At 43.1% G+C, this 48,727-nt stretch carries 43 protein-coding genes, 1 tRNA gene and 1 CRISPR repeat array (1 of these 45 running past the window's edge); of the genes, 3 read left to right on the forward strand and 41 right to left on the reverse strand.

Annotation, left to right across the window (positions count from 1 at the left end):
• From ABCM67_RS08050 to ABCM67_RS08065, 4 genes are all read right to left on the reverse strand, one after another.
• A protein-coding gene (locus ABCM67_RS08050) for a GntR family transcriptional regulator (protein WP_173739413.1) crosses the window boundary here: on the reverse strand, positions 1–685 show its 5' portion. The gene continues 17 nt to the left of window position 1, outside the view; only the first 685 of its 702 coding nucleotides appear in the window; the start codon lies at positions 683–685; its stop codon lies off the left edge, out of view.
• Positions 675–1,556 carry a 4-(cytidine 5'-diphospho)-2-C-methyl-D-erythritol kinase gene (gene ispE / locus ABCM67_RS08055; protein WP_015525345.1) on the reverse strand — a complete coding sequence of 294 codons (882 nt, stop codon included), beginning with the start codon at positions 1,554–1,556 and terminating at the stop codon, positions 675–677. The genes ABCM67_RS08050 and ispE overlap by 11 nt, the downstream gene beginning before the upstream one ends.
• Before the next feature lie 90 nt (positions 1,557–1,646).
• Positions 1,647–3,215 (reverse strand): SPOCS domain-containing protein, encoded by a 1,569-nt coding sequence (locus ABCM67_RS08060; RefSeq protein ID WP_173761228.1) that lies wholly within the window; start codon positions 3,213–3,215, stop codon positions 1,647–1,649.
• Between the two features lie 3 nt (positions 3,216–3,218).
• Entirely contained in the window at positions 3,219–3,674 is a 456-nt protein-coding gene (locus ABCM67_RS08065; RefSeq protein WP_114001930.1) for a protease complex subunit PrcB family protein, read from the reverse strand.
• 215 nt (positions 3,675–3,889) lie between these two features.
• Here ABCM67_RS08065 and ABCM67_RS08070 point away from each other — a divergent pair, with 215 nt between their 5' ends.
• Positions 3,890–4,630 carry a lysophospholipid acyltransferase family protein gene (locus tag ABCM67_RS08070; protein ID WP_118607954.1) on the forward strand — a complete coding sequence of 247 codons (741 nt, stop codon included), beginning with the start codon at positions 3,890–3,892 and terminating at the stop codon, positions 4,628–4,630.
• A 55-nt stretch (positions 4,631–4,685) separates the two neighbouring features.
• On the opposite strand, the gene pflA is transcribed toward ABCM67_RS08070, so the two are convergent.
• The 6 genes from pflA to ABCM67_RS08100 form a co-directional block, all read right to left on the reverse strand.
• On the reverse strand, positions 4,686–5,435 hold the full coding sequence (gene pflA / locus ABCM67_RS08075; protein ID WP_015525340.1) for a pyruvate formate-lyase-activating protein: 750 nt from the start codon (positions 5,433–5,435) through the stop codon (positions 4,686–4,688).
• 8 nt (positions 5,436–5,443) lie between these two features.
• Positions 5,444–7,705 carry a formate C-acetyltransferase gene (gene pflB, locus ABCM67_RS08080; protein ID WP_242872649.1) on the reverse strand — a complete coding sequence of 754 codons (2,262 nt, stop codon included), beginning with the start codon at positions 7,703–7,705 and terminating at the stop codon, positions 5,444–5,446.
• Positions 7,706–8,735: 1,030 nt separating this feature from the next.
• Positions 8,736–9,458: an amino acid ABC transporter ATP-binding protein gene (locus tag ABCM67_RS08085; protein WP_114001932.1), complete on the reverse strand. Its 723-nt coding sequence runs from the start codon at positions 9,456–9,458 to the stop codon at positions 8,736–8,738.
• Positions 9,451–10,953, reverse strand: coding sequence for an ABC transporter permease subunit (locus tag ABCM67_RS08090; protein ID WP_118609220.1), 1,503 nt, complete (start codon positions 10,951–10,953; stop codon positions 9,451–9,453). Before ABCM67_RS08090 ends, ABCM67_RS08085 begins: the two co-directional genes overlap by 8 nt.
• A gap of 15 nt (positions 10,954–10,968) precedes the next feature.
• The gene (locus tag ABCM67_RS08095) at positions 10,969–11,826 is read right to left on the reverse strand and encodes a PfkB family carbohydrate kinase (protein WP_147603119.1); all 858 of its coding nucleotides are present in this window, start codon (positions 11,824–11,826) and stop codon (positions 10,969–10,971) included.
• 37 nt (positions 11,827–11,863) lie between these two features.
• On the reverse strand, positions 11,864–12,832 hold the full coding sequence (locus tag ABCM67_RS08100; protein ID WP_114001934.1) for an SIS domain-containing protein: 969 nt from the start codon (positions 12,830–12,832) through the stop codon (positions 11,864–11,866).
• Positions 12,833–13,123: 291 nt separating this feature from the next.
• On the opposite strand from ABCM67_RS08100, the gene ABCM67_RS08105 reads away from it, so the two are divergent.
• The gene (locus ABCM67_RS08105; protein WP_161206338.1) at positions 13,124–13,846 is read left to right on the forward strand and encodes a GntR family transcriptional regulator; all 723 of its coding nucleotides are present in this window, start codon (positions 13,124–13,126) and stop codon (positions 13,844–13,846) included.
• A gap of 145 nt (positions 13,847–13,991) precedes the next feature.
• Here ABCM67_RS08105 and ABCM67_RS08110 read toward each other — a convergent pair whose 3' ends face one another.
• From ABCM67_RS08110 to ugpC, 18 genes are all read right to left on the reverse strand, one after another.
• On the reverse strand, positions 13,992–14,987 hold the full coding sequence (locus ABCM67_RS08110) for a serine hydrolase (RefSeq protein ID WP_330389498.1): 996 nt from the start codon (positions 14,985–14,987) through the stop codon (positions 13,992–13,994).
• A gap of 252 nt (positions 14,988–15,239) precedes the next feature.
• Positions 15,240–15,935, reverse strand: coding sequence for a 50S ribosomal protein L1 (gene rplA / locus ABCM67_RS08115; protein WP_015525334.1), 696 nt, complete (start codon positions 15,933–15,935; stop codon positions 15,240–15,242).
• 95 nt (positions 15,936–16,030) lie between these two features.
• Positions 16,031–16,456: a 50S ribosomal protein L11 gene (rplK, locus tag ABCM67_RS08120; RefSeq protein WP_015525333.1), complete on the reverse strand. Its 426-nt coding sequence runs from the start codon at positions 16,454–16,456 to the stop codon at positions 16,031–16,033.
• Positions 16,457–16,524: 68 nt separating this feature from the next.
• Positions 16,525–17,046 (reverse strand): transcription termination/antitermination protein NusG, encoded by a 522-nt coding sequence (gene nusG / locus ABCM67_RS08125; protein ID WP_015525332.1) that lies wholly within the window; start codon positions 17,044–17,046, stop codon positions 16,525–16,527.
• Between the two features lie 15 nt (positions 17,047–17,061).
• Entirely contained in the window at positions 17,062–17,268 is a 207-nt protein-coding gene (gene secE / locus ABCM67_RS08130) for a preprotein translocase subunit SecE (RefSeq protein WP_015525331.1), read from the reverse strand.
• Between the two features lie 25 nt (positions 17,269–17,293).
• Positions 17,294–17,443: a 50S ribosomal protein L33 gene (rpmG, locus tag ABCM67_RS08135; protein ID WP_044961412.1), complete on the reverse strand. Its 150-nt coding sequence runs from the start codon at positions 17,441–17,443 to the stop codon at positions 17,294–17,296.
• Positions 17,444–17,769: 326 nt separating this feature from the next.
• Positions 17,770–18,507, reverse strand: coding sequence for an SDR family oxidoreductase (locus ABCM67_RS08140; protein WP_015525329.1), 738 nt, complete (start codon positions 18,505–18,507; stop codon positions 17,770–17,772).
• A 1-nt stretch (position 18,508) separates the two neighbouring features.
• Positions 18,509–20,326 carry a thiamine pyrophosphate-binding protein gene (locus ABCM67_RS08145; protein WP_161209937.1) on the reverse strand — a complete coding sequence of 606 codons (1,818 nt, stop codon included), beginning with the start codon at positions 20,324–20,326 and terminating at the stop codon, positions 18,509–18,511.
• Entirely contained in the window at positions 20,319–21,473 is a 1,155-nt protein-coding gene (locus ABCM67_RS08150) for a LicD family protein (RefSeq protein WP_342992726.1), read from the reverse strand. Before ABCM67_RS08150 ends, ABCM67_RS08145 begins: the two co-directional genes overlap by 8 nt.
• 31 nt (positions 21,474–21,504) lie before the next feature.
• Complete coding sequence (locus ABCM67_RS08155) at positions 21,505–23,784, reverse strand: LicD family protein (RefSeq protein WP_342992728.1); 2,280 nt, start codon at positions 23,782–23,784, stop codon at positions 21,505–21,507.
• Between the two features lie 3 nt (positions 23,785–23,787).
• A complete protein-coding gene (locus tag ABCM67_RS08160; RefSeq protein WP_015525326.1) occupies positions 23,788–25,089 on the reverse strand; it encodes an adenylyltransferase/cytidyltransferase family protein in 1,302 nt (433 codons plus the stop codon).
• Between the two features lie 7 nt (positions 25,090–25,096).
• Positions 25,097–26,461 (reverse strand): acyltransferase family protein, encoded by a 1,365-nt coding sequence (locus ABCM67_RS08165; RefSeq protein WP_022427093.1) that lies wholly within the window; start codon positions 26,459–26,461, stop codon positions 25,097–25,099.
• 114 nt (positions 26,462–26,575) lie between these two features.
• Positions 26,576–27,319 carry a glycosyltransferase family 2 protein gene (locus ABCM67_RS08170; RefSeq protein WP_044961410.1) on the reverse strand — a complete coding sequence of 248 codons (744 nt, stop codon included), beginning with the start codon at positions 27,317–27,319 and terminating at the stop codon, positions 26,576–26,578.
• 82 nt (positions 27,320–27,401) lie between these two features.
• The gene (locus ABCM67_RS08175; RefSeq protein ID WP_021651254.1) at positions 27,402–28,778 is read right to left on the reverse strand and encodes a sugar transferase; all 1,377 of its coding nucleotides are present in this window, start codon (positions 28,776–28,778) and stop codon (positions 27,402–27,404) included.
• A gap of 212 nt (positions 28,779–28,990) precedes the next feature.
• On the reverse strand, positions 28,991–30,352 hold the full coding sequence (locus ABCM67_RS08180; protein ID WP_044961408.1) for an ABC transporter substrate-binding protein: 1,362 nt from the start codon (positions 30,350–30,352) through the stop codon (positions 28,991–28,993).
• A gap of 143 nt (positions 30,353–30,495) precedes the next feature.
• Positions 30,496–31,413, reverse strand: a complete 918-nt coding sequence (locus ABCM67_RS08185) for a carbohydrate ABC transporter permease (protein ID WP_022427089.1) — start codon at positions 31,411–31,413, stop codon at positions 30,496–30,498.
• On the reverse strand, positions 31,413–32,276 hold the full coding sequence (locus ABCM67_RS08190) for a sugar ABC transporter permease (RefSeq protein WP_015525321.1): 864 nt from the start codon (positions 32,274–32,276) through the stop codon (positions 31,413–31,415). The genes ABCM67_RS08185 and ABCM67_RS08190 overlap by 1 nt, the downstream gene beginning before the upstream one ends.
• A gap of 79 nt (positions 32,277–32,355) precedes the next feature.
• The gene (gene ugpC, locus ABCM67_RS08195; protein WP_306557347.1) at positions 32,356–33,492 is read right to left on the reverse strand and encodes a sn-glycerol-3-phosphate ABC transporter ATP-binding protein UgpC; all 1,137 of its coding nucleotides are present in this window, start codon (positions 33,490–33,492) and stop codon (positions 32,356–32,358) included.
• 648 nt (positions 33,493–34,140) lie between these two features.
• On the opposite strand from ugpC, the gene ABCM67_RS08200 reads away from it, so the two are divergent.
• Positions 34,141–34,728 carry a 50S ribosomal protein L25 gene (locus tag ABCM67_RS08200; RefSeq protein WP_342992729.1) on the forward strand — a complete coding sequence of 196 codons (588 nt, stop codon included), beginning with the start codon at positions 34,141–34,143 and terminating at the stop codon, positions 34,726–34,728.
• Between the two features lie 141 nt (positions 34,729–34,869).
• On the opposite strand, the gene ABCM67_RS08205 is transcribed toward ABCM67_RS08200, so the two are convergent.
• The 13 genes from ABCM67_RS08205 to ABCM67_RS08265 all read right to left on the reverse strand — a co-directional run bounded on the left by ABCM67_RS08205 (position 34,870) and on the right by ABCM67_RS08265 (position 48,727).
• Positions 34,870–36,183, reverse strand: coding sequence for a CRISPR-associated protein Csm6 (locus ABCM67_RS08205; RefSeq protein ID WP_342992730.1), 1,314 nt, complete (start codon positions 36,181–36,183; stop codon positions 34,870–34,872).
• A 36-nt stretch (positions 36,184–36,219) separates the two neighbouring features.
• Positions 36,220–36,555 carry a CRISPR-associated endonuclease Cas2 gene (gene cas2 / locus ABCM67_RS08210; protein ID WP_342992732.1) on the reverse strand — a complete coding sequence of 112 codons (336 nt, stop codon included), beginning with the start codon at positions 36,553–36,555 and terminating at the stop codon, positions 36,220–36,222.
• Positions 36,533–37,534: a CRISPR-associated endonuclease Cas1 gene (cas1, locus tag ABCM67_RS08215; protein ID WP_118609208.1), complete on the reverse strand. Its 1,002-nt coding sequence runs from the start codon at positions 37,532–37,534 to the stop codon at positions 36,533–36,535. Before cas1 ends, cas2 begins: the two co-directional genes overlap by 23 nt.
• Positions 37,535–37,602: 68 nt before the next feature.
• A CRISPR array of direct repeats spans positions 37,603–39,294; the repeat unit is 35 nt; unit sequence TTTCCGTCCCCTGTCGGGGAACTACATTTCTCAAT.
• A gap of 156 nt (positions 39,295–39,450) precedes the next feature.
• A complete protein-coding gene (gene csm5 / locus ABCM67_RS08220) occupies positions 39,451–40,545 on the reverse strand; it encodes a type III-A CRISPR-associated RAMP protein Csm5 (RefSeq protein ID WP_118609207.1) in 1,095 nt (364 codons plus the stop codon).
• Between the two features lie 2 nt (positions 40,546–40,547).
• Positions 40,548–41,468 (reverse strand): type III-A CRISPR-associated RAMP protein Csm4, encoded by a 921-nt coding sequence (gene csm4 / locus ABCM67_RS08225; protein WP_118609206.1) that lies wholly within the window; start codon positions 41,466–41,468, stop codon positions 40,548–40,550.
• Positions 41,469–41,483: 15 nt separating this feature from the next.
• Entirely contained in the window at positions 41,484–42,149 is a 666-nt protein-coding gene (csm3, locus tag ABCM67_RS08230) for a type III-A CRISPR-associated RAMP protein Csm3 (RefSeq protein WP_021651198.1), read from the reverse strand.
• 12 nt (positions 42,150–42,161) lie between these two features.
• On the reverse strand, positions 42,162–42,557 hold the full coding sequence (gene csm2 / locus ABCM67_RS08235) for a type III-A CRISPR-associated protein Csm2 (RefSeq protein WP_118609205.1): 396 nt from the start codon (positions 42,555–42,557) through the stop codon (positions 42,162–42,164).
• A complete protein-coding gene (gene cas10 / locus ABCM67_RS08240) occupies positions 42,547–44,922 on the reverse strand; it encodes a type III-A CRISPR-associated protein Cas10/Csm1 (RefSeq protein ID WP_286188039.1) in 2,376 nt (791 codons plus the stop codon). The genes csm2 and cas10 overlap by 11 nt, the downstream gene beginning before the upstream one ends.
• Positions 44,915–45,655 (reverse strand): CRISPR-associated endoribonuclease Cas6, encoded by a 741-nt coding sequence (gene cas6, locus ABCM67_RS08245; RefSeq protein WP_021651201.1) that lies wholly within the window; start codon positions 45,653–45,655, stop codon positions 44,915–44,917. Before cas6 ends, cas10 begins: the two co-directional genes overlap by 8 nt.
• Before the next feature lie 478 nt (positions 45,656–46,133).
• The gene (locus tag ABCM67_RS08250) at positions 46,134–47,645 is read right to left on the reverse strand and encodes a caspase family protein (protein ID WP_118609203.1); all 1,512 of its coding nucleotides are present in this window, start codon (positions 47,643–47,645) and stop codon (positions 46,134–46,136) included.
• Positions 47,646–47,648: 3 nt separating this feature from the next.
• Positions 47,649–47,852, reverse strand: a complete 204-nt coding sequence (locus ABCM67_RS08255; protein WP_118609202.1) for a hypothetical protein — start codon at positions 47,850–47,852, stop codon at positions 47,649–47,651.
• A gap of 30 nt (positions 47,853–47,882) precedes the next feature.
• Positions 47,883–48,410, reverse strand: coding sequence for a hypothetical protein (locus tag ABCM67_RS08260; RefSeq protein ID WP_342992733.1), 528 nt, complete (start codon positions 48,408–48,410; stop codon positions 47,883–47,885).
• Positions 48,411–48,657: 247 nt separating this feature from the next.
• Positions 48,658–48,727: transfer RNA gene (locus ABCM67_RS08265), tRNA-Trp, on the reverse strand.

Below are 48,727 nucleotides of genomic sequence, written 5' to 3' on the forward strand. Positions count from 1 at the left end.
CCTCTTTGGCCTCATTCTCCGCGCGGATAGTACGGATGATCGCTTTTCGTTGATTCTCCAGATGATGGAAAGAAATATCCTGCGCCTTTTGCACATCTCCTTCACGGATGGCTTTTACCAGCTCTTCATGCTCACTGACCAGAAGATTTCTTGTCTGCTCATCCTTCAGATACTCTACACGATAACGATACATCTGCTCACGGAGATTATTTAGGACCTGATTCAGACGCTTATTATCAGAAGCCTGATATATGATCTCGTGGAAAGCCACATCGGTTTCCGCCAGACGGACCAGATTTCCCTCTGCTTTTGTTTTTTCAAATTCCTTGGCTGCCACCCAGAGCCTTCCCAGCTCATCCTCTGTGATCAGCTTGCACGCTTTTTCTATGGCAACATTTTCGAGGGCGATACGCACCTCCAGAACATCGTTCAGATCCTTTTCTGTGATGCTGGCTACCTGTGCACCTCTGCGTGGGATCATCACTACAAGACCTTCCTGCTCCAGCTTGCGCATAGCCTCACGCACCGGTGTTCTGCTCACGCCAAGACGCTCTGCAAGGGCGATCTCCAGAAGTCTTTCGCCCGGCTTCAGCTCTCCCTTCAGGATTGCCTGCCGCAAGGTGTTAAAAACAACATCCCGAAGCGGCAGATATTCATTCATATCCACAGAAAAATCACTTGTCATTTGTAACTCCTCCATCTCTATTGTAAATATCCGTGGCAAATACAGTCTTTGCAAGCCCGCTCTTTCTGAGGCTTCTGGCTGCCGCGGCCATCTTATCCCTATTATCAAAGATTCCAAACACAGTAGGACCGCTTCCGCTCATCACGGCTTTCAGCGCACCTTTTTCTTCCATAAGGTTCTTGATATTGCCGATCACAGGATACTGTCGGATGATCCCCGGTTCAAATACATTCTCCATTCTGGATGCCATGGCATACAGATCATTATTTCTGATAGCTCCGATGAGTCCATCGATGTCCGGATGTTTTCCGATCCCTTCCAGATTCAGATTCTCATAGGCTGTTTTTGTGGAAACATTGATTCCCGGTTTTCCTATCAGAACATAACATTTCGGAACTTCCGGAAGTCTGGTCAGCTTCTCTCCGATTCCCTCCGCAAGAGCTGTTCCCCGCATGATACAATACGGAACATCTGCTCCGACCTTTACTGCACGTTCCATCAGCTGTTCTTCGGTAAGCCCTAAATGGAACATCCGGTTCACACCCACAAATGCGGCCGCTGCATCGGAGCTGCCTCCTGCCATGCCTGCTGCCACCGGGATAAATTTACGAAGCTTGATGGAAAGTCCCTCTTCAACATCGAACTCCTCCATCAGCATCTGTGCTGCCTTATATACAAGATTTCTCTGATCTGTAGGAATAAACGGAAGATTGGTCGTCAGTACGATCCCCGGCCGTCTGGTCTTTCTGATATCCAGGATATCATACATACGGATGGTCTGCATGATCATGCGTACCTCATGATAACCGTCCTCTCTCTTTCCCAGAACATCAAGTCCGAGATTGATCTTTGCCATTGCTTTTAAACGCATAAGCCCCTCCATTTGTACTTTGTATACAGTATTTATACATGTATTTTATATGATTTTTACATTCTTTTCAACAGCAAAATATTCCACTTTTTATTTGATCTGACCTTCCACTTTTTTTACAACAAGAAGCGGAGTTCCCGGAGAGGGTTCCTGATTTTCCTTGAGAGCATTGATCGTCCGGATCTCCTGGATAGATGTGTGATATTTCCTTGCGATATCCCACAATTCATCTCCCGGTTTTACCATATAAACCAGGATTCCCGGCATAGCCTGGAGTTTTTTCATATCCAGTGGTTTTTCCTCTACTTTCTCAATGATAAATACCGGTTCTCTGGCAACTGCCAGAAGCTCCAGTCCTACAGTTGCCCGGATCTCGATCTCATTTCCATCTGCCATGGCTGCGGAAAGCTGCTCCAGCTTTGCTTTTAACTGATAACAGCTGTCCTGTCGGATCCCTCTTGCTTCCACCATATGGGAAAACGGTATCATTGCCTCCATGGAATAAAACGGCATATCATCATTTCCAATAATGTACAGGATCTTCAGCATGACCACGCCATCTGCCTGCACACCGTTCTCTACGATCCTGGTCTTATCAATCTTCACTTTTCCCTGACTGTGACACAGCTGGAGGACTTTTCCCTGAGTCTCCTTTACCTGGATCCTGTCACTGATCCTGCATCTGGAAAAATTACGTACCAGAAGCCGTTCCAGTACCTCATTCTTTCCTTCCGGAACACATTCACGGATCGGTGTATACACATCGGTAATGAGATCATATTCCTCTTCCCTGAAAAATTTCATATCCAGCTCCAGCACAACATCCGAAACAAGGATCCGTTCTTCCCCATCGACATCCGGTTTGGCCTCCAGACTCTGATGCATCACCGAAGCTTCGATCAGCGGGATCAGTTCCTCCGTGCAGTCCGGACATTCCACTTCTCCGGAAAAAGGCAGCGAATATTCCAGCCACTGCACCGGGGCTTCTGTATCTTCAGCTCCGTACAGCACAAAAACGGACAGCTCTCCTCTTGCCTTTACCACATTTTCCTCCGGCTTCAGATCCAGCCCCCGTACATCCATAGTATACCAGATCAGGCTGGCGATATCCGGACGATTGGAGGCAATGGTATACTCATCCTTGATCCGGAGTGTATCTTTTTTATGTACGGTAAGTCCCAGAAAACGGACTGTTTTTTTTCTGACGGATACCTCTTCTGCATCCAGCACCACCGGCAGGCGGATCTGTTCTGTTTCATCCACAGTCGCACAAAAAGTTACCAAAGCTTTGATATTAAGCTTTCTGGAATGGATCAGGCGGATCGTAAGATCTTCAATTTCCCACTTCAGACACATTTTATCCCCGTTTATGATATCCTTCAGGTTCAAGGTTTCCTCAAATGGAAGTTTTGCAGTAAGACTGCTGACGATCCCTCTTTCTTCCCCCACATAAAGGATATCTACCTGCAGATTTCCCGTAAGAATACCTTTCCCGTCAGTAAGACGGACATCATCCATAATGATCCTGCCCTTATTCTGGATCAGTCTTCCTGCATCCGGTTTTGCATCCGGTACATTAAAATCCTCATCAAAAGTGATCTGACTTTTTGCCCTGCTTTTTTCCTTTAATATCTGCATGCTTTCTTTTTTTAATTCCACAGTCTATTCCCCTTTCTCCGACTCTTTTTTCACCGGACTGCTGCTTTCCCGGAACGTTACCGGCTTTTCCTGTTTCCGGGTTTTTATCACAATGCAGGGATAGGACGGAACTCCTGCCTCCTTAAGATCCTCCGGTCCAAGAAGTTTTGTAACAAAAAATATCCCATTCGAGGATTCTCCAAGCTCCTCTACCTGGATGCTGTATCCGCCACTCATCTGCCGCCCGTACCCTTTGGCCAGGTAAAGATCCTCTCCGGTTTCATAACTCAGCTGAAATTCCTTTTCCTTTTTTTCTTCCATAAGCCTGGAAAGCTCCTCCGGGATATCCCGGCGTTCCACAACGGTGTAATCTACCGGTTTTCGTTCTTCTTCCTCCACCCGGACAAATCGACACCCGGAAAGCAGCAGTGCCAGCACGGCAGCTGTCAGCACGATCCGCAGAAATACTGCTTTTTTCATAATATAAGCCACCTGCATGATTCGTTACTGTTCACTCCGTTCTCAGTAACACGCTTTGCGGAAGATCACCAGTAAACAGTAACCATTATTCAGTATTTATTCTATGTGAGCAGGGAAAGATTTATTGCAACTATCGGATTTTCTTCGTATAATATAAAAATACCATCTTACTGCGGAACTCTCCGCAAGTATCTATAACAGAAAGGACAAAAGACATGATTCGATTCATACTTGTCTGTATCGTGGTGATCGCCTATCTGGTGCTGACCATTCCGGTTCTCCTTGTAGAATGGATCATCGGGAAATTTTCTCCCATGACTAAGGATATCAGCTCTCTGCGCATGGTACAGGCCATATTCAAATTCATCCTGTGGATCACAGGCGCCAAAGTCACCGTCATCGGCGAAGAAAACGTTCCAAAGGATCAGGCTGTTCTCTATGTAGCAAACCACCGGAGCTATTTCGACATCCTGCTCACCTACAGCCGCTGTCCGATCCGCACCGGCTATGTTGCCAAGAAGGAAATGGAGCATTATCCGCTGCTCTCCAACTGGATGCGCAATCTCTACTGTCTCTTTCTCGACAGAGAGGATATCAAGCAGGGTCTGAAAACGATCCTTCAGGCCGCAGACTATGTGAAATCCGGCATTTCCATATGTATCTTCCCGGAAGGAACCAGAAATAAGAATGCTGATGAAACAGAAATGCTGCCTTTCCATGACGGCAGCTTCAAGATCGCAGCCAGAGCCAAAAGCCCGATCATTCCTATTGCGATCAGCAACTCTGCCAATATCTGGGAGGCCAATTTCCCGAAGATGACACCTACACACGTAGTGATCGAATATGGCAAGCCTATCATTCCTTCAGAGCTTGACCGGGATACTCAGCGCCGCTTAGGTTCCTATACACAGGATATCATCAAAGAAATGCTGATCAAAAACAAAGAACTGGTGTGAACATCAAAAAAACCATATCTATGTCTGTTTTTCGACATAAGATATGGTTTTTTTATTACTGTGTACCTGCTCCCAGGATTTTTTCCGCATTTTCGATACGTTCTTTCGTTGGCGGATTGATTCCCTTCAGCGGATAATCAATATGCAGATTTTCCCATTTAAAGGTTCCGAGTGTGTGATATGGAAGAACCTCCACTCTCTCAACTGTCTTCAGTGTTGCAATAAAGTCAGCCAGCCGGTGGAGATAGTCATCCCGGTCATTGCGTTCCGGAACCAGTACGTGACGGATCCACATGGATACGCCCATATCGGAAAGCTTCCGGGCCATGGCAAGGATATTTTTGTTGGTACATCCTGTGAGGATCTTATGCTGTTCCTCATCAATGTGCTTGATATCCAGCATGACAAGATCTGTGTACTTCATCAGCTCTTCCCATTTTTCATACCACGGACCCTCTTCTGTGTAAGGGTTGCCGCTGGTATCAAGTGTTGTGTGGATTCCAAGTTTTTTTGCTTTTCTGAACAGCTCAGTGAGGAAATCGATCTGTAACAGTGGCTCGCCTCCACTCACAGTAATACCGCCCTTACTTCCCCAGTAAGAGCGGTATCGACAGGCTTTTTCAAGCAGCTCATCTGCTGTGTACTCCGTCCCTGTTTTCATTTGCCAGGTGTCCGGATTGTGGCAGAACTGACAGCGCATGGCGCAGCCGCTCAAAAAGATCACATACCGGACTCCTGGTCCGTCAACAGAGCCGAAGCTCTCCAGTGAGTGGACGTAGCCAGTGATTTTTTTCTGGTCGTCCATATTTTTTATTACATCCTTTCGTGGCAGGTTCTTGCGATAACGTCAAGCTGCTGCTCTCTTGTAAGGTCGATGAACTTAACAGCGTATCCGGAAACACGGATCGTGAAGTTTGCATACTCCTCTTTTTCCGGATGCTCCATAGCATCGATAAGTTTCTCTTTACCGAATACGTTTACATTGAGGTGATGTGCACCACGGTCAAAGTATCCGTCAAGTACATTTACAAGATTCTCTGTACGCTCTTCCTCAGAATGGCCAAGTGCATCCGGGTTGATCGTCTGAGTATTGGAGATTCCGTCAAGGGCATCCTCATAGTCAAGCTTTGCAACAGAGTTCAGGGAAGCAAGAAGTCCGTTCTGCTCTGCGCCGTAAGACGGGTTTGCTCCCGGTGCCAGAGGCTCGCCGGCTTTTCTTCCGTCCGGAAGAGATCCTGTAGCTTTACCATAAACAACGTTGGATGTGATGGTAAGGATGGATGTGGTTGGCTTGGAATCACGATAGGTATGGATGTGTTTCAGCTTCTCAAGGAATGTGGAAAGCAGAGTTGTTGCGATCTCGTCTGCTCTGTCATCATCGTTACCATAACGTGGGAAGTCACCCTCAACCTGGAAGTCTGTTGTGATTCCGTCCTCGTCACGGATTGCTTTTACTTTTGCATATTTGATAGCGGAAAGGGAATCTACTACGTGTGAGAATCCGGCGATACCTGTTGCGAAGGAACGGTCAACCTTTGTATCGATAAGTGCCATCTCAGCTGCCTCATAGTAGTATTTATCATGCATGTAGTGGATCATGTTCAGTGTTCCAACATACAGATGTGCAAGCCAGTCCATCATCTGATCATATTTTGCGATTACTTCGTCATAATCAAGGTACTCGGAAGTGATCGGCTGATACTGCGGTCCTACCTGCTGTTTTGTCTTCTCATCAACACCACCGTTGATCGCGTAAAGAAGGCATTTTGCAAGGTTAGCACGAGCACCGAAGAACTGCATCTCTTTACCGGTCTCTGTAGCAGATACACAGCAGCAGATGCTGTAGTCATCGCCCCATACCGGACGCATAACATCATCGTTCTCATACTGGATGGAACTTGTTGTAACAGAGATGTCTGCTGCATATTTCTTGAAGTTCTCAGGCAGTCTTGAGGAGTAGAGAACTGTAAGGTTCGGCTCCGGAGCCGGTCCCATATCCTCAAGTGTATGAAGGAAACGATAGTCGTTCTTTGTTACCATGGAACGTCCGTCCTGTCCCATACCTGCTACTTCCAGAGTTGCCCATACCGGGTCACCGGAGAAGAGCTGGTTGTAAGACGGGATACGAGCGAATTTAACCATACGGAATTTCATTACGATATGATCAACAAGCTCCTGTGCCTCTTTCTCTGTAAGAGTTCCGTTCTCAAGGTCTCTCTCAATATAGATATCAAGGAATGTGGAGATACGTCCAACACTCATTGCAGCTCCGTTCTGAGTTTTGATTGCTGCAAGATATCCGAAGTACAGCCACTGGAATGCTTCCTTTGCATTCTTAGCCGGCTGGGAAATATCAAAGCCATAGATCTGAGCCATTTCTTTCATCTTCTTCAGAGCACGGATCTGATCTGCGATCTCCTCACGAAGCTGGAAGTCATAACGTCTCATACCCTGACGGTCGCATGCTGCGAAATCTTTCTCTTTACCTGCGATCAGATGATCAATTCCGTAAAGAGCAACTCGTCTGTAATCACCTACGATACGTCCACGTCCGTAAGTATCCGGAAGTCCTGTAAGGATCTTGTTGTGACGTGCTCTCTTCATCTCCGGTGTGTAGATATCGAATACACCCTGGTTGTGTGTTTTGAACTCATAGTTGTTGAAAACATCTTTGATCTTGTCGCTTACATGGTATCCGTAAGTCTCACATGCCTGCTCTGCCATTTTGATTCCGCCGTATGGCATGAAAGCACGTTTCAGAGGTTTGTCTGTCTGAAGACCTACAACCTGCTCCAGGTCTTTGAGTTCCTCATCGATATATCCAGGACCGTATGCTGTAATTCCTGTTACTACCTCTGTCTCCATATCAAGAACGCCGCCTTTAGCACGCTCTTCTTTCTGAAGCTCCTGAAGCTTGCCCCAGAGTTTATCTGTTGCCTCTGTTGGTGCTTCCAGGAAGGAAGCATCTCCATCATATGGTGTATAGTTCATACTGATGAAATTACGAACATCGATCTTCTCTTTCCAACGATCACCCTTAAAACCATTCCACTGTTCAAAATCAACTTTTGCCAATTTGTTACACATCCTTTCCTGTTGTCTCAATATTTCGTTCACTGCCCGCGCAGTTAGTAATATATAACATTTCTCATGACGACCATAAGATAACAGATTCCGAATTTAAAGTCAACAGCTTGGAAGTATGTTCTTTATAATATACATATAATTGTATTATTGATAAAAATAATGAGAAAATTGTACCAGATATTGTACAATGTCGGGCGTCTGACGGACGCTCCTGGGCGGAGAGCCTGTGTCTTCTGACGGATAGTTTCTTTCCAGGGGGGGGACACTTTGGGCAGTGGAGCTCTTTCCCTTTCGGAGGGACACTTTGGCGTGGGCAGGTTTGCGAGGTGGAAAGGCGCTCGGAGTTACGAAGCCCGCTTTTCCCCCTCGCGCTCCCCCTTTCCGGGCACGTCGCTGTTCTGCGCTGTGGTATGGGGTAGTGTATTGGTAAATGCCTGTATGCTGCTGTATTGGTAGCGTCAGGCTGAGCCGATTTTTTTTCCGCCGGACGGAAGGCGGTCTGCGCAGCAGACCTGTTCCTGGTGGTTGTTGTATTGCTGGCGCTAATCTGCTACTGCCTGTTGTTCTATTGCTGGCGCTAATCTGCTCCTGCCTATCGCTGTATTGCTGGTGCTGACCTGCTCCTGCCTGTTGCGTATTGCCGGTGCTCACTTGCTCCCGTCTGTTGTCGCATCACTGGCATAGACCTACTTCTGTCTGTTGTTGTATTGCCGACGCTCACCTGCTTCCGTCTATTGTCGCATCACTGGCATAGACCCGCTCCCATTAACAACAGGGAACAGGCCCGCTGCGCGGGCCGCTTTCCCGTCCGACGAAATAAAAATCGGCTCAGCCTGACACTGCCAATACAGCAGCATACAGGACTAAGCCGATAAATTAACACACTCCAAGGCGTAGCACAGCGGCGTGCCCGGAGGGGTGGGGTGTGGGGAGGGGAAACGGGCTTCGCAACTCCGAGTGCCTCCCCTCCCCACGAATTTCCCCGCTTTTTCAAAGCAGAACTTTTCCACGAAAAACCTTACAATACTTTGGAAAGAAACTCCTTCGTCCTTTCCTCTCGAGGATCCCCAAACAGTTCTTTCGGATTTCTATCCTCAAGAATCACCCCATCATCCATAAAGAGCACTCTGTCGCTGACCTCCCTTGCAAATCCCATCTCATGGGTAACCACCAGCATGGTCATGCCTTCTTTTGCAAGCTCCTTCATAACCTCAAGAACCTCTCCGACCATCTCCGGATCAAGAGCTGATGTCGGCTCGTCGAACAGAAGCACCTGGGGATTCATTGCAAGGGCTCTGGCAATGGCAACCCTCTGCTTCTGTCCGCCTGAAAGCTTTCCGGGATAGACATCGGCTTTTTCTTCAAGGCCGACTCTTTTCAAAAGAGCCCTCGCCTTCTGATCAGCTTCCGCTGCATTCCATTTGCCAAGACGCACCGGCGCAAGGGTGATATTTTTCAATACTGTCATATTTGGAAACAGATTAAAATGCTGAAAAACCATTCCCACATTTTCCCTGAATTTATCTACATCCAGCTTCGGATCCAGAAGCTGCTGTCCGTTTACGGTGATCTCTCCTTCCTCCGGTTTTTCCAGAAGGTTCAGGCAGCGCAGAAATGTAGATTTTCCGGAGCCGGACGGACCGATGATGCAGATACACTCACCCTTGTTTACGTGAGTTGTGATTCCCTTTAATACGTGTACGTCCCCGAAGGACTTTTTCAGATTTTTAACATCAATCACTTTCTCTCAGTCTCCTTTCAAATCTCTTCAGCAGAAGGCTCAGGCACTTCACGATCAGATAATACATGATACCTGCAACGATCAGCGGAATAAACATCTGATAAGTACGGGAAGAAACATAGCTTGCCGCTTTTGTCAGATCCATGATACCTACATAACCTAAAATAGATGTTTCTTTGATCAGCTGGATAAACTCATTACCCATTGCCGGAAGGATGGTTTTTACAGCCTGCGGAATGATAATGAAACGCATGGTATCTTTATACCCAAGACCCAGAGAACGACCAGCCTCGCTCTGGCCCTTGTCCACAGATAAAATACCTCCGCGGATAACCTCGGAAACATATGCACCGCTGTTGATACCGAAGCTGACCACTGCTGCCACATATCCCAGCCTGCTGTGGAACACTGCAAAATAGATGATCATCAGCTGAAGGACTGACGGTGTTCCACGGATCACATCAACATAAATATCCGCGATCGTGGAAAGAATGGTTCTTCTGCCTTTTTTCGCAGCTCCAAGACGTACCAGAGCCACTACAAGACCGATCAGGATACCTACGATCACTGACAAAAGGGAAACGATCAGCGTAATCCCAAGACCGTTAATATAAAACTTCCAACGATTATCCTGAAGGAAAATAAAGCTTAAAAGTCCCAGAAAACCATCGGTTGCTGCTACATCTGTCACATCCTCGCTGTTTTCAAGTGTGTCCACAAAATACTTCTGATAAAGATCATCATATTCCCCGGATTTTTTTACTTTTGCAAGCCCGTCATTGATGATCTGGACAAGCTCTGTGTTTCCTTTTTCAATACAGAAAACCGTATCCTCTGCTGTACTTGGCACGGACTCATACTGCAGGTCTGAGTTCTGTTTGCAGTAGATCTCCGCCATGATATTGTCGATCAGAACTGCATCTGCTCCACCGTTTTTCAGCTCCATGACTGCACTGGAAGCGTTTTTAAATCTTTTTACTTTGGCATCCTTAACTTCACCGTAATCAGTAGTCTCGCCGGATGCGATCATATCACTCTGTGCACCCTCCAGAACTGCAACGGTTTTTCCGGACATCTCCTCAAAATCCTTGATCGGATTATCCTTACGGCTGATGATGCACTGTGTACCGGTGTAATAAACATCGGAAAAATCAACGCTTTTTTTACGGTCCTCCGTAGGTCCGATCCCGGCTGCGATCACCTGTACATCACCAGCCTCCATGGAACCCATCAGGGAATCAAAGGGCATATCCTTCCATACCAGCTTTACGTTTTCTTCCTTGGCGATCGCCTCCAGAAGATCGTAATCAAAACCTGTAATATTTCCATTATCATCCAGGTATTCAAATGGTGAATACTCTGCGTTCGTTCCTATGATGATGGTCTGCTGTTCTGCCGCTTTTACTGCCACTGCACTGCTGAAATATATCGGCAGAGCCATGATCATACACAGTACAAAACAGATAAGAGCTCTGCTTTTTCCATTGCGTCCCATTATTTTCCCCTCCTGCTATTCATATTTTTTTCCGTAGCCAAAAGCACCTTCCATGCCACAAATGCCCGCTGCAAAAGCAGCTGCCTCTTCAAGACTTTCACAGATCGCGGTTTCCTCCGCCATGCCGTTTTTCCTTCTTCCGATATACCCGGTAAGGAAAGATGCGATCAGTGAATCCCCGGCGCCAAGAGTATCTTTTACTTCCGTAAGCGGCGCTGCCGGCTGTCGGTAAAAATTCCTTCCGTCATAAAGAATGCAGCCCTTGGCTCCTCTGGAGGCCATGGCAAGCTTCGGCCCCATGGAGATGATCTTTTTCAGATGCTCTTCTGCCTCCTGGTCGGTTCCGTCAAAGGAGCAAAATGCGTAAGTAACCTCCGGTGCTGTTTTTTCATAATATTCCTCTGTGGAATCATCAGAAAAGTCAAAAGAAACCGGAATTCCCGCCTCTTTGATCTTATGCAGCTCTTCCTCCGTAAAAGAGTAATTTCCGCTATGTACCACATCAAAGCCTTTCATATATTCCAGATCAAAACGATCAAGGATATACGGTGTTTTTCCACGGATACCACCATCATTAAAATCCAGGAACTCACGGTCTCCGTCTTTTAATGTGATCCTGGAATAACCGTTCTCGCCATGCAGCTGTCTGCACTTTACGGTTTCCACGCCGATTTTTTCCAGTGTATCCATGATCAGTTCTGCTCTGTCGTCATCTCCGAAATATCCCATATACGCTGTTTTTTCACATCCGGCCATCTTTCCGTAAACACTGACGTTTACGCAGTTTCCGCCTGGATACATGGTTTTCAGATGATCATAGATATCCACTACATTGTCTCCGAAGCCAAGAAGCCTTGTACTGTATTTACTCATATTTTCCCTTTCTCTGTGCACAGGCACAGTAGCACCTTTAGTACTCTACAACGCCCATATATCTTCTCATATCCAGCGGATGACGGCGTTTATCCTGGAGAGCGGTACGGTAAACGGTCGTCATGGTGTAGAACAGCATCGGGGTAAAATATTCCACACAGCTGTCATCAATTGCTTCCATACCAAGCTTATCCGCATCGATCACTTCGTATTTCTTTCCGTATTTTTCAAGGAAAGTCAGCACACGCGCATCCATCATACGATTTCTGCCCCGGCTCATCATAAGGATATAAAGATGATCCTCATCCGTTACCTCAAACGGTCCATGGAAATATTCCGCACTGTTCAGATAACCGCAGTCCATCCACTGCATTTCCTGAAGTGAGCAGATCGCAAAGCCATATGCCTGAGAATAGGAAGCTCCCGATGCCATGATATAAAGGTTCGGTTCCTCTGAATATTTTTCTGCAAAAAGCCATGCTGCATTCTGCTGATCCTTCACTGCAGCTGCAATAACATCATCGATCTTTTCAAAGCCTTCCACGATCTTATCGTAAAGCTTATATCCCGGCTCCTGTACCTTCATCAGCTCATTAAGAATACGAAGTACGATTCCCTGAGGCTTCTCTGCTTCCTTTACCCCCGGTGCCCAGTCGTATACAACGGAGATCCATTTATCGGTATCACATGGAGAACCTGGCGCATGTGTCATTGTAACAACAGCCGCACCTGCATCCATTCCTGTTTTTGCTGCCTCCAGACACTCCTTTGTCTTGCCACTGTGGGAGCAGATGATCAGAAGACTGTCTTTTCCCAGCTTCTTCGGCGGTGTCAGTGCAAACTCTCTTGCAGGGATCCACTGTGCATCCATCACTGCGGATTCCGCACGGACAAAATAATATCCCGGATACAGATCCACAAGAGATCCTCCGCATGCAAGAAAATACACATTTTTGATTGTTCCATGCTCTTTGTTGATCTTATTTACGATTTTTACTGCGTCCATTTTCATCCTCCGGTTTTCGTGGAAATTCGTCTGAGAATCCTCTGAATCCATTGAAAATACAGGTTTTTTCGGATTTTCAGATGAATTTCTCCTTCTTGTACTTTTGCATTTTACCTTTTTGAAGAATATAACATATTATAACGTTATAGTAAAGAGTATATTCATGATTTATGATTAATTATTCATCCAATATACCTTCTGACGCACTGCAGAGGTTTGTCCCTTACTGGACAAATACATCCGCACTATAGTAAAATATCTTTTATGAACAACCTCAGAAAGGATATTTTCATGTTAAATAAAAATTCAATCCAGCCGCTTTACAAGCAGCTTATGGATATCATCACCCAGCAGATCAAAAACGGTACTTATAAGCCCGGAGAAAAAATCCCTCCTGAGCCGGAGCTTGCCGATCTTTACCATGTCAGCCGGATCACTGTCCGACGTACCGTGGAGGAGCTTTGTACACAAGGCTATCTTATCAAGCATCAGGGAAAAGGAACCTTTGTAAAATCCCCCATGATCTTCCGGAAATTTGAATCCCAGAAAAATATGAGCTTTTCCGAATCCTGCCGTCAGAATGACCGGATTCCGGAATCTCACGTACTGTCCTTCTGCAAAAAACCTGCAAACAGCGTAACCTCTGATTTTCTGCAGCTTACTTCGGATGAGGAAGTTTTTTTCCTGGAACGTCTTCTTCTGGCTGACAGTATTCCGGTTATTGATGTTCACACCTGGCTCCCCACACGGCTTTTCCCGGATTTTGATCCGAACGCTGTAGAAAACGGTTCTTTTTTTGAATATATCAAAAACACCTACCGCTGTACGATCGCAGAATCCAGCCGCAGCACTATTTCTGTTACTGCAGCCTCCCCGGATATGGCAAAAACTTTGCGTCTGTCTTCCGGTGATCCCGTGCTGATCCTGGATTCCTATATGGAAGCTCCTGATGGAAAACCGCTTTACATCAGCCGTGAATACATTGCAGGTTCCCGCTATACGATTTCATTTTGAAGAATCAAAAAACGGCACAGAAGTGTTATGCTGCCAATACAGCAGCATCCACCTCTGTGCCAGTATTTATTTATCCAAAAATATTACTGTTCACTCCGTTCTCCGTAACACGCTTCGCGATACACAAAATTTACCCTTTATCTTTTCAAGACTCCGATCCATCACTGCCTGTCATCTGTGCCTCAATGGCCTTTCCAAGGCGGTTATAGATCGTCACCGCATCCTCCACATGGAGTGGGCTTCCGGTATTTCCCGATGCGCCTGCCGTTACCAGTATGTATTCCCTGTCGTAGACCTCTGCAAAGCTTGCAAGACACAGACCCGCCTCACTGGTATATCCTGTCTTGCCGCCCAGGATCTTGCCGCCGGTAACGGAAGGGTCAGAAAGATTTTTGAACATGGTACTGTAATATGTGATCCCGCTGGGATGGATATTCGTCACTCCTGTAGAATGCCGCGGACTCTCAATGATCTCTCTGAACGTATCGTTCCGAAGCGCATACCTAAGCAGCACCGCAATATCTCTCACTGTACTGTAATGATCCGGATCATGAAGCCCTGTCGTATCACAGAAATGTGTACCATTCATTCCAATCCTCTGTGCCTTCTTATTCATCAGCTCCACAAATCCATCCCTGGAACCGCCTACGGTATCCGCCAGTGCGATACAACACTCCGCACCGGATGGCAGCATGGCACCATAAAGAAGATCGATGGCCCGCACGGTCTCACCGGGCTGAAAGCCTGCCTGGGTGGCATCCTGCTCATAAAGCCCCTGGAACATTTCCTGGGTCAGAGTGATCTCCTGATCCAGATCATCCAGGTTCTCAATAGCCACGATCACCGTCATGATCTTCGTCATGGAAGCCGGATAGATTTTCTCATCACCCTTCATATTTCCGATGATCTTTCCGCCTTTTACCTGCATCAGCACTGCGTAGGGACTGTTGATACCGCTCATCTCAAGCTTACGGACAACCGGTCTCTGCAGAGACTCCATCCAGTCACCTACCCCTTTATTCCAGCCGATGATCACTACAAGTGTCAGGATCACGATAGCCTCTACCACCAGGCAGAGTATCATTTTTATTTTGTTTACCTGTTTTTTTATTTTCTTCGCTTTACGCTTTTTTGATCTCAATTTATACTCCCTGTTCCGACAAATTCATCTGTAAGTTTTACTTACAGAAACGTTTTCCCCATCTTTTTTATATTAACATGATTATTATTTTCTTCTGTAATATCTATATGAAAAAGCTCTGATGAGCTTTCGTTCTGTTATAACTCTGTTTGTGCCTTATTGTAGGATTTTTGCCCCCAAAAATCAAGGTGTATAAATGTATAAAAAAATACCCCATACAAAGTTTCCTCTGTACAGGGTATTTAAAATTTATTACTGAGCTAATTTAATCGGGTTAAGCTTAACACCAGGTCCCATTGTCGGAGCGATTGTAACGCTCTTCAGATACTGACCTTTCAGTGTGCTAGGTCTAGCCTTTGTGATAGCTCCCATAAGCGTCTGGAAGTTGTCGCTTAACTGCTCCTCGGTAAAGGAAGCCTTTCCGATCGGAACATGGATGATGTTGGATTTGTCAAGACGATACTCGATCTTACCTGCTTTAATGTCGTTAACAGCTTTTGTTACGTCCATTGTTACAGTACCAGCTTTCGGGTTTGGCATTAAACCTTTCGGTCCAAGTACACGACCAAGACGACCTACAACGCCCATCATATCCGGTGTTGCAACTACAACGTCAAAGTCAAGCCATCCCTCGTTCTGGATCTTCGGAATGAGGTCCTCAGCTCCTACGAAGTCTGCTCCTGCTGCCTTTGCCTCTTCTGCCTTAGCATCTTTAGCAAATACAAGTACACGAACTTTTTTACCTGTTCCGTGTGGCAGAACAACTGCTCCACGGATCTGCTGATCTGCGTGACGTCCATCGCAGCCTGTACGGATGTGAACTTCGATGGTCTCGTCGAACTTAGCTACAGCTGCTTTTTTAACAAGGCTGATAGCCTCTGGTGCATCATATAATGTTGCGCGGTCTACTGCTTTCGCAGCTTCCACATATTTCTTTCCTCGTTTCATTTCTATAACCTCCTGTGGTATTTGCGGGGAAAAGCCCTCCCACTTGAAAATTTCACTTTTTCTACGGGAACCCCGAACTTAAGCTTCGGTATTTATTAGTCTACGACTTCGATTCCCATACTTCTTGCTGTACCGGCGATCATGCTCATAGCAGCCTCGATGGATGCTGCATTGAGGTCTTTCATCTTCAGCTCAGCGATCTCCTGAACCTGTGCCTTAGTAACTTTAGCTACTTTGGTCTTGTTCGGTGTACCGGAACCAGATTTGATGTTTGCAGCTTTCTTAAGAAGAACTGCTGCCGGCGGAGTCTTGGTTATGAAGCTGAAACTTCTGTCAGCGTAAACAGTGATGACAACCGGGATGATAAGATCTCCCTGATCAGCTGTTCTTGCGTTGAACTCCTTAGTAAACTGTACGATGTTTACACCATGCTGTCCAAGAGCCGGACCTACAGGTGGTGCTGGAGTTGCTTTACCAGCCGGAATCTGTAATTTAATATATCCTGTTACTTTCTTTGCCATTTTCGGCACCTCCTATGTGGTATTGGCGGGGGTGTGTCCCTCCCACTTGCTGTTACCTTGTTTTTGAATTACTCAGCTTTTTTGATTTCTGTGAAACTTATTTCTACCGGTGTTTCACGACCGAAAAGCTCAACATTGATCGTTACCGTCTGTTTCTGCATGTTGATACCTGTGATCACACCTGCGGTATCTTTCCATGCACCACCGGTAACGACTACCATGTCGCCCTCTGCGAAGTCCACTTCGATATCCGGTTTCTGGATACCAAGCGGCATCATTTCCTCTTCTGTAAGAGGCACAGGCTTTGATCCCGGTCCTACGAATCCTGTAACACCGCGGGTATTACGGACAACGTACCAGGTATCGTCATTCATCACCATATTGAGAAGCACATAGCCTGGAAACATCTTTTTCTGAACCTGTCTTGAGGTTCCGTTCTTCATCTCCACTACATCCTGCAGCGGAACACGTACCTCCAGGATCTGGTCTTCCAGGTGTCTGTTCTCGATCGTCTTTTCAATGTTGGCTTTTACCTTGTTCTCATACCCGGAATAGGTATGGACAACGTACCATTTTGCTGCTTCTGACATATAATCACCTTGTCCTTACTTCATTAAGAAATTAATGAATTCCAGAATTCCGGAATCCATTACACTGATAACCACTGCCAGGATGATCGTGATGATCACGACCACAACAGTCTGCTTTGCCAGTGTGGGACGGTCTGTCCAGACAATCTTCTCAAATTCTGACTGAAGTCCCTGAAACCAACTTTTCTTCTGCGGCTTATCCTCAGATTTCTGTTTTTCCATAGCATAACCTCACAAATCTCTGTGATTACTTTGTTTCCTTGTGCAGAGTGTGTGTATGACAGAACTTACAATATTTCTTGGTCTCCATTCTCTCAGGATGGTTCTTTTTCTCCTTCGTCATATTGTAGTTACGCTGCTTGCACTCGGTGCATGCTAATGTAATCTTAACGCGCACAACTTCCACCTCCAGTGTTTTCATTTGCATGGTCTTCTATGCCGCCCGGAACGTATATCCGTCGTCATTTTCGGGCATAAAAAAAAGACCTAACTTCCATGTCGCTCGTCAATTTTATCACAGAGCAGGTGTGCAAGTCAAGCCTTTTTCGCTTAAATATAAAGAATTTCACAGATTCCGTACGGACGTCTCAAGTGCGCAAACCCGATTCTGCTTCGCTGCATTTCGTTTTCGGGACGTCGCCCCTGTACAGAAAGTAATAAGAAGCCCCTTATGTGCAGGCACAACATGTCTTCTTCTGTCTTCCTGCACACTTTCAACTTCTATTAAAAGTAGTCATAACCACCGTGGATATCCACCACACTGCCGTTCATATATCCGTTAGACAGCACTGCATAAGCCATATCCGCCACTTCCTCCACAGTTCCAAACCTGTGGAGTGCGATCTTCCGGTTGATACGGTCGTAGCTCTCCTGGGTGCGGGCGCTGTGCCACGGAGTTTCGATGAAGCCAGGTGCAATAGCGTTGACTGTGATGCCCTTTGGCTCAAATTCCTTTACCAGGGATCTTGTCAGGAAATGGATGGCTGCCTTGGTGACTCCATATACAAGGGAGGAAGAATACGCCTGCTGTCCTGCATAGGAACCGGTAAAAAGCACACTGCCGCCCTCTACCATCATGGATCTCAGCTCTTTTACCATAAATACAGGTACGGAAAGATTGGTGTTTACGATCCGTGTCCACTCCTCAAAGCTGTAGTCTTCATATTTTGCGTAGGTGCTGATGCCGGCATTGCTTACAAGCCAGTCAATATGGTCTGTCTGCTTTTTCAGCTCCTCCACAAAAACCATCATCTCTTCATAGGAAGACATATCTGCCTTTATCAAAGTCACCTGAGATCTTTTTTCCTCAGGAAGGCTCTCCTGAAACGACAGTGCCTTCTTCTCATCATGTCCATATGTTACGAAGATCCTGTCAGTTTTTGCCGACTCTGCCAGGATCTTTTCGGCGATTCCTCTTCCGATTCCGGAGGTACCGCCTGTGATCACAGTTATTTTTCCCATTTTACAGCTCCATCAGTTCATCAAATATCGGTTTCGGTATATAAGGCTGCTGATTGTGGATCGGCTCGCCCAGACAGGTCTTCGGGTATGCGTAGGTTCCATGCTCCAGCATGATCTCCAGAAGCTCCGGCCCGTTCTGCTCCAGGAATCCACCGGCATATTTTTCCACGTCTTCTCCCTGGATGCGCTTTGCAGGAATTCCGTAGGCCTGCGCCACATCTGTAAAATCGCAGGATGAAAATCCGCTGCCATCGGAGGTATCCGCATATACACAGTCAAAATAATCTCTCTGAAGATGACGGATCATTCCCAGCGCCTCATTATTCATTACGATCATCTTCACCGGGATATTCTCGCGCTTCACCCACTGCAGCTCCTGGATATTCATCTGGAAGGCTCCGTCTCCACAGATACATGCCACCGGCTTGCCGGTAGCATAATAAGCTCCGATAGCCGCCGGAAGTGCATATCCCATAGCACCATGTCCGCCGGAAAAAAGTGTCTTCTGCCCCTGCTGATTGTGGAAGGACTGATAGCTCCAGACCATATGCTGTCCCACATCCACAGCAACCGCTCCGGTATCGGAAAGCTGATCACTCAAGTATGCGATCATGCGGTTCGGATAACGCTGCGGTGTCTCATCGTCCACTTTCCAGAGTTCCTTACGGATCTTCTGGCAGACAGCAAGCCATTCCTCATAGGAACCGATCTGTGCCTGCTGCTCTGTCAGCTTACGCACCACAGTCTCTGCGCTGACGCAAAAGCATTTCTCACCTTCTCTTCCCTCATGGATCTCTCTTTGAAGATTATAAGGATCAATATCCACACGGATGATTTCGGCATTCTTCGCAAACTCATGAACCTTAGTACCAATCTGACGGGTACACAGGGAAATTCCAAAGCAGAGCAGAAGATCGCTTTTTGCATTGGCGATCATATTTGCATACCGGTGTCCGTAGGCACCTCCGATGCACCCGAAGTTCAAAGGATCATCAAAGCTCAGCGCGGACCGGGCAAGTACGCTTGTGATCACCGGAATGTGATGGGCACGCGCCAGATCTGTGAGCATTTTTTCTGCTTCTCCGGAAGCTCCGTGACCGATCATAAATACCGGCCGTTTTGCAGTCCTGATCTTATTCAGAATATATTCTGCCGCCTCTGCTCCATCAGAAGAATCCGCCTTTGCAACTGCATCCCTGTAAAAGGCTGCCCCGTTTTCCGGATCATTTTTTCCATATACAGCTGTCTCGATCTCTTCCTCGGAAAATTCCATATCATAAACCGGATCTTCCACCTCGCCTCTCTGCACGTTCATAGGAAGATCGATAAGAACCGGCCCTTTCCGTCCTGTATTGGCGATCTGCCATGCAAGATTCAGTTCACGAACGATATTTTTCGGATCACGGACCTGCACCGCGTACTTGGTTACCGGCTTTGCCATGGAAACCATATCGATTTCCTGAAAGCCCTGCTGACGAAGGCCTGTAATACCGGAATATTCATAGGTATTCAGCTGTCCGGTGATAAAGATCACCGGAAGAGAATCGAAATACGCATCTGCCACACCGGAAAGCAGATTGGCAGCTCCCGGACCACTGGTGGCATAGGCACAGCCGCAGGCATTCTTTGCCTGAGCATAACCGCAGGCGGCAAAAGCAGCTCCCTGCTCATGATAGCTGGAATGACTTCTTACATGGGGATTCTTCTCAATGGAATCTACCAGATGTGCGATCATGGTTCCCTGGTATCCAAAGAAATCATGGATCCCTTTTTTCTGCAAAAATTCCACAACATAATCTGTAAGCTTGACCTTAGACATATTTTTTTACCTTCTCCATATACGAGATCCTTCCTGTTTTTTCCAGATACTTAAGATACAGGTCAAAAACCTCCGGATCTGTTTCAAATGCTTCTTCATATTTCAGACAGCGATCGTTCATCCTGGTATATCCCGCAAATGCTTTTTCCAGTTCCACATAATCTTCATTTTTGAAGAGATTCCGGATATAGCTGAGCTTTTTGCGATAAGCCAGTGCACAGGTATATTTTTCCCCGCAGAATTTTGCATAATCCCAGCACTGTGCAAGATATTCCCGGTAATTCATTCCAAACTGCCTGCGCTTTTCCCTTTTCTTCCTGACAGAAGCAAATTTCTTCAGTTCCTTTGACTGCTGCAGAAATTCCTCGCATGGGATCAGTGTGCTGCACACCACCAGCGAGCCGGGAACATATTTTTCCATTGACTTATTTCGATAATTTTTGCCGTAGGCCCGGGTGAGATAGCTGTCTGTGTTTCCCGGGACCATAAAGGATTCTCCTCCAAGCATTGCCTCCCCGGGATTTTCAAAAATATGCGCAGGAAAATAAAGATTCTGGTCAAAATATCGGAGTACATATGTTTTTGCGCCATCCTGCGGCTGCCGGAGCAGATCCCGGAATATGCTCTTTGCCAGCCAGCCTCGTCCGCAAAGGGAAAGGACTCGCACCATCCAGATACATCCCAGCTCACGCCGGTTCCGCCACTTGCCTTTTTTTCCGTAGATCCTCTTCCATCCCTCTTCGCGCATACGGTTCCAGAGATATTTTCCCTTTGGACCATATTCACACTGCAGCGGAAGGATATTGATCCCCAGTCCCGGATGTTTGTATTTTCCATACTCGTCCAGCTTATAAAACAATGTATCTTTATCTGTATAACGCAGAAAAAATCCGGGGAAACGGCTGTTATTCTCCATAGATTCCAGAGTTCTGCGCAACTCTGGTTCTTCGTCAAAGATATTTTTAAACCGGGCCATATCACCGGTCTTCATATAAATATCATTGCTTGCCGGATTCATGGGAAAAGGGCGCTCCGTTACCGCACAGAGGGTAAGATACGGAGAAAGATAATATGTGATCTTATTTTTTCTGCATATGATATCTATTTCTTTTAGAAGTTCCAGTACTTTCTGCTGTTCTCTGTTCAATACACTCTGCCTCGTTTCTGTTGATCTGTCATTACAGGATCCGCTTCAGAAGCTCCTGAAGCTCCTCCTGACTTTTATACTTATCCAGCCAGCTGTTCAGAAATTCTGTCACGTCTGCCTTCTTTGCGAAAAATCCGGTACGCCGGCTTCCATCGTAAAGATCCTCCAGGAAAATCCTGGAAATCTCATTTTTTATATAGGGATGCGGCTCATGATCCAATGCAAGGAAATAATTTTCGAAGGCTTCCCGGGTACGCCCCTGTTTCTTCCGGATATCTCCCAGAAGCTTGTATACCTCTCCCTGCCATTCCTTATGAACCAGAAAGCTGCGGATCTCCTCTGCCAGATATTCCATCTCGCCCTCTTCCTCACTGCACAGGATCCTGGTACGGCCCTCTGCCAGTGCTTTGGGATAGCCGAATCTCTGCCATGCACAGGTAAGTGCCTCTTTGTACACTGGCTCCTCAAGGGTTCCCTCCCTTGGAGAATTACCGGTGATCCCCAGTTCTTTGCAAAGCTCTCTCACCAGCTCTTCCAGCTCCCCTTTTGTACGGACGGAATATACCTTCGCAAGATAAAGAGCGCCTCTGATCTCCTCATCCTCCGGCATCAGTCTGCTCCAAAATTCCATCAGAGAGAGTGCTTCTGATCTTCTCTGGCTTACAAGCAGATCCCGACAGTCCCGGATCGCCTGGGACTTCTGTTTTTTCAGGAATTTATCCAGTTCCAGCTGCACAATGCCATTATTGGTGCATTCTCTGGCTTTCAGATACTCTGCCATTGCTTCGTTCCGGAGGCCCTTTTTCCAGAGAAGATCCCCCCTATATTTCATAAAATATCCATCCTGGGGAAATACTCTCAGGCAGTAAGACAGAAATTTCTCCGCTTCCGAAGCATTCTGCGGTCCTTCCAGGCGCTCCATCACAAACCGACATTTAAATTTCAGGAATCCCGGAGCATCCGGATATTTTCTGAGAAGATCATCCACGATCGCCTCTGCTTCCTGCATTTCTTTAAATTCATAGTGGCTGGCTGCTTTTCGGAAACGGCGGATATCCTCCACTGTCTGCTCCATTTCCGGAGTAAGATGATCCATTTTCTTGCGTACCTCGTACATACGGTATGCCTTGGAAACACGCTCCTGATAGATCAGTGTCAGCATAGCCGCCTGAAAAGCCTTATCCTCCAGCGGGATCAGGATCGGATGATAGAACGGACGGATCCCGTTAAAATCCTCACGCCCGATAAACTCCATGCTGAGCTGTACACGGTAATACTCCTCAAAGATCTCACCAAGCACATCATATCTTCTCTCTTTCAGCAGGGTCTCCGCTGTTTTTTCGGATCTCATCAGCCGGGCAGACACATCCCGGGCTACAACACCGGCTTTGATCCTTCTTCGTCTGTCATCCTGTTTATGGTCTCCCTTTGCCATAAGAAGGCAGTAGAATTTGCGGAAAAGCATCTGTCTGCGGATACGTTTTTTGTCGATCCTTGGCATATATTCATCCCGCACCTCCTGATAGCTGGCGCCCGGAACATCAACAGACTCATGAGATTCTCTTTCCCCATGAGGCGGTATATAGGACCATTCGTCCCCGTAATGCCAGATCAGATAATCACTGGTCCTGTGAGGGATCATAACCTTTTCGCCCTCGAAGTCCATATATTTTACAGGGAACATCATATCCTTGTCAAAAAGAAACGGGCAGCCTCCCCATCGCATGGCATAGCGGCTGCACTCCTCTTCTTTATAAGAAAACATGATCTTCTCCAATTTCTTTAAGGTTCTGTCCTTTCCGCAGAAGGTATAGCGGAAAAGCCAGTACAGATACCGCCAGGGAGAAATTTCCCATCTGACTCCCACGACCATGCTGATATTCAGAAGTTCCGTATAGATCATCATATGGTCCCGGTATTTCTCATACTCACGGTCATCATCCGGAATGGGATCCAGAGTCAGTACGTCAATGATCTCACCAGCCTTGTCGTCCCCTATGATCTGATGCTTGTGGATCGCACAGGTATCCGTACTTCCGTAGCGCGGAAAACCGTTGGTATAATTACGATCCACTTCTGCACAATAAACCGCCCGGTTCGGCGGCATCTCGTTCTGACATATTTCTACAAATTTATCCCAGTCACTTTTGGGCATGTAAATGTCCACATCATCGTCCCATGGGATAAAGCCTTCATTTCGAAGAACACCGATCAGAGTACCTCCGGCCATTACATATCTAAGATCATGCTTTTTGCAGATCGCGTCAACCTCCCGGAAGAGCTGCAAAAGAAGCTTCTGTTTTTCTGTCATCTGTCAACCTCTTTGATTAATTATTTTCAAAAGCTCAGCCAGAGTTTCTGATTCTTCATAAAAAAATCTCGTACATTCTGTCCGTCTGTCACGAATCATGATGACCAGCTCCTGAAGCAGATAGCGAAGACCATTTCCCTCAAAATTAAAGCTGTAGCGTTTCAGGAATTCCTGACCTTCTATTTTGGCTTCAAAATATCCGGTATTCCACCAGTCACCGGGTACGGTGATACGCCCCCTGGTTCCGATGATCGCAAGCTCGTTTTCCACATCCACCGTTGTTCCAATCTCAATGGTCGCCAGTGCCCGGAGATACTTCATCGTGATCATATCATAAATAAAGCAGCCGTCACTGCTTTTCACCGCATTGCTCTTCACCTCCAGGTAATCCTTACCGAGAAGCTTGATGCATGCACACAGCGCCTGGCTGACTGTTTCGCTGAAATTTTTTCCGCCCTCAAAATCATCCTGAGAAATCGCGCATTTTACAGCTACCACATCTCCCACAAGCGCTCCATGTGTCAGCCAGACAAGCTGCGTAAACGCGCGCAGATAGACCATGGTAAGCTTCTCTACCAGAACAACCTGATGTGCCTTTGCCAGTGCAAACAGCTCTCTTATCTCTTCCGGCTCCAGAGCCATAGGCGTGTCACTGATCACATATTTATCACATTCCAGTGCCTTTCGGATATAATCTGCCCTGTTTTTCAGACCGGATCGGATATAAATGATATCCAGTCCTTCCAGAAACTGTCCGTAATCTGTACCATAAGAGTCAAGTTCGTATCTGTCACAGAATTCTCTCGCAACAAAAACGTCCTCGGAATACACACTCTCTACATGCAGTCCGCTGACATACTTGGACTCCATCACCATTTCGTTGTCCTCTGTATCATCCGTAACAATGCCCATGCTGTAGATCATACCCTCACTTCTGAGCTTGGTACTGGAAATATTTTTGGTACGTTCCAGATAAACGACCTCACAGTAATTCTTCAGATAATCAAATTTGCCACGCCAGTCCGAACCGACTACCAGAAGGTCGATATTGTATTTTGTAATGTCATTTAGCTTCTGCCCCTGATATTCCTCTACAATGATCTCATCCGCAAAACCAGTCTTGCGGACATTTTCGATACGCTTCAGAAGGCTGTCCTGTACATTCAGCTTGCCGCGTTCGATATCATAGCTTTCACTGGTGACACCCACAACAAGATAATCCCCCAGCTCCCTGGCTCTTTTCAGAATATTGTAATGTCCCTGGTGGAACAGATCAAAGGTACCGTAAGTAATGACTTTTTTCATTATTAATTTAATCCTGCGCTTTCTCTTCTTTATTTTTCAAAAGCACTTCCATTTCCCCCTGCGGTTCTGTGATCTTTAATATATCATCCAGGTCCTGGAGCTGCTCAAATTCCTGTGGAGCTCCGGCATCATCCATGCCTTCCTCCATCTCAAGATCCTCATCTACAAAGAAATCCTCGCCACGGATTTCTTCCGTCTCTTCTGTCTCATGTTCCAGTACAGCCGCCACATCGTCCTTCACCTTACGTGCATCCTCCTCGTCCAGAGTTGCCGCAAGCTCCTCAATGGCTTTCTTTCTTTTCAGTATGATCTCATAACGGTCATCTTCATCATATTCATCCTCAAGTCCTTCATCCTGCACCTGCCTCTCACGTTTGAACAGAATAAATGTAAGCAGGTTCAGTACCCCTCCGTAGAGGAAAGATACCGGCTTGCTTCCAAGGATCAGCACAAGCATCCAGGATACTCCGAAAAGCACCCAGACATTCAGCATCTGCGGGATGCTGAGAAGAAGCAGGCCGTTGAGTACGATCATGATCGGATAATGGAAAAAATAAATCCCCATGGTATTTCTTCCAACAAAGGTAACCGGCAGCTTCACATCCGGGATCAATGCCAGAAACGTCAGCACCAGCACAAAAGATACCAGATACATCAGAAGGCGGATCAGCATTCCTGTGATATCATCCATTCCCGATAACTGATACGTATGATTCCCACGGAAAATATCTACCGGGATCTCATTGGCGATCATAAAATTCGGAACTGCATACAAAAGCAGGGCTGAAACCAGGAGCAGGATCCATTTACCCTTGAATTTACGGACCACGTCTGTGTAATCACTCTTCCACAGATAGCCTGCCACAAAAAACGGAAAAAATACAACAATCCTGGAGCTTGAAAGATAAGTCGTAAATTCCGGTCTTGTTCCTGCCCACAATGCAAAAATAATGCTCAGAGGCACGATAAAACGTATCTTGCCAAGTGCTTCGATAGTCAGCCTGTAGATAAACAGTGCCAACACATACCACATAACTGTTCCGGACGGACGGAGCAGCTCATAATCCATGCTTCTGCCGGTCCAGATATAAGCATACCAGGTCAGACTGTATCCAAGAATATAAGGGATCAGCAGATTCTTCACATTCTTCAGTACATCCTGTGGCTTCTTGGAAAGATATCCAGATATAAAAATAAAAGCAGGCATGTGAAAAATGGTGATCCCATACCATACATAACGCACCACCATGTCCACCTTGACCAGCTGAAATGCGATCAGATGATTAAATACGACAAGAAAGATCAGTACTACTTTAATGTTATCGACCAGGTAAGAATACGGAACTCCCTGGCTATCCGTTCTCTGTTTCATTTGTTTCCACCTTGTAATATTTGATAAAAGTATGAATAAATAATAACATATATTTATGAATTTGGAAATAAAGAATTAATATATGTCAGAATTATTCACCTCTTCCAGAATTTTTCAACGGTATTTCCATATCCCGTGGAGCGCATAGGAAACAAAGAAAAACAGACTCTTCAGCGGACCATATCCCACATACCGATACACCTGATAAGTCATTGCCGCAGACTTCAGCTTATTTCTGGATTTTCCCCCTTCACTGAGCCGGTATTTCAGGTAAGGTCTGTTGATCCCTGCTGCAAATCCTCCCTTTCCCAATATCCGGAGCCAGGTAATGTAATCTTCATGACTGTCATCATGCTCCATTGGAAACGCAAGTGCATCTTCTCTGCGTAGCAATACGGAAGAACAGTTGATGCTGTTATGCTTCAGAAGCTCCCTGTATGTGATCCGTTCCTTTACCGGAATATATTTGCCGGTAGTGCGCCCATCCGGCGTCATCAGTTCTCTTCCGGTGGAGCAGATCGCACAGCCGGTCTGTTCCATAACCTCTGTCTGGGCTTTCAGCTTGCCCTTTTCCCACCAGTCATCCGCATCCAAAAATGCGATATATTTTCCCCGGGCTTCCTTTACGCCCCGGTTTCTGGAACGGGCAGCCCCCATATTCTGTTCATTTCGGATATAACGGATCTTTCCGCTGTCCATATATTTCATTACAGCAAGCTCTGTGCCGTCTGCAGAACAGTCATCAATGACCAGCACTTCTACCGGAACCTCCTGTCCCAGTGCTGATTCGATCGCTTTTCCAATATATCTTTCCCCGTTATATACGGGCATCACTACGGAAACCAACGGCTTTTCCATAAAAACAACCTCCGTCCTCTCTATCCACAAAATGCGCGTCAGGATGATCTGCCGCAGCCTGACACGCATTTCGTTTCGTTACTTATTTTTTGTCTTCGGAATCCTTAAGAGCGTTCTTCTGATTATCATCCACGCCCTCGGAAACTTCTTTCTGGAAAAAGATCTTTACAGTCATAAACAGAAGCTTGATATCCAGAAGGAATGAATAATTTTCAATATAAAACAGATCCAGCTTCAGCTTATCATACGGTGTGGTGTTATATTTGCCATATACCTGAGCATAACCGGTCAGTCCGGCTTTTACCTTAAGACGATAGTGGAATTCCGGGATTTCCTGCTCATATTCCTGCATGATCACATCTCGTTCCGGACGTGGACCTACCAGAGACATATCACCCATAAACACGTTAAACAGCTGGGGAAGCTCATCCAGATGCAGGTTACGCAGAACATGTCCTACCGGTGTGATACGGGAATCGTGCTTGGATGCAAGACGCGCCCCGTTCTTCTCGGAATCCACACACATGCTTCGGAATTTCCGGATGCGGAATTCCTTTCCCTGATAGGTAAGACGATCCTGGAGATAAAATACCGGACCGCCGTCATAAGCCTTCACCGCAATGGCAATGATCAGCATGATGGGTGAGGATACGATGATCCCAAGTCCGGATACAATGATATCCAGAACTCTCTTGGCTGCACGCTGCTCCATGGAAAGTCCCTGATTCCTGCACATCAGAAGCGGCGTATCAAACAGATGGATCCTGTCTGTTCCAAGCAGGATGATATCGGAAATCTTCGGGCTCATATAGCAACGGATGGAATGAGAAAAACAGTATTTCAGATACTTGTTTCGGATCTGGGACGGAAGATCCCAGATGATCACGCCTTCATAATCTTCCATCATGGCATGGATCTTCTCTTCGCCCTCACGGATATGAACCTTACCGCTGATATCGTATTTATCCTTTCGGGTGTTCATCTTGTGGATCACATCACCGGGATCACGGTCTCCGTAGATCACCAGTAGCCTTCTGGCTCCGTACAGTCTGGAGTAAATATACCTGGAGCCCCAGATCCACAGTACCGTCACAACAAGCTGGACTCCGGTCATTTCGATCACCGGTCTGGCCGACATAAACCATCTGTTGATCAGTGTGATCTGAAAATACGTCACAACATTGGTACAGATCGTTGCCAGCGTCAGTGAATAAAATACATCGATCCTCTTCAGATAGCCTACCTTCAGACCTCCGTAAAGCTTGGCAAACATCAGATAGATCAGCGCATAGATCAGGATCATTACCCAGTTACCTTTTCTCCAGAATGGCTTCAGGATCAGGTCACTGTAAAAATCATACCATACATAAGCAAAGATCGCTGCCTGTGCGATTACGATCAGACTTGCCAGACAAAATACCACAAATCTCTTATAATCTTCTCTTTTACTTCTATTCACAGATTTTTCTTCCTTCCTGAGGAGTAGATATTAACTTCATCATTATAGCCAATATATACTCTTACGTCCAGAGATTCCTCTGATTTTTCTCCTGATATTTTCCTGTCAGGATGTTTTTTTCCGTGACTATAGCAAAAATCCCCAGGAGCTTACCCGGGGATTTTTGGCTGTATATATTTATTTTTCTTTTTCAGTTTCCACGCCTTTTCGAATTATTCATTCACCAGGTTATACTCTTCGATGGATTTGTTGATGGAATCTGCCATGTTTTTCACAGCTGTATCCACATCCTCTTTTCCGTTGAGCATGCTCTCAATCTCGGATTCCACGGTAGCTCTTGCCTCCGGAAATACACTTAACAGAGCACCTACATAGTCGGCGGAAGAATCATGGAGCTGGTCGATCGCTGTCTGGAACTGCGGATATTTTGCAACATTATCCTTAAATACCTGCTCTTCCTGAGCTTTTACAGTTACAGGGAAATATCCGGTCTGTGCGTTCCAGTAAGCCTGAGACTCCGGAGAAATCAGGAATTTTACGAACTCCCATGTTGCACGAAGCTTTTTCGGATCATTGTTGTTCAGTGTCCAAAGAGATGCACCTCCGATGGAAACACCGCCCTCGTCACTGGATTTGATCTTCGGGAAGTATGCAGTACCAACCTCAAATTTTCCGTTTACATCCTGAAGGATCTGTTTCAGGGAAGCTGTGGAGCCAAGTGTGATCGCAGATTTTCCTGCAGAAAAATCTGCCAGACCTGCATCGCCACCCTTTCCTACGACCGGTGCGAAGCCCTTGTCGTTAAGATCCTTCCATGCTGTAAGGATATTCTTTGCAGCATCATTCTCGTCAAAAGCAACAGCTGTAGCAGCCTCTTTACGTCCGTTTCCGTTGTTTGCATACTCAAGGCCCTGCTTTCCGATAAACTGCTCGAAGAACCATCCGTAGATTCCAAGAGACATTACCTCGCCTGCGCCGCCTTTGTCCAGAAGATCCTGTCCGATCTCACCGATGCCCTCCAGGCTGTCCGGAATTTCTGTGATGCCTGCTTTATCAAACATGTCCTTGTTGTAATACATGATCGGTGTGGAAGAGTTGAACGGCATGGAGTACAGCTCATTGTCGATGGTGTAGTATGCAGCCAGGTTCGGCTCGATCTCAGATACATCGTAGCTGTCTGCGTCGATCATCTGCTGCATAGGCACGATCCATCCGGAATCGATCATGAATCTTGTTCCGATTTCATATACCTGTACAAGATCCGCACCCATGTTTCCGATCTGTGCACTTTTCAGCTTGTTCAGGGAATCATCATATTCACCCTGATACTGAGCATCTACAGTAATTCCGTATTCATTCTCATCGTTGAATTTTTTTACCAGTGTATCGATCGCCTCACCATTGACACCACCCATGGAATGCCAGAAGGTAATGGTAGTTCCGTCTACATCGGAAGCATCTGCCATTTCCACTTTTTCATCTGTGCCGGCATCTGCGGCGAATACAGTTACTCCGGAAAGAGAACCGATAGTCATTGCTGTGGTAAGGAAAGCTGCGATGATTTTTTTCTTCATAACTTTTTTCTCCTCTTGAAAAATTTTCTCTTTTTTCATTTTTTTATATAAGATGAACTGCCCGTCTTACGACTTTGCAGTATCTTTTTGCATTATTTTTCCCCTTACAGCAGGATGCTGCAGGGTTGCTGCCTGCTCCGATATCAGCCCTTGACTGCACCAGAGAACATTCCTCTGATCAGCTGCTTCTGTCCAACGATAAAGATGGAAATGGACGGAATGATGATCATAACAACGCCTGCGATCATCAGGGTGATGGACTGTGAATCCACACTATCCAGCATACTGATACCGATCTGAACGGTTCGCATATTGTTGGAGCCTGTTACAAGCAGCGGCCACATGTACATATTCCATGCGTTGATAAAGGTATACACTGCCATAGCGCCAATAGCGGATTTTGTCAGCGGAAGCAGGATCCTTACGATAAATTTCAGATTGCTGCAGCCGTCAAGCTTTGCCGATTCATACAGTGAGATCGGGAAAGTCATGTAAAACTGACGGAACAGGAAAATTCCCATTGCGGATGTAAGGTAAGGCACGATCAGTACCTGATAAGTATCCAGCATTCCCCAGCTTGATACCGTCAGGTAGTTGGAAATGATCGTTGCCTCTCCCGGAACCATCATGGTTGCCATCACAACCATGAAGAGAATACCTTTTCCTTTGAATTCCAGGAAAGAAAACGCAAAAGCAGCAAGAGAACAGGTAATGATCTGTCCGATGGTAATGCATCCCGCCATGATAAAGGAATTCAATATGAATCGGAGAAGTGGAACGGTGCGGAATGCATTGATAAAGTTGGAAAAGGTCGGATTCTTGGGAAAGAGATTCAACTCTGTAGTAAACAGTTCACTGGAAGGCATCAGTGCAATACTGATGGCATAAAGCAATGGAAGCAGGATCAGAACTGCAAACACCACATTTGCCGTAACACGGAGTGCTGTTCTTGTCCTTCTCTTTGCAAGAGCTTTTGCATTCATAGCTTTTTTCAGCTCCAGAAGCTCCTCTTTTGACATATTTCCCACTGCCGGGACTGCCATATTTTCCATCTGGCTCATCAGTAATTCACTCCCTTCTTCTCAATACGGAACATGATCAGTGTGATGATCATGATGATCACAAACAGGATAACCGACTGGGCTGCCGCACTTCCGAAGCGGTAGTTAAAAAACGCATCCCTGTAAATGGAATAAACAATAACATTGGTAGACTCATTAGGACCACCCTCTGTCAGGATCTTGATCTGTCCAAAGGACTGAAATGCCTGAATGATATTTACCACCAGTGTGTAAAACATGATCGGGGAAAGTCCCGGAAGCGTCAGGCTGAAAAACTGCTGCACACTGCTGGCTCCATCCACAGAAGCTCTCTCATAAATGGTCTCATCAATATTTCCGAGTCCTGCGGAAAAATACAGAAAATTGATCCCGCTGTTCAGCCACGCAGTAAGAATGGCTACGCAGATCAGAGCCGTGTTCGGATCGTTCAGCCAGTTGATATCCAGGCCGGTAAGCTTGTTCACAATGCCTACTGCCGGGTGGAGCATGATCTGGAAGATCATCGCTGCAGAGCTGGATGCAATAGCCATTGGCAGAGCATAGGATGTACTGAACACCCGGATTCCTGGAAACGCCTTGTTACAAAGCACTGCTGCGATCAGACCAAGAAGCATGCCGCCGACCACAACGATCAGCACAAAGATCAGCGTCACCTTCAAACTGTTGATAAAGGATGCTGACTGAAGCAGCTCTTTATAATTGCCCAGACCAACGTACAGCTTTGCCTGTCCCATCTTGTTGGTCTTGTAAAGACTTAAATAAATTGTTTTCACAAACGGATAAAACAGAAAAATTCCAAAAATAAGCATACAAGGCACCAGATATAAGTACGGTGTGATCTTGCTTTTGCTGTTATTTTCCATAACTATTTCTCCTCCTTGCATAATCAGATTCTATCTACAGGCTGATCTGCCTGTACTCAAGCTCTTCCGTGACATAAATTCATGACACAAAAATATTTTCTTCTGTCTCCGGATCAAACACATGGGCCTTCTCCATATCAAAATACAGAGAAACCTTCTCCCCTACCTGTGTCTGATTTTCCGGACTTAAGCGGACTGCCAGAGTTTTGCCCTGCTCATCAAAATAGAGGATCACTTCCGCTCCCAGCATCTCCCGGTTTACTACAGGCTCATCTACATCTACGCTTTCATTTTCAATACCAAGCTTTTTCGCCTCATCAAACTCGTAGATATCCTCCGGACGGATTCCAAGGATCACGTGTCTGCCGTTATATCTGTCTGCGATCTGTTTTCCTCTGGTTCCGTCCAGATAAACCTTTTTCACAGTTTTGGCATCATCCAGAAGAAGAGCCGTGCGATTATTTTCTTCTGCTTTTACCGTACACCGGAAAAAGTTCATGGACGGAGAACCAAGGAAACCTGCCACGAAAAGATTTACCGGATTGTCATAAATACTCTGCGGCGCTCCCACCTGCTGGATCAGACCATCCTTCATGACCACGATCTTAGTCCCAAGAGTCATGGCCTCTGTCTGGTCGTGCGTTACATAAATAATGGTGGTGTCCAGCTGTTTATGTAATTTCACAAGCTCCACACGCATCTGAGCACGGAGCTTTGCATCCAGGTTGGAAAGGGGCTCATCCATGAGAAAGGCTTTCGGCTTCCGAATAATTGCACTTCCAATGGCAACTCGCTGTTTCTGACCGCCGGAAAGAGCCGCCGGCCTCCGGTCAAGAAGCTGGTCGATCTCCAGGATCTTTGCCACCTCATGGACCTTTCTGTCGATCTCATCCTTCGGAAACTTACGGATCTTCAGGGCGTATGCCATATTTCCATAAACTGTCATGTTCGGATATAAGGCATAGTTCTGGAACACCATGGACATTCCCCTCTCCTTCGGTTCCAGATAATTGGAAAGCTCACCGTCGATCCACAGCTCACCGTCTGTGATCTCCTCCAAGCCTGCGATGATACGCAAAGTGGTGGATTTTCCACATCCGGACGGACCTACAAAGATCACAAACTCTTTATCATGTATATCAAGATTAAAATCCTTCACACCGTAATGCTCCGAATCAAATTGCTTACATACATTTCTAAGTGCAATTTCTGACATTACTTATCTCCTTTCTCTTCTCTCGCTCACATAGTTTGTAGTATAGGATTTTTCCGGCTGTTCAGATATCGTGGTTGAGATAAAGATTTGTGAATTATATGTTAAATTGTTTCAGAAATTATATGCAATTCCGTTAAATTCTTTCTCCAGAGTAAAATACCCATCGCGTTATGTTGCCACCTTCTTTCACCGCCATCTCTGTCCTACATCATATCTTCCAATTTTTATTACATTGATCACAACAGCTCTCTCCAATATGTCAGCAATATGGATATTTCCCGTCTCCTCGCATATCTGAATCAAATAAAAATAGAATATTCATATTTAATACTTGCCTCTCTTCCAGATAAATGCCAACTTTCAGGCTTTTATGATCACTTGATTTGTGCAATTTTTTATGTTGTTTTAATTTTTTCTGTAAAATCTCAAATATATGCTTTGTTTTTGTCTAATTTTACCCTTGAAGTTTTGTACATAAGTTAAACAATACAAAATATTGTTCTTAAATTTTCTAACTTTTTGTTAGCCACCTCGTCCGAGAAGTGCTATAATGATCCCAGTCAGAAAAGAAATGCAGAATTCGTGTTACTGCGAACAGCGCGAACAGCAACATTACCGGAATCCATGCATCAGGAGGAGGAATTTGACATGATCACATTGAAAGCAGAGAAAAGAAACCCGAATGTAAAAGCTAAAAAATTAAGACGTGAGGGTTACGTCACAGGAATTCTTAGTGGAAAAGAAATGAAAGAGCCTGTAGCACTTCAGTTTGACGGTGCCGAGGCAGCCAAATTCATTAAAGCAAATAAAGAAGGTACACAGATTTACCTGGACATCGAAGGCGAAAAAGTTGATGCCCTGGTAAAAAATATTGACTATAATCCAATTGAAAAACAGCTGATGGCTCTGGATTTCCAGGCACTGGTAGCCGGTGAGAAGGTTTCCACAACAGTCGCTGTCAAACTGGAGCACACCGACATGGTTCAGGGTATCGTTGAGCAGGAAATGGAAGAGATCCACTACAAAGCAGATCCGGCCAACCTTCTTGACACCATCGTCATCGACTTCAACGGCTATCCTGCAGACGTCCGTGATATCCATGTAAAAGACCTCCCGATCCCGGAAGGCAAACACGTCCACTTCATCACTCCTGAGGATGCAGTTGTTGTTCATATCGGTGAGTATGAGGCAGCTCCGGAAGAGGATGAGGACGCTGAAGCTGAGACAGAAGCATAATATATATAGTAATGATTCAGGGGATTGCCTGGTGGCAATCCCCTGTTTTTGTTTACATAATTCTAAGAATGTTATTTCATTTGTAATTTCTTTACCTCATCCAGCGGCAATTCATTTTCCCATAAAAGAGAAATAGCATACTCATCTATCCAATTCTTCAATAATTCTCTTATTCATATAATCATACGAATCCCAATTTTCTTTTCTGGTATTTATTTTTACCTGTTCGCAAATATATTTCAGCAGCCACAAAATATCTTCTACACTCCTGCCAGCTTGTTCTTTAACCCACTCTGGTGTAGCTGACACAATATTATGAGCTGCAATATTTCTGACATTCTGCTCAATTTCTACCAGACCTTTAGTTCTCTGTTTTAATAAATCATTTTTACATTTTTTCTCAATAATTGGTTGCAAATGGCTTGAATATACTATCCCATATCTAAATGGATAAAATTTTTCATTCATAATACCCAATACTTCTGTGCCATCTAATTTATATCTATCCCATTTTCTTTCTTTTTTCTTATAATACTGTGTAACATTAATTTCGCAAAATTGCTCAAGGACCATTTCCAGCAGATCAATGATTAATGGAGTAATTCCTCTGATAAAATCTGCATACTCTCCACGTTTTACTTTTAAATCTAAAGCTAACAGATATTCAAACAAGATTTTCTTTTTATTTTCTTGTCTCACTGCTGAAATAATTCCATTATTTTCTGGTAAAACTCTGTTCATTCTCTCCCAGTCCAAAACTGCTCTCGCATCTGCTGACTGTAACCACTTCCATGCCACAGGATTTAATTCATCCTTGATTTCCTTACCAACTGCCAGCGCTGCATGATAATCATAAGATAATAAGTGCTTTTTTATCATATCGATTTTCAGTAGCCGCATCAAATTCAGACACTTCACTTCCTGGCATCTGTTTTCTGCACTTTCCTCATTATCTTCATTCAGTTCCCAGTTCGCTTTAACATCATATTCGTCTCTTTCTTCATGTTCCAGATTACTTTTCTTCTGTGGAGTAGACACCTGTATTGGCAAAAATCTGTATTCCGCCAACGTTGCCATAATAAGCAGTGCGCTTTTCATACCAGGTGTTCCGGATGCCATATTAACTAATAACTGATCTTCTTTCTCTTTTTGTTCTTCAATTTCTGAAATAATTTTCCGGAATTCATCATAAAACACATCATACTGTTGAACATCTACCATATCAGGATTTTCAATTATATGTACTTCAAATTTGTGATTCAAAAAGTCCCCTAACAGATTCAGGGTTTCTACATATCTATTATCTTTTTTATGGTTCTCTGCCATTTCTTTGGATAAATACAGATATACAACATCTGGTTCATAATATCTGCATATATGAAGCATTGAACCATCATATAAATACTTTATCGGGTCTGTGTTTCCAATTGGTGAAAATAAATATTTTTTTCCCATTTTTTATACTCCCTTTTTTATATTTTTCATTAGAACTTATATTAAGATAATTTCTTCATCAAATTCTGGCACCTCTCCCCAGGAAATGACTTTTTCTCTTCCTGACACCTTATATATCCTGACGCTGTCTTCACATTTATCGATATAATGAGGAATTTCCTTAATCAATTTATTGTATCGTTGTTTTGTCAACATTGCTTCAAAAGCCGATTTTTGTACCCTTATTCCATAACCAGATAAAAGTTTGGCAAATTTTACTCTTTTTTTATTCTCTACAATATCATAAATGATCAGAATAAATTCCTTATCTGATTCCAACTCTTCTGATATCTGAAAATAATAGTCTTCATCATCGAATGGTAATTGGCTCATAAAGATTTGCATCCCCTTCTTCTATTGCTTTTGCCAGATGTTCCATTTGCAAAAAAATGCCTCTTCGAAAGCTTACTGCATAATCCACGTATTTTAAATATCGCACTTCTGTCTGGAATTTACGCTCCAACTTATTCAGATATATTTTCAGACCATCTCTCGTCAGATAACATCCTGGCTCATCCATGCTGAAATTAAAATGTTCTTTTTGTATTTCATGTCCATTGATCATGCTCATTGCGGTTGCATCTACAATTACTGCTCGCCACTCTTCCATCATATCACTTGCCAATGTTGGATGTTTTTCTGCATCCCTGTGAATAAAACCGAAATAAGGATTTAAGCCTCTCATTTCTATTTTACAATACACTTCATTCATTAATATTGAATAGCCTAAACTGATCATAGAATTAAATTCATCTCGTGGTGGTCTACGACTTCTTCCCTGAAAAGAAAACTCTTTATCAATGCAGGCTGCCAGTCCTTTAAAATAATATTTAGCCGCCTGTCCTTCAAAACCGATCATTTCCTCAATTCTATTACAAGTCATGATCTTATTTTTACAGATTGTCAGCATTTTTTGCTCTTCTTCCAGGTTAATCCCTCTGCTTTTTTCATATCGACGTAATACTACACTTTGATTTTTAATCTTTGCACAAAGAATCTTCATAGCAAGCGTTGCAGCAAATTCTGTATCATAAAGAGCACTTTGTTTTCTCTGTCTTGACACATTAACATGTCCTGTTGATATCAACCGGCCAAAATATTTTCCACCCTTCGAAAAATAGCTTACCGGAATCCCTCTGCTCATACATTCTTCCGCACACTGAGTTGTCATTTGTGAACGCCCCATGATCGTAATTCCATCTAAAGATTCAATTGGAATAAGACGTTTCATACCGTCCTTATAATTCACAGTACACTGATTTGCTTCAACTCCGATAGTCGCTCCATTTTCATTCACATACAAAAATCCCATTTTTCACCTCCGTATATTACATATTATCAATAAAGTTTATTATTCTGTGCTCGAATAAATGGATAGATATTTTCGTCCCCTGTCGGGGAATCACATTTCTCAATGGACATGGTGAAAGCACTTGGTGATAAGTTTGTAGAGTTTCTGTCCCCTGTCAGGGAACTACATTTCTCAATAATAAACAAATGTTTAATGCAAAACAAAAAAAGTTTCCGTCCTCTATCGGGGAACTACATTTCTCAATGGAACCCCAAGGACTGTTAGCTCAGCTGGTGGAGCAGTTTCCGTCCCCTATCGGGGAACTACATTTCTCAATTATGTGTTGTGATTATAGCATTAATTATCAGACACGTTTCCGTCCCCTGTCGGGGAACTACATTTCTCAATTAAACAGAGCAACATTGACCGGATTCGTAACTGAGTTTCCGTCCCCTGTCGGGGAACTACATTTCTCAATTGAGAAGGACTACGATGACCCGGAAGCATATGAGTGCAAAGTTTCCGTCCCCTGTCGGGGAACTACATTTCTCAATGATACTGTCTGAAATCTAATTCTTAAAGTTTCAAAATGTTTCCGTCCCCTGTCGGGGAACTACATTTCTCAATAATTACAGTTCCGACTTTCAAACTTGACAAAAAGGGTTTCCGTCCCCTGTCGGGGAACTACATTTCTCAATTTCCAGAAAGGAAATAAATTATGAAAAAATATATTATTACGTTTCCGTCCCCTGTCGGGGAACTACATTTCTCAATGATAATTTTGGAACTGAAGCGGTGACAGGTTATTGTTTCCGTCCCCTGTCGGGGAACTACATTTCTCAATTACTTGTTTTCTATCAATGATACATAAAAACAAGTCGTGGTTTCCGTCCCCTGTCGGGGAACTACATTTCTCAATCAGTAAAGCGCTCACTTTCCGATATCGAGAAAATCATGTTTCCGTCCCCTGTCGGGGAACTACATTTCTCAATTTGAAAAAGCTGAGCGTTGAAAACTATAAGAAAGTTTCCGTCCCCTGTCGGGGAACTACATTTCTCAATAGTAGACTGGTCGATAGTAGCAATCGTACTCAGCGTTTCCGTCCCCTGTCGGGGAACTACATTTCTCAATACAAAAAACACAACTTAAAATAGGAGGAAAACAAAGTTTCCGTCCCCTGTCGGGGAACTACATTTCTCAATCTTCCCAAAAGTATCAAATACGCCGGAGAATTAAGTTTCCGTCCCCTGTCGGGGAACTACATTTCTCAATGAGATTGTAAGTGTGGTTATAATGGCGTTATGTGGTTTCCGTCCCCTGTCGGGGAACTACATTTCTCAATAGTAAACGAAATACATAACGATTGTAAAAACTTTTCTAAAGTTTCCGTCCCCTGTCGGGGAACTACATTTCTCAATGGCTAAAAAGGAACTTGCAAAACGCAAGACAAGCGATTTCCGTCCCCTGTCGGGGAACTACATTTCTCAATGGGAAAGACCATAAGGGCAAATATATCTATCTGAATAATTTCCGTCCCCTGTCGGGGAACTACATTTCTCAATCCGGGAACACTAAAACAGAGGCAGAGCTGCGAATCAGATTTCCGTCCCCTGTCGGGGAACTACATTTCTCAATTAGAACAGGTTTCTCTGTGGATGATAGCGTCAATAAGCTATTTCCGTCCCCTGTCGGGGAACTACATTTCTCAATGAATTTCTTTCGGAAGTTCAAATCGAATATATTCCATTTCCGTCCCCTGTCGGGGAACTACATTTCTCAATACCATCCCTACAATCCCGCCACCAGTCTGGGCTCATGGTCGGGATTGCGTGGGAAAAATATTTTTGGAAAAATAAATAAAATTCATTCGCTTAAATCGGCAGCAAACTCAGTATTTAAGCCATGCGCGGCAAAATCCAAACAGATATTCTCTTTTATTAAGAAATATCAATTTCACATTGTCCCATCATATATTCTTTTCCCTGATAGCGGGTACATTTCAAAATATGTGGTGAAACCCTCATTCTTGTATCTTTATAATGTTTATGATCTTGTGGCACACCTGTTCTGTCAAAGATATCTTTTGTTATTTCAATACCTTCTCTTTCACCAAACATAGGATAAACAACCGTTTTTGAAACAAAACCACTTCCACCACCAAAAAATACTGTATTAGGTTTACCTCTGTCACATCTCGGAAATTTACTCTGGAACACCTGATAATACTGCTCATAAAACAATTTTACTGCATCCAAAATATCCTCAATTTTTAGATTACATTCTGTTTCATCTATTGTCAATGAGCTTTTTATCACAGTTCCAGGTTTAATACACTCTCTCAGAAGATTTAATGTTTTATATGATCCATCTACATGTTGTTCCCACTTCTGACATAAAACAATATCTTCTCTACTCAAAGGTTCACTATCGCCTACGATAATGCCAGACATATTGTCAAATTCCACATCTTCTTTATCCGTATGCTTTAATGTACAAAAAGCCTTTTTTTCAATTATTCCAATATTTCGATTCAAAATTTTACGATTTTTTCTCCCAGTACTTAATTCACTCCTGATCTGACTCTGATCCCTTTTATACTTTATCTGATCTTGAGCAATATCCTTGCTAAGTAAAATCGTTCTAAGCATTCCTTTTAATGAGCTTCCCGGTACATACGGATTTCCATAAGGATCTGTCACGCATGTCATAATCTGCAATTTGCCTTTTTCTTCGGAGCGGTCTCCTACATTTTCTGTATATTTCATACACCTTTTCAGATCTGTAAGCGAAACATGGTTTCTGATACTCCAATGTTTTAAATCCTCACGTGTATCCTCAACCATAAAACGCTCAAGATCATTCTGTATATGCAATTTTTGTGCCAGAAAATACAGCTTCGCAGCATCCACAACTCCAATTGTATTCCTGTTCAGAAAAACATATTCTTTCTTTTGTATTTGATTCCCATCACCTATGAATACCGGACCTTTTACAGTCAACTGTATCTGATATGTTTTTAATTTCTGTCCCATTTTTATACCCCCATGAAAAAAGCTTTTGCATAACGGAATATTGGATGAGTTCCACCATTTCTTTCTTCTATGACTTTTCCTTTAAAAGTATTTACAAAACAGGAACCCGCAGAGAAAACATAAATATCACTTTTTCTCATTTGCTGAGCGGCATATGTCTGAGAATCTATAAATCCACTTCTTTTGAGCAAACTATATGTTGCTCCTTTCAAAATATCTTCAAGTTCTTCATCTTCGGGAAGTGCTGTTGATAAGAGTAAATGCAGCGACGCTTTTTGGGTCAACTGTTCTTTCATTTCTCTCGGAATATCACAAACCCTACATTTAAATCTTCCCATCCCAGAACTTTTTTTGCCACCTAATCCTGTATATTGGAGGCTTTCAAATAACTCGTCCAAACATTCCTGATCCTTTTCTGATTCCATTCCGGCTATTATGTATAAACCGGAGCCATCTGTAAAATGATATGTACTTACACGATATGGCTGAGGCTCTTCCATTCCACGGATTCCTACTGAAACCTTCATTCCATTAGTTCCAAGATACTGCATATCTTCCATATGTTCTTCCGGAAACGTTCCATTTATAAAAGCTTCCACTGTGTTTACCGGAATATACTTTAAATTCTTAAACATTTTTTTCTGTCTGGAATTTCCTTGTTTCTCATTATCATCTACACGAACAGAGATCATTGGTTTAGGAATATAATAATTTTTCCCTATGTATGGAAATGCATCTGATAATACTATCCTGCCTTCTGAAACAGCATTCAAAAATTCTTTCTGCTTTTCCATCTTTAATGCTTCCTGAAACAATGCAGCAAATAATGTATCTGCATGAAAAGTGATCTCAGTACTGTCCAGATTTTTACTTCCGAAATGAACTCCTGTCAGAAACTCCAAACAATACAATTTATACTCCAAAGTCCCTCTCCTCCATTATGCGTCTACGACTTCCTTGAGAATTTCATTACATTTATCAATTAATATATTATCGACATTGCCGATTACACCCTCTGCATGCACATTGTTGAACTGAATCTTACCATAACCACGAGATCCACTTCCTCCCAGATAATCGTACTGTAATAATTTCATTCCCTCTGCCAGAGTTTGCATATCTTCTATAAATTCCTGCTCATTTTCCATTTCATAGATCAGATCCAATCCAAAAACTGACCCTCTGACCGCTCTCTCAATCTGACGCGGATTCGCTACTGCAGTAAGTCTTGAAATAGAATTTTCAAATTTAACTTCCGTCATACTCTGAAGTCCTGCTTCTCTTAATTCCTGTTCATTTGCTAATACCATATCAGAAAACAAAATCCTGCTTCTTTTGATCTTATTTTTTTCTGAAGATCCAAATAATCTGCTGATACGCTCATGATCACCTTTCGGTTCTGTTATCTGCTCATTGAATTCTTTGGCAAGAAGACTTCTCATTTTTCCCTTTAAGGAACTACCTGGTATCATAGGAAGATTTGTTTTCACATCTTTCACAACAGGTGAATCTACTGCTCCTATTGCAGCAAAGGCTCCGCTTCCACCTATATGCATACCTGTCTTTACTAAAATATCTCCTGAAATCTGAATTTTTGCGTACATATTCTTTCCCCCTTACTGTTCTTTTCCACCATAATATTTATGAAACGCGATCAATGCCTCCATATATCTGCTGAATAACAGATAATTTTTTTTTCTCTGTTTGATCTCCTTGAGTATCTCTAAAATTTCTGCCTGCTGCACAAATTCCTTTACTTTAGGTTCTCGCCCACATTCATACATAAAACGAACTCGAAGATACTCAATTCTTCCACAAATCTCATCATCCAGTTTTTCTGAAGACTTTGTAAGAACCTGATTGTAAATATCTGCATTCATAGCCAACAGATTTCTAATCTTAGAGGTTGTAACAATATCTGGTTCCCCTTTAAAATTTTTTCTAGCCCCCTTCACAAGATTTTTTATAACATTTTCCGCTTTATCCACACAATTATTATCATTAATCCTCATCTTTACCCTCTCCTTTCCGATTTATATAAGCATAAAGATTAATTGCTGTTTTCAACTGTCTGCAATCCTGGTCTGATTGGATCCACTCATACATCTTTTTTGATAGCTGTCTGTATTTTTCTTTTTTCGGTCCTTCTTCTGATGGTTCCAGTCTGGAAAGTAGATACATCATTCTTGCAAAATTAATTTTTTCCTCATGTCCACGTACAAGTTCCAACATTCGGTACAAAAATGCCATACCTCTGTCTTCTAAATCCTCAAAGAACTCACTCAATGCTCTATATTTTTCCTGAATCACTTCCTGATCAAATTCTTCCCAGGAATATGTACCGTCACTGATTTCTTTTTCCTCTTCACCTTCTTCCACCAGATGTCTCTCACCATCTTCCATAATGGTTACTGCATTTTTTCCCGGCATTCTTTTCGATTCAGACTCCATAGCTCCCGTCTCCTGTGCGATCGCTGCAATAGGATATGAATCTTCATAAATACCAATACCTGCAGAAATGCTTAATGTTCCCTGTGTGTATTTTCGGAACATTTTTTGCAGATCTACAGAAAGCTCTATTACATCATTCCATGCACCGACAATAAATACATCATCTCCGCCAGAATATACGATCGTAGCCTGACGTTCCTTTACACCTTCATTTCCTTCCAGCGAATATTCACCGTTTTTTAATAAAGATCGAATATAATATTTAAAGAAAATAGATAACTGTCTGGATAATGCCGCAGTTCTCGACAAAGTCACATATCTGTCTCCATTTCTTTTACTCTGGAAGCCGGATACAATAGCCTGTCCAAGATTATCTACATCAGCACGTAAAACTCCAATTCTGTTAATCCCCTTTGATTTCTTTGCAAATTCCTCAAATGTATCTCCTGTAGTATAATCTCCCACCCATAAGTTAGTCTCGATATGTTTTCCGGTATACATTTCATTCTTGGAATAAGCACGCACAAAATGATCATCCTTTTCCATTCGTCTGCTTAATGATTCTTTTGTATCTGCCACAAGGTAACAGCCTCCTGGTAATGGCATGCCCTTTTTTTCTTCTGAATTTCCCAGGACCACTGAAAAGAACTCACTATACAGAACATTCTTGGACAAGCTTTCTATTTTCCTGCATAATGGGCAAACACCTTCATCATCTACCCGCCCGATTCTTTTACAAACCCTACATTCTCTGGAATAATCCCTGAGTTTTTTATGGTTTAACTTAATAATATCCTGTGCACAATATCTATGTTGTTTCTGTTCTGAAAGCATTTTGCTCATCTCACGGAATAACTGTCCATAACTACCCTCCGGAATATTACGAAAAGCATTTCCAGTACATGCCACATAACCAAAAGCAACATACAATTCAATCTGAAACTGTTCCAGGAGCCATTCTTTTAATTCCTTTTGAAATTCATTTATCCTGTCAACTGTCTTTTTTGTGTTAGCCAGAAGCAGATAACAGTGCCCTCCGCCTGAATATAACAGATTCGCTCTGGACAGCTCCAGCTTATCAAGCAACAGATCAATGATATGTTCCATCATGATTTCAAGATAAAAAGATCTTGCACGTAAAGTTCTTAATGCATTTTTGGACGTGATCGTATAAATAAATTTCTGAATACCTGAAATATCCATTGAACATAATAAAAAAGCTTTTTTATCATAAAAATCCTTTTTATCCAGAAGCTCTTCTTTATATTTCAAATGGTTTTCATTTAAATAGTCATACATGCAACTGGCGATAGCAGCCGTAAGCTTTACATGATCAAACAGTGAAATATCACTTAGTTCTCCCTTTGAAGTAGAAGATGGTACATAAGTAAGATTTGCTTCCATCACCGCTAACAATGAATTCAGATATTCGTCATTCCAATCCATTCCTTTGAAATTATCCAGCACTCTCTGTCGGATCTTCATATAAAACTCTTTTGAAAAACTTCTTTTTTCAGGAGTTGGATAATTAACATTCCCTTTATCTTCCATGTCCCCCGGAAGATAATAATATTCCTGATCATTTTCATTTAATATATTGAAAATACTCTGCAAAGGAACTGACAGATCAAATCCGGAAACATCTTCGCCCTCTTTCTTTCTCCTGTCTGCAAAAGCTGCAATATTATCTGCAAGATACACAATATACGCCAGATCATTTTCCTGCAGTTTTGCCCCCTTCAAAGCAGATATATGATGATATCTTACACAATTTAAAATTTCTTTATCATCAATACCACCATTTTCCTTTAAAAAATCATAACCGGAAATACTGTGATTTCTACGATCATCCCCCTCTCTGTATACTACTTTTCCAATATCATGAAGCAGACTTCCTATAATCAGTTTAATTTTTTCATCAGTCATCTTCATTCCTCCTGATATATTTCATTGCACCCATTCCCATTCCTGTCTTTATTCCAACACCGGAAAACTCTCCAAATTTTGCCAGCATCCTTACATACCTTGCCATTGTTTCCGGACCCTTGATATGGATACAAATATTTCCTATAAATCCTGTAATGTTCGTTTTTTCCAATGGAAACGGTATTGTCTGTAAGCGATATCTTACAATCTCACTTTGTGTCACAAGTTCTTCTAATGTATCTTCATCATACATATTAAACTCTTCCGATGCAGCACTGAACTTTCTCATAAGGCTTCCATATATTAAACTTAAATCTGGATATATTACATATTTTCCATCTCGTTTAAATGATGTGGGCGTTTTAAAACTTAATTCCAAATATCTGGAACATTTATTTTCATAGAATTCTTTTATCAGTTCTTTATCTTCTTTGATCCTTACTGTTTTATTTAATAAATTTACTGTTTTATTCTTTTTTCGTAACGTAATCGTATCAAGCTTTGTCATTGGAAGCAAAAGCATTTCGTAGGCTTCCGTATTTAATGTTTTAAGATACCAGATAGTTTTTCCTTCTTCTTTTAAAATGCATTGACTATATGGATTTAACTGATTTCCATGTAGCTTTTCCGCATATTCTGATGAAATATTCTCCATCAGTACTCCCTGCAAGTTTGATGACTGTTGAAAATTAATTTCGTTTGAATCAAATTCCACTTTAAGTTCTGCATACATTTAAAAAGCCTCCCATCACACCTTCTGCCCAGCCTGCAGTAACGCCTGCTTCAGTTCATCCTCAATCTTGGCAAGCTCTGCCTGGGCTTCGCTGCGTTTTTTTGTTTCTTCTTCGTGGATCTTTCCTAAATCCCAGAAACAATGCTTCCCATCCTATACCTGTTTTTCTTCTAATTGTCTTCATTCTTTCCCTCCAGTAAATCTCTTTCTTTGAATTCTTAATAAAAAAACATTACTCTCTCATTTTTGTAAAGAAAGTAATGTTTTCATCACACCGATATTATATTTACTACGAAATTTCACCTCAGTTCTGTCGATTTTATGTTATGCAAACCTCTTGCTTTGCTGTATTAAACTATGTGTGGTTTTTATCAAAATTCAACAATTTTCTTAATCAGATTATACGATTTTTATACATAAAAAGCAATTAATTATTGTCTAATTTGCATATTTGACATATTTAGCGTTAATTCAGACTTTATCTACTTTTTTCGTCAATTATTTTCAGCTTTTCCAGTCCTTCATAATACTTTCGAATGTTATTCTTTATCAGCCACTGGTTTCCATCTGTATATTCTTCATCTTTATTCAGCAAAAGTGCCATATCCAATACACAGCCCGCCAGATCTTCCACTATGTTGAAACGATCATGCAGATCATCTGGTACTGTGGGAGTTTCCGTCATTTTAAAATATTCCTCATATACCTGTCGGATCCATTCTCTGTATGTTTCACGAATTTCTGAAATTATTTTTGTCTGATTATCAATTTCTCTGATATCTGCAATATATCGTTCTGCCAAAGATGTAATCTGGCATAACGTTTTCTGAATTCCGGACTCGAACTCCTCTCTGGTAAGTTCCGATTGCTGAAGTCTGCGCACGGATTCATAAAAAGAATCTGTAGTTACCCATATACCTCTTATTATTGAAGAATTTTTCTGTTCTGAATAATATTTCCTTTTCCCAGTTCTGTCGCAGGCCCATATACTTCTGGCAAAATATCTATGATTGACCATATCACTCTCATCATGTCCGAAATAACACCATACAGCCATGGCTGACATATTTTTAAATTTTGTTTCTGAAGCTACCGTAGAAAATACATTTAAATTTCGGACATAGGATACAATCTCTTTCGTTATTAATGCTAATTGCTTTTCTGCACAATATTTCTCCGATATCATTACAAATACTGCCAAACGTTTTTCTTTCCTTGAAGATAATGGCTCTACATTTCTTATTGTATAATTTTCTGCTTTCAGATACACTTGTAAAGTCTCATACGGAGTATATTTCTCCACCTCAAAGTATATGGTACCACCGATTCTCCCTCGATATATTGGATGCTGCATCTTATTAGGGTTGTTTTTATTCCATGCTTTTGCAATAGCTAATACTTCCTCATGGATATCAAAAATAGAAATTTTTCCTTTACGGATTCTTCGATTAACAGTCATTGCTGTTGTTAACATTCCTGTATACAAACTGTGGTTCTTCCCGGGTCCGAGCCATGAACTCTCATTAGATGATGAAGAAGCAAGAACAACCGTTCCGTTTCCTGCAAAAGTAGTGATCGCTTCCTCCAATTTCATTTGTTTGACTCCGGAAACATAAAATTTACCAGAATAACAGCAATCCAAAATAATAATTTTATTTTTTGATTTTAACTTTTCTACAAAATCAATGATGCTCTGAATATTGATCATTCCATCTGAAAAGCACAGATCTCCATTGCAGCCATGACCGGAAAAATACAAAATAAATCCATCCTCTTCCTCGATCATACTGGAAAATTCCATCAATGCGCGCACAAAACTTCTCATCTTTACAATTCCAGAATTCCCTAGAGTTCTTATTGTATCCTTCGAAAGCCTTAGACCTTCTATTAATGCATTTTCCATTAATTTAAGATCCATCTCATAGGATGGAAGGCTCAAATTTTGTTCATATATTCCAACTGAAGTTAATAATGAGTAAAACTTTCCCATCTGTTATCTGACCTTATCTTTATTTTTTCCATATTTTCGACTCAATCGGATCACTGCATTTAATGCCTCCGCTTCATGGTTTGGTTCTTCGAATTCATCCGATGTATATTCATGAACATTTCCCAGCTGTTCATCTGTCATCTGTGTGACTTTTTCCACGATTTCTCCAATTTTTGCTGTTCTTTCCTGTTTTGTAAGTGATGACATATTAATTATCTCCTTTCCGGATCTTACCAGTTATTCTCCAAGTATTGGCTGCCCATATTCTTCTAAGGTGAAATTTAATGCCATAAGATCGTACACCTGATGCTCAATAAAATATTTTATGATCAGATCGCCTTTGTTAGATGGAGAAAGTGCATATTCCGCCCTGGCTAAAAGATCTCTTGCTGCTTTTATATCCAACTTTAATGCAAATACAAGTGCCAGCACTGTACTCTTTCCGGGATGATAAGCTGGATTACTTCTAATCTTCGAAAATAATCTTCTGTCAATACATGCGCTTTTATATACTTCAACATCTGACATCCCACTCTTATCTATCAATTCAAAAAGCTTTTCATGAAAAGAATCTCCCGCTTCGTCCAAAAGATGCTGTAGATCCATGGACTGATCTCTGGTCAGTTCTTTTCGTTCAGGAATATCTACGAAGGGTGCATATTTTTCGTAAAGTATATTTTCATCTGTTACTGGTAAATATTCCTTATAATTTATTTCTATATATTGAGCCAGCTGTTCTATAAAGGCATTTTCCAAACTCATCATATATCTCCTATATTTTTATGATTATGCCTATATTTTATCATTTAAAAGAATGAAACTCTATGCAATCCTGTTTCACTATTTCTGTGTATTTATATTTTATTTCTATATATTACCTAATTGGTCTCCTGGCAGACGACAAATTAATAAAAAAAGATACCTTTTTCAAAGCATCTCATAAACAATAATATAGGAAATTAAAAAACGCTGAAAAGTCCTGATCTACAAGACTTTTCAGCGTTACTAATAGCAGGGGATGAGAGAATCGAACTCCCACCAAAGGTTTTGGAGACCCCTATCATACCATTTGACCAATCCCC

Source organism: Blautia sp. 2227st1_G12_2227SCRN_220401 (assembly GCF_039062885.1).
GTDB classification, from domain to species: Bacteria; Bacillota; Clostridia; order Lachnospirales; family Lachnospiraceae; genus Blautia_A; species Blautia_A fusiformis.

Coding starts and splice junctions, on each gene's coding strand:
- ABCM67_RS08155 (WP_342992728.1), bottom strand. CDS start 23,784: ATGACAGAAAAACAGAAGCTTCTTTTGCAGCTCTTCCGGGAGGTTGAC.
- csm3 (WP_021651198.1), bottom strand. CDS start 42,149: ATGTACGCAAAAATTCAGATTTCAGGAGATATTTTAGTAAAGACAGGT.
- ABCM67_RS08070 (WP_118607954.1), top strand. CDS start 3,890: ATGATTCGATTCATACTTGTCTGTATCGTGGTGATCGCCTATCTGGTG.
- ABCM67_RS08105 (WP_161206338.1), top strand. CDS start 13,124: ATGTTAAATAAAAATTCAATCCAGCCGCTTTACAAGCAGCTTATGGAT.
- cas10 (WP_286188039.1), bottom strand. CDS start 44,922: ATGACTGATGAAAAAATTAAACTGATTATAGGAAGTCTGCTTCATGAT.
- ispE (WP_015525345.1), bottom strand. CDS start 1,556: ATGCGTTTAAAAGCAATGGCAAAGATCAATCTCGGACTTGATGTTCTG.
- ABCM67_RS08170 (WP_044961410.1), bottom strand. CDS start 27,319: ATGGAAAAGCCGTTGGTTTCCGTAGTGATGCCCGTATATAACGGGGAA.
- ABCM67_RS08250 (WP_118609203.1), bottom strand. CDS start 47,645: ATGGGAAAGTTTTACTCATTATTAACTTCAGTTGGAATATATGAACAA.
- cas1 (WP_118609208.1), bottom strand. CDS start 37,534: ATGGGATTTTTGTATGTGAATGAAAATGGAGCGACTATCGGAGTTGAA.
- ABCM67_RS08140 (WP_015525329.1), bottom strand. CDS start 18,507: ATGGGAAAAATAACTGTGATCACAGGCGGTACCTCCGGAATCGGAAGA.
- ugpC (WP_306557347.1), bottom strand. CDS start 33,492: ATGTCAGAAATTGCACTTAGAAATGTATGTAAGCAATTTGATTCGGAG.
- ABCM67_RS08185 (WP_022427089.1), bottom strand. CDS start 31,413: ATGAGCCAGATGGAAAATATGGCAGTCCCGGCAGTGGGAAATATGTCA.
- pflA (WP_015525340.1), bottom strand. CDS start 5,435: ATGGACGACCAGAAAAAAATCACTGGCTACGTCCACTCACTGGAGAGC.
- ABCM67_RS08165 (WP_022427093.1), bottom strand. CDS start 26,461: ATGAAACAGAGAACGGATAGCCAGGGAGTTCCGTATTCTTACCTGGTC.
- ABCM67_RS08180 (WP_044961408.1), bottom strand. CDS start 30,352: ATGAAGAAAAAAATCATCGCAGCTTTCCTTACCACAGCAATGACTATC.
- ABCM67_RS08255 (WP_118609202.1), bottom strand. CDS start 47,852: ATGTCATCACTTACAAAACAGGAAAGAACAGCAAAAATTGGAGAAATC.
- ABCM67_RS08260 (WP_342992733.1), bottom strand. CDS start 48,410: ATGATGAGTTTGGAAAATGCCTTTATAGAACAGCTGGCTCAATATATA.
- csm2 (WP_118609205.1), bottom strand. CDS start 42,557: ATGAGGATTAATGATAATAATTGTGTGGATAAAGCGGAAAATGTTATA.
- ABCM67_RS08095 (WP_147603119.1), bottom strand. CDS start 11,826: ATGAGTAAATACAGTACAAGGCTTCTTGGCTTCGGAGACAATGTAGTG.
- secE (WP_015525331.1), bottom strand. CDS start 17,268: ATGGAAAAACAGAAATCTGAGGATAAGCCGCAGAAGAAAAGTTGGTTT.
- ABCM67_RS08205 (WP_342992730.1), bottom strand. CDS start 36,183: ATGGGAAAAAAATATTTATTTTCACCAATTGGAAACACAGACCCGATA.
- rplK (WP_015525333.1), bottom strand. CDS start 16,456: ATGGCAAAGAAAGTAACAGGATATATTAAATTACAGATTCCGGCTGGT.
- ABCM67_RS08160 (WP_015525326.1), bottom strand. CDS start 25,089: ATGAAAAAAGTCATTACTTACGGTACCTTTGATCTGTTCCACCAGGGA.
- rplA (WP_015525334.1), bottom strand. CDS start 15,935: ATGAAACGAGGAAAGAAATATGTGGAAGCTGCGAAAGCAGTAGACCGC.
- cas2 (WP_342992732.1), bottom strand. CDS start 36,555: ATGAGCCAATTACCATTCGATGATGAAGACTATTATTTTCAGATATCA.
- csm5 (WP_118609207.1), bottom strand. CDS start 40,545: ATGGGACAGAAATTAAAAACATATCAGATACAGTTGACTGTAAAAGGT.
- ABCM67_RS08090 (WP_118609220.1), bottom strand. CDS start 10,953: ATGGGACGCAATGGAAAAAGCAGAGCTCTTATCTGTTTTGTACTGTGT.
- nusG (WP_015525332.1), bottom strand. CDS start 17,046: ATGTCAGAAGCAGCAAAATGGTACGTTGTCCATACCTATTCCGGGTAT.
- ABCM67_RS08065 (WP_114001930.1), bottom strand. CDS start 3,674: ATGAAAAAAGCAGTATTTCTGCGGATCGTGCTGACAGCTGCCGTGCTG.
- cas6 (WP_021651201.1), bottom strand. CDS start 45,655: ATGTATGCAGAACTTAAAGTGGAATTTGATTCAAACGAAATTAATTTT.
- ABCM67_RS08100 (WP_114001934.1), bottom strand. CDS start 12,832: ATGGACGCAGTAAAAATCGTAAATAAGATCAACAAAGAGCATGGAACA.
- ABCM67_RS08200 (WP_342992729.1), top strand. CDS start 34,141: ATGATCACATTGAAAGCAGAGAAAAGAAACCCGAATGTAAAAGCTAAA.
- ABCM67_RS08145 (WP_161209937.1), bottom strand. CDS start 20,326: ATGTCTAAGGTCAAGCTTACAGATTATGTTGTGGAATTTTTGCAGAAA.
- ABCM67_RS08190 (WP_015525321.1), bottom strand. CDS start 32,276: ATGGAAAATAACAGCAAAAGCAAGATCACACCGTACTTATATCTGGTG.